Source organism: Paraburkholderia sp. J7 (assembly GCF_905220155.1).
Lineage (GTDB): Bacteria > Pseudomonadota > Gammaproteobacteria > Burkholderiales > Burkholderiaceae > Paraburkholderia.
In genome coordinates this window covers 225,247-282,167 of record NZ_CAJMYZ010000007.1, presented here as the reverse complement: position 1 = coordinate 282,167, position 56,921 = coordinate 225,247, and the positions used below count along the sequence as shown (strand labels likewise).

Sequence of the window (56,921 nt, the reverse complement as noted above, 5' to 3'; positions counted from 1 at the left end):
TCGAAACCGCGCTCGAAGATGTGGCGCGCGTAGCGCTCGCGAAGCTCGAAGCCGCGGGCGTCACGCTCGTGCCTGTCGAAATGCGCGAGCTGCTCGCGCTGAACGACCGCGTGAGCTACGCGATCGCGCTGCACGAGCCCATCGACGATCTCGCCGCGTGGCTCGTTGCGAACCACGCGCCCGCGCAAACCGTGGCCGAGGTCGCCGCGCGTATTGCGAGCCCCGACGTGCGCGCGGCCTACGACGCCGTGCTCGCCGACGCGCGCGGCGGCGACTACCACGGCGCGATGACCGTGTGGCGGCCGCGCCTGCAGCAGCTCTATGCACAGACCTTCTCCGCTAGCGGCCTCGACGCGCTGCTCTTTCCCACGACGCGGCTCGCCGCCGTGCCGATCGACGAGCTGAACGGTTCGTCTCGCGTGTCGATCGACGGCGCGGCGCCGATCGACGAACTGGAGGCGTACCTGCGCAACACCGATCCCGCGAGCAACGCCGGCATTCCGGGCCTCGCGCTCCCGGCGGGCCTTATCGACGCGCGCTTGCCAGTCGGTCTCGAACTCGACGGACCGGCCGGCGGCGACCGCCGGCTGCTCGCGATCGGGCTCGCGTTCGAAGCGATTCTGGGGACGCTGCCTGCGCCTGAAATTTGAGGCGACGACGCAACCTGGCAAGTTCGTCGCGGCCTTTGTGGCGTCGTTCCTCACGTGCTGGATCGCGAGGCACGTCGTATGAACGCCGGATTCGTTGCGCAAAACTCAGTGATCGCGCTGCTCGTCGCCGCGAGCCTCGTGACTGTCACCGGCATTGCGCTACACTGCGCGCTGCGTCGCGCCGCGACGTGGGCAGGCTCGCATCGCGGCGCGTTTGATCGAATGAATCCAGACCCTTCGTGCCGATGCGATCCCTGCGCCTTGCCCCTTTCGTACGGATGTCCCGCCTCGCCGTGGCCACGGCCGCAGTCGTTGCGCTCGCCGCCACGGGCGCCTGCGTGCGCCTCTCCGCGGTCGACTCCAACGGTCTCTGGAAAGTCGTGGGCGGCCAGTGCGTGCCGAACATGCGCGACAAGGGCCAGCCCGGCCCCTGCACCACCGTCGACTTCCAGAAACGCTATGCCGTGCTCAAGGACATCGCAGGCCGCGCGCAATATCTCGTGATTCCCACCGACCGCGTGGCCGGCATCGAAAGCCCGGAGATTCTTTACGGCGGCGCGCCGGAGTACTGGGTAGGCGCATGGGGAGCGGGACGCTTTGTGGAAGCGAAACTCGGCATGCCGCTCGCCGGCAACCAGCTCGGCCTGGAGATCAACTCCTCGGAGCGCCGCACGCAGAATCAACTGCACATTCACGTCGATTGCATGCGCCCCGACATTACGAAAGCGCTCGCGCCGTATGGCGACATCGCGCCGGGCACGTGGCGCTGGACGACGCTCGACGGCTCGCGCTACCGTGTTACGCGCGTGACGAGCCTCTCGGACCGTAACAACCCGTTCCGCGTAGTCGAGCGCGATCTCGGCCCGAAACAGACCATGGCCGTGCAGACAATACTCGTGACGGGCGCAGGCCCCGATGCGCAGCGCAACGGCTGGCTCGTCGTGAACAGCGGGCTCGATGTCGATGGCGGAACAGGAACGGCGGAAGGCCTGCTCGACCATTCGTGCAGTCTCGCGCAGGAGAAAAGCGCCTCGCAGTAGCACTTAGCCGGCGTCGTCCTCGCGCGCGACGCTCACTAACCAGCGCCGTATCACCTGCTCTTCTTCGGCCGTGAAGCCCGCGGCCATGCGCGCCTCCAGCTTCTTTACACGCGAGCGGCACTGCTTGAGCAGCGCCTCGCCCTCCTCGGTCACGTCGATCTGCTGAATGCGCCCATGCACCGCGTGCGGCCGACGCACGATTGCGCCGCCGCGTTCGAGATTCGCGACGATCACACTCACCGTTTGCGGCGTGAGCGCCGCGAGCCTCGCGAGATCGGCGCCCGAAATGCCGGGGTACGCGGCCAGCATCGTCAGCACGACGAACTGCGGCGGCGTAATGCCGATATCGTCGAGCGCGCGCTCCATGCGCAAACGGTGCGCCGCACCCGCCTGGCGCAGCAAGTAGCCGAAATAGCCCGCCTCGCCGCGCTTGCCCTCACCGACCTCCGGAATGGCGCTCACGGGCTCGCCCCTCTTCATGGCCGGGTCATTCTTCGCTGTCTTGCGCATAATGTCAGAGTTCGAATATGATGTTCGTGCTCTGATATTAACTGCCAAACTTCGCGAGGTCCAGTCATGTCCAGCGCTTCCACTCGTATTGCTTACGAAACCTTCGTGCGCGACGCCGCCCCCGTGGCCGCCGCGCTCTCCGCCATGAGCAAGGCGGTCGATGCTTCCGGGCTCGAAAAGCCGCTCACCGAGTTGCTGAAAATCCGCGCCTCGCAAATCAACGGCTGTGCTTTCTGCATTCAGTATCACCTCAACATTGCGCGCGAAAAAGCCGTGCCGCGCGTCAAGCTCGATCTCGTGGCCGCATGGCACGAGGCGCAGGAATGCTTCAGCGAGCGTGAACGCGCCGCGCTGGCCTACACCGAGGCGCTGAGCGCGAAACTCCATGAAGGCGTGAGCGATGCGCTTTACGACGACGTTGCGCGGCAATTTCCCGGCGAACAGATGGCGTTCTTGACCGCCGCCGTGGCAAATATCAATGCGTGGAACCGCATTGCCGTGGCGCTGCGTTTTGCGCCGCCGGTGCGCGACGAAGCGGCCTGATTGCCGCCCAGGAAAGGAAAGGTAAGGATTACGCGAGATTCTTACCAGAACCCTTTCCTCCAATTACAAAGCCACCCCCTGCGGCGAAAGGCGACATACGATTGCGCCGACTGAGTGGCCTGACCAGCCATCTCGGTCGAGCATCGACCATATCGCACATTTACCGGGGGGTTAAACATGTCGATAAGCGCGTTATCCAACTCAAACTCGCTGTATTCCACCTGGGCGGCTTACCAGGCAGACGGACAAACCACAAGCAACAGCCAGACGCCGGGCATGCCCATGTCCTCGGACGCCTCGTCGGACTCTAACAACGTCAATCCGCTCGTTGCCGCCATCGCCTCGGCGCTCTCGTCGCTCGGCTTCACGACCGACAGCACGGCCAGTGCTTCCGCTAGCGCCGGCAGTTCCGATTCGTCGTCGAGCACCACCGCTTCGACGTCGAGCACGTCGGCCACTTCGCCCGATGCACTGGCCGCCGCGCTTCAGCAATTCCTCGGCGCGCTGTTCCAGGCCGCCGCGCAACAAAGCGGCGCCACCGTGACGGGCACGGACGACAGCAGCGACAGCAGCACGGTTTCGTCGGCAAGCGCTGCGTCTGCGACGAGCGCGGCTTCGGGTTCTTCGAGTTCCAGCACGTCGTCCGCGTCGAGCGATACGAGCAGCGCAGCCGCGATGATGCCTCCGCTGCCGCCTCCGCCGCCCTCGTCGGCGGGCGGCTACGGTAACGATCTGGCCTCGGCGATCTCGAACCTCGCGCAGTCGCTTACTTCGGCTTCCTCGGATTCGAGCAGCACGTCATCCGATTCGAGCGCGTCAAGCAGCACATCGAGCAGCAGCAGTTCGGACAGCGAATTGACGTCCGACTTCCAGAACCTCTTGACGGCCATGGGCGCATCGTCGAGCAGTTCCACAAGCGACACGACGTCCGAGCTTCAGCAATTCCTCACGACGCTCGCAAGCAACCTGCAACAGCAGGGCCCGGGCGCGGCGAGCGGCCTGTTCGTGAGCACGACGGCCTGACCCCAATCCGTCCACAAGCGCCCGCTTTTCAAGCGTTGGTACGTTTGTTTGCGCGCCGGTCCGCGAGGGCTCGGCGCGCTTTTTTCGTGTTGGCGTATCAGGTGTGGTTGACGGGAAAGCTGAGTTGCACGAGCAGGCCGCCTTCGGGATGATTCTCGACGTCGCAATGGCCGCCGCAGTCGCGCGCGAGCCGCGCGACGATGGCCAGCCCGAGACCGCAATGGCCTTCGCCGCCACGCGCCGCACTCAGACGTACGAACGGCCTCATGGCCGCCGGAATCCGCTCGGGCTCGATACCAGCGCCGTGATCGCGCACGCTTATCCGGCACGATCCGCTTTCGATCGCCGTCGAAATTTCGACCGGCGGTGCGCCATACTCGAGCGCGTTGTCGACCAGATTCGTGACGAGCCGGTCCAACGTCACCTGCGGCAGCTTGAACCGGGGGCCAGCGCGCAAATCGAGCACGAATAGCGGCCCGTTGCCGCCCTCGATTTCGTCAGGATTGCCAAACTGGCTTTGCAGAAAGCCATCGACGCTCAGCAGCCTACCCGCGTCGGGCGACTGTTGCGCGAACTCCAGAAACTGCTGGACGATGTGGGTGAGCGAGTCGACGTCGCGCAGCATGCCGTTGCGCTCCGACTCCTCTGCCATCAGCGTCGCACGCAGTTTCAGCCGGGTAAGCGGGGTCTTCAGATCATGCGCAATGCCGCTCAGCATCACCACGCGGTCGTCTTCGGCCTCGTTCACACAGCGCATCATGTCGTTGAACGACGTACTCACATCGCGCAGTTCGCGTGGCCCCTTGCCTTCGAGCGGCGCAATGCGCTCACCCGTGCCGAACCGGCGCGCCGCCTGTGCGAGACTCGCAAGCGGTTTCTGGATCTGCCAGGCAGCAAGGAAGGACAGCGTAAGCGCTGCCAGCAGCATCGAGATTCCTTCGATGACGAAACGCGGCGGCGGCGGAATATCAACGGGCACGACGACCCAGGTCGTGCTGCCCGGAAAGCGCACCCATAGTTGCGGCGGCCGCCCATCGTCCACGGCGAACTGCGTGCCGGGCGGCAATTGTTCGCGTAGATGGCGCGTCAAGTCGACTAGCGGCCGGCGCGTCGGTTCGTGCAAATGAACGTCCTTGGGCACGTTCCACACCGGCACGCGGTGCACGCGCAGCACGGCGCTCAGGTCGCCGTCCTTCTGCGGCTCGAGAGAGCCGCCCAGATGCACGGGTGGCGGCACTGTGCCGCCACCGACGTGCTCCTCGCTGGCCACGCGCAGCGCGAGCAGCACGCCGCGTGCGAAACCGTCGACTTCATGGCGCGGCGGCTGGCGGGCAAGCAGCAAAAACCAGCCAAGCTGCATGGAAAGCAAAACCGCCGTCGAGAGCAACGCCATGCGCCCGAACAGCGTATTCAACGGACTTCTCACTGAATTGCTGCGCCGTGCGCCTCCGAATAATTCGCGGGATCCGGCACGAATACATAGCCCTTGCCGCGCACCGTTTGAATATGGCGCGGATTCGACGGATCGGCCTCGATCACGCGGCGCAGGCGCCAGATCGGCACGTCGAGGCTGCGTTCGTGAAACTCGCGCTCGTCGCGGTGCACGATATCGTGGATCAGCGTGCGCGAAAGCACTTTGTAGGGATGCGTGGCGAATACCTTCAGCAGCGCGAATTCGCTTTCCCGCAAGGGGATTTGCGTGTCGCCGCAGGAGAGCGTGCGCATCGTGAAGTCGAGTTCGAAATCGCCGAACCGGTAGCGCCGGCGCGCTTCCGGCGCGCTCGCGGTGGACGGGCCACGCCGGCGCAGAATGTTCTGGATGCGCACGAGCAGTTCGTGCGGATCGAAGGGCTTCGGCAAATAGTCGTCCGCGCCCAGCGAAAGCCCGCGAATGCGATCGCTCACCGCGCCGCGCGCCGTAACGAAAATCACGGGAATGTCGTCGCCGGCCGCGCGCAGGGCGGCGATGGCCTCGAGGCCGTCGGTCTCGGGCATCATGATGTCCAGCACCACGATGGACGGACGTTCGCGCTCGAGGCGGCGCTGGAGGTGGACGCCGTCGTGCAGCACGGCCGTATCGAAGTTATGCGAGCGCAGAAAACGGCTCAGCAGGTCGCGCACGACGGGATCGTCGTCGACAATGAGGACGCTGGGGTTCATGCCGCGATTTTAAAGCAGCGGGGCGGGCGGAACCTTGCAACGTTTCTTACCTTTCCTTTCCTCGCATCACCTTTGAAAAAGGGCGGAATCATCGGGTTCCATCCAGATAGCATGAAACCCTGCAATGGAGCCTGCACGTTCGCACGGATCGTTCAATTCTCCTATGCAACCTGGCATGACTTCAGTGCGCGAGTTCCTGCACGCCCGGAGCCAGCTGGTTGAGCATCGGAACCGGTGCCCACGCACCCAGTTGCAACGCGCCAACGCGCTCGCGCAGCCATGCGTCGAAGGTCTCGTGCAATTCCGCATGCCGCAGGGCGAAATCAACCGTCGCCTGAACATAGCCGAGCTTGGTGCCGCAGTCGTAGCGCTTGCCAACGAACTCGTAGGCCAGCACCTGCTCCCCCTCGCGCATTGAATGGATGGCGGGCGTGAGTTGGATCTCGCCATTCAAGTCGGGCTTCACCGAACGCAAATGCTCGAAGATGCTTGGCATGAGCACATAACGTCCGGCAACGCCGAAGCTCGACGGCGCCAGTTCGGGCGATGGCTTCTCGACGATGCGGCTGACGCTGATCACGCGTTCGTCCCAATGGCGGCCATCGATCACGCCGTGCGTCGTGGACTCTCGCGAATCGAATTCCTCGACTGCGAGAACCGAGGAATCGTAGTGGCTGAATATATGCACCATCTGCGCGAGCACCGGGGGCGTTCCGTCGAGCAGATCGTCAGCGAGCACGATTGCAAACGGCTCGTCGCCAATCAGCTTTTCTGCGCAGAGTATCGCGTGGCCAAGACCAAGCGGCTCGGCTTGCCGAACGTAGATGCACTCCACGTTGGCCGGCTTGATGTCCTGCACGAGTTCGACAAGATTCTGCTTGCCTCGCGCCCTCAGCCGATGTTCGACCTCGTAGGACTTGTCGAAATGATCCTCGATGACACGCTTTCCGCGGCCCGTGACGAATATCAGTTCCGTGATGCCTGCGGCTATCGCTTCTTCCACAGCGTATTGAATGAGCGGTTTGTCGATAACAGGCAGCATTTCCTTCGGGCTCGCCTTCGTTGCGGGCAGAAAGCTCATATCGATTCCCGCCACCGGGAACACAGCTTTACGAACACCAAGCATGATGACCTCACCTGTCTGGTAGAGCGGTGGTATGGCCATGGTGGGTTGCCGAAGATTTGCACTCCGACCCCGCATCTCCCCGCGTGGGGAGTCGGCTCGGCGACAGGCGTCCCAAGGTTCGACCTGAAAGGTCTGCCGAAAAGCCTGCACACATGATCGCACTGTTTTCCTGAGAAATGCGCGTTCGAAAACGCGGCCAACCCTGCACGCCAAAGCGCGCGATTCACTGCAGCGCCGCTATTACATGGCATGTAATTGGCGCGGCGCGCCGTCGCTTCTACTCTTCGGCTGTCGCGTCGCCAATCCGGTGGCGCTCAACGCCCAGGAGTCAGCATGTCCACCTATCCTCAACACACGATCGAGTCCGCACCCGCGCAATCGCAACCCGTGCTCCAGCAACTGCAGCAGACGTTCGGCATGATCCCGAACATCGCGGCGAAGATGGCCAACTCGCCCGTGCTGATCGGCGGTTTTTTCAGCGTGTTCCAGCGTGTCCACTCGAGCAGCCTGACCGAGCCGCAGATCCAGACACTGCTGCTGACCAACGCCGTCACGAATGCAGCCGAATGGCCGGTTGCGTTTCATACGGCGCTAGCCTTGAAGGAAGGCGTCAGTCGCACCGACGTCGAAGCGATGCGCCACGGCCGCCTGCCGGCCGACGCGCAACTGGCTGCCTTGTCGACGCTTGCGCGCACGCTGATCGAAAAGCGCGGCCGCATCTCCGGCGAAGACCAGCAGCGCTTTCTCGATGCGGGGTTCAGCGCCGAGCAGACGCTGGAGGTCATCGCGGTGGTCGCCGCATCGGCCATCACGAACTACGTGGCGAGCGTGACACACCCGGCGCTCGAAGCGCAGTTCGAACCATTTGCCTGGCGTGCGAACGCGGCGTGAGTCCGCTATCGTTGCTCACTTGAACTAAGGAGAACCGATGAACCCCACGCGAGCCGTCCCACACGCGCCGCAAAGCGAACTCGGCACCCTGCTGCGCTATTGGCGGGATGCGCGTGGCGTGAGTCAACTCGATCTGTCGCTGGATGCGGGGATCTCCCAGCGGCAGATCAGCTTTATCGAAAGCGGGCGCAGCGTGCCGGGCCGTGACACGCTGCTTGCCCTTGCACAGACACTCGACGTGCCGCTGCGCGAGCGCAACGCCCTGCTGCTCGCTGCCGGCTACGCGCCCGTTTATTCGGAAGCCCCATGGAACGCGCAGGAAATGCAGCACGTCGTGCGGGCGCTGGAGCGCGTGATTCGTCAGCACGATCCGTATCCGGCCATCGTCATGGACCGGCACTGGAACGTGCTGATGACCAACGACGCCGCGCCGCGCTTCTTCGGCCACTTCATCGACATGGCGGCGCGCACGGGCCGGCGCAACATGCTGCATTTGATGTTCGATCCTCAGGGCCTGCGCCCCTTCCTTGCAGACTGGGAGAACGTTTCGCGAAGCCTGTTGCAACGTGTCTATCGCGAAGCGGTTGGCCGCGTGATCGACGACGAAACCCGCATGCTTCTCGATGAATTGCTTGCATATCCCGGCGTGCCGGGCGACTGGAAAGCGCATCACGGATCGAGCAGCACGCCTGGCATGCCAGTCATTCCACTGAGTTTCATCAGCAACGGCAGCGTGCTTCGCTATTTTTCGATGGTGACAAGCGTGGGCGCGCCGCAAAACGTCGCCGCTCAGGAATTGCGCCTTGAATGCATGTTCCCAGCCGACGACGATACCGAAACGCGGCATCGGGAACTGCTTGCGGCGCATGAGAAACAACGCTGAGCGGTTCCTGGCCGCAAGCGAAAAAAAGGGCGCTCCGCCATAACAGAGCGCCCCAGGGTAAAACTCTCACGTCGCTCTCCGGCTACAGGGAAACCGGAAAGAACTCATTGGCCCAGCCAGTCATCTCTCATCAAGCATCGTCAAGCGGCTTCGAGCACGAGCAATTGCGCGCCGTCCGCCACCTGGTCGCCTACGCCGTACAAAACTTCGGTAACCTTACCAGCCGCCGGTGCGCCGATTGTGTGCTCCATCTTCATCGCTTCCATGACGATGAGCGGCGTGCCTTTTTCGACCACGGCGCCCGGCTCCACCAGCACGGCGATCACCTTGCCCGGCATGGGCGCGGTCAGGCGGCCCTCCCCGTGCTCCGCGTCGGCGGCGTGCGCGAGCAGGTTCTGCCACTCGAACGCCATTGCCGTGCCGAGGCAGAACACATGAAACACGTCGCCGTCGATGAATACGCGACCCTTTACGTGCTTGTCGCCGATGGTCGCGCCGTACTCGTCCGCGCCGTCGCCGCGCCACCATGTGTAACGCGCCGCGTGGCCGGCATAAGCGAGCGTCTGTTCGCTGCCGTCATGCGTATGCGCCACGGCGAACGCCGTGTCGCTTTCGACGTCGCGCCAAGCAAGCGATTGCGAAAAGCCGCTATTCAAGCGCCAATGCGAAAGCGACTGCCACGGCGACGTGCCCGTCGTCAGGCCGCCCTCGCGGCCAAGCAGCGCCGCACACGCGAGCGCAACCGCTTCGCGAACCGGCTTCTGCTGCGGCGAGAACAACGCGTCGTGGTTACGCTCGATCAGGCCCGTGTCGAGATCGGCACTCGCAAACGGCTCACAGGTCACGAGCCGGTGCAGAAATTCGACGTTCGTATGCGGGCCGACCACCTCGCACGCTTCGAGAGCACGCTCCATGCGTGCCAGCGCGTCGTCGCGCGTCGCGCCGTGCACGATCAGCTTGGCGATCATCGGATCGTAGAACGGCGTAATGGTGTCGCCCTCACGCACGCCGCTGTCGATGCGCACGCTTGCGCGCTGGCCCGCGTCGCCGAGCCGGAACTCAACGCCCTCGGGCATGCGCAGATGCTTGAGCGTGCCTGTGGAGGGCAGGAAGCCGCGCGCCGGGTTTTCCGCGTAAATGCGCGCTTCGAGTGCATGGCCCGTGATCGTAAGCTGCGACTGCCCGAGCGGCAGCGGCTCGCCCGCGGCCACGCGCAATTGCCATTCGACGAGATCGAGGCCCGTGATCATTTCCGTCACGGGGTGCTCGACCTGCAGGCGCGTGTTCATCTCCATGAAGTAGAAGTCGGCGCCCGTCATGATGAATTCGACGGTGCCCGCACCCTCGTAATGCACCGCACGCGCCGCGGCCACGGCCGCCTCGCCCATGGCGCGGCGCACGTTGTCTGCCAGACCCGGCGCGGGTGCTTCTTCGAGCACTTTCTGGTGACGGCGCTGCACCGAGCAGTCGCGGTCGAACAGGTAGACCGCGCCGCCGTGCTTGTCGGCGAACACTTGCACTTCGACATGGCGCGGCCGCATGAGGTACTTCTCGATCAACACGCGGTCGTTGCCGAAGCTGCTGGCCGCCTCGCGCTTGCACGAAGCGAGCGCCGCCGCGAAATCTTCGCTGCGCTCGACCACGCGCATGCCCTTGCCGCCGCCGCCCGCGCTTGCTTTGAGCAGCACGGGGTAGCCCATTGCGTCCGCCTCGCGCTGCAGGAGCGCGGGGGCCTGGTCGTCGCCGTGATAGCCCGGCACGAGCGGCACGGCCGCCGCATGCATCAGCGCTTTCGCGGCCGCCTTCGAGCCCATGGCGGCGATTGCCTCGACCGGCGGCCCGATAAAGGCGATGCCCGCCGCTTCGCATGCGCGGGCAAAGTCTTCGTTCTCCGAAAGAAAGCCATAGCCGGGGTGAATGGCCTGAGCGCCTGTGGCGCGTGCGGCTTCGATAATGCGCTCAAAGCGCAGATAGCTTTGCGCAGCGGCCGCTTCGCCGATATGCACGGCTTCGTCGCAGGCCGCGACGTGCTTGGCGTTCGCGTCGGCGTCCGAGTACACGGCCACGCTCTTCACGCCGAGCCGCCTGCACGTAGCCGCCACCCGGCATGCAATCTCGCCGCGGTTGGCGATCAGGATTTTGTTGAACATGTGCTGTCCTCGCTTCGTTTCCTGCTTCTTGCCTTATTGATCGCGCCAGCGCGGCGTACGCTTTTCAAGGAACGACGAGACGCCGTCGCGCCCCTCCTCGCTCGCGCGAATACGCGCGATACGAACGGCGGTGTCTTCGATCAACGCGTTGTCGATCGTTTGGCCCGCGACGTCCTGCACGAGCTGCTTGCACTCGCGCACGGCGTTCGGGCTGTTCGTGCAAAGCGTTTCGGTAATGCGTTGCACCGTGGCGTCGAGTGCTTGCGCACTCACGGCTTCGCTCACGAGGCCAAGCCGCTGCGCGGTGGCGCAGTCGAAGGCTTCGGCGGTGACGAAGTAGCGGCGCGATGCCTGCTCGCCAAGCGCGCGGATCACGTAAGGCGCGATCGTGGCGGGCATGAGGCCGAGGCGCGCTTCGGAAAGGCAGAAGTGTGCGGTTTCCACGGCTACGACGATATCCGCCGCGCAAACGAGACCCATGCCGCCCGCATAGGCGTCGCCATGCACGCGTGCGACGACCGGCTTCGGACAGCGATAGACCGCCGAAAGCATTTGCGCGAGACGCATGGCGTCGGCGCGATTCTCCTCGTCGGAATAGCCGGCCATCTTGCGCATCCAGTTCAGGTCCGCGCCTGCGCAAAAGGCCTTGCCATTGCCGGCGAGCACGATCGCGCGCACGTTGTCGTGTGCGCCGAGCGCCGTGAAAGCCGCCGTGACGTCCGCGATCATCGTCTCGTTGAACGCGTTGCGCACGTCCGGGCGATTGAGCGTGACAGTCGCCACGTGTCCGACGATGTCTACGGTGAGCGTTTCGTATTGCATTGTTCTCGTCCTCAATGCATCACATGCGGAACACGCCGAAGCGCGTCTCTTCGATCGGCGCATTCATCGTGGCGGAAAGGCCGAGGCCGAGCACGTCGCGCGTTTGCGCCGGGTCGATCACGCCGTCGTCCCAAAGGCGTGCGCTCGCGTAGTACGGATGGCCCTGCACCTCGTATTGATCGCGAATCGGCTGCTTGAATGCATTTTCTTCTTCGGCGCTCCACGTGCCACCCTTCGCTTCGATGCCGTCGCGGCGCACCGTGGCGAGCACGGATGCGGCTTGCTCGCCGCCCATCACCGAAATGCGCGCGTTCGGCCACATCCACAGGAAACGCGGCGAATACGCGCGGCCGCACATGCCGTAATTGCCTGCGCCGAACGAGCCGCCAATGATGACCGTGAATTTCGGCACCTTGGCCGTGGCCACCGCCGTCACCATCTTCGCGCCGTTGCGCGCAATACCTTCGTTCTCGTACTTGCGGCCCACCATGAAGCCCGTGATGTTCTGCAGGAACACGAGCGGAATCTTGCGCTGGCAGCACAGTTCGATGAAGTGCGTGCCCTTGAGCGCCGACTCGGAAAACAGAATGCCGTTGTTCGCGATGATGCCGACCGGGTGGCCCCAGATGTGCGCGAAGCCGGTCACGAGCGTGGTGCCGTAGCGCGCCTTGAATTCGTCGAAAGCCGAGTCGTCGACGATGCGGGCGATGACCTCGCGCACGTCGAACGGCTTGCGCGTATCGACGGGAATCACGCCGTAGAGGCTTTTCGCGTCGAAGCGCGGCGGCAGCGGTTCGCGCAGCACAACAGGCGGCGTTTTCGTACGGTTCAGATTGCCGACGATCGAACGCGCAATTGCCAGCGCGTGGGCGTCGTTCTGAGCGAGATGGTCGACCACGCCGGAAAGACGCGTGTGGACGTCGCCGCCGCCCAGGTCCTCGGCGCTCACTTCCTCGCCCGTCGCCGCTTTTACGAGCGGCGGGCCGCCGAGGAAAATCGTGCCCTGGTTCTTCACGATGATCGACTCGTCGCTCATGGCCGGCACATACGCGCCGCCAGCCGTGCACGAGCCCATCACCACGGCGATCTGCGGAATACCCTGCGAAGACAGATTCGCCTGGTTGTAGAAAATGCGGCCGAAGTGATCGCGGTCCGGGAATACCTCGTCCTGGTTCGGCAGGTTGGCGCCGCCCGAATCGACGAGATACACGCACGGCAGGTTGTTTTCCTGCGCGATTTCCTGCGCGCGCACGTGCTTCTTCACCGTGACCGGATAGTACGTGCCGCCCTTCACCGTGGCGTCGTTGCAAACGATCACGCACTCCTGGCCGGCAATGCGGCCAATGCCCGTGATGATGCCCGCGCCCGGCGCGTCGTCGTTATACATGCCGTAAGCCGCGAGTTGCGAGAACTCCAGAAACGGCGTGCCCGGATCGAGCAGTTGCGCAATGCGATCGCGCGGCAGCAGTTTGCCGCGCGAGAGGTGCTTGTCGCGCGCGGCCTCGCCGCCGCCGAGCGACAGCTTCTGGATCTTCTCGCGCAGGTCCGCGACGAGCGCTTCGAGTGCCGCGGTATTGGCCTTGAAGTCTTCCGAGCGCGGATTGAGCTTCGATTCGATGACCGGCATCCCGTCCTCCCTTGATTAACCTGAGTTGCCTGGGATTACATCGTTTCCGCGAACAGCTCGCGGCCGATCAACATGCGGCGAATCTCGCTCGTGCCCGCGCCGATTTCGTAGAGCTTCGCGTCGCGCCAGAGACGCCCCACCGGATACTCGTTGATATAACCATTGCCGCCGAGAATCTGAATGGCTTCGCCCGCCATCCACGTGGCCTTTTCCGCCGTGTAGAGAATCACACCCGCGCAGTCCTTGCGCACCTGGCGCACGTGGTCCTTGCCGAGCGTGTCGAGCTGGCGGCCCACTGCGTAGAGATATGCGCGGCACGCCTGGTACGTCGTGTAGAGATCGGCGACCTTGCCCTGAATGAGCTGGAATTCGCCGATGGCCTGGCCGAACTGCTTGCGGTCGTGGATGTAAGGCACGACGGCGTCCATGACCGCGGCCATGATGCCCGTGGGGCCGCCCGCGAGCACGGCGCGCTCGTAGTCGAGGCCACTCATCAGCACCTTCACGCCGCCGTTGAGCTGGCCCAGGATGTTCTCTTCGGGCACTTCCACGTCCTGGAACACCAGTTCGCCCGTATGCGAGCCGCGCATGCCGAGCTTGTCGAGCTTCTGTGCAACCGAAAAGCCCTTCATGCCTTTCTCGACGATGAACGCCGTAATGCCGCGCGACCCTGCTTCGGGGTCGGTTTTCGCATAGACCACCAGCGTGTCGCAATCCGGGCCGTTGGTGATCCACATCTTCGTGCCGTTGAGCACGTAGCGGTCGCCCTTCTTTTCCGCGCGCAGCTTCATGCTCACGACGTCCGAACCCGCGTTCGGCTCGCTCATGGCGAGCGCGCCGATGTGTTCGCCCGAAACGAGCTTCGGCAGGTACTTGCGCTTTTGCGCCTCGGTGCCGTTGCGATGAATCTGGTTCACGCACAGGTTCGAATGTGCACCGTATGAAAGGCCGACCGAGGCGGACGCGCGCGAGATTTCCTCCATCGCGACCATGTGCGCCGTGTAGCCCATGTTCGCGCCGCCGTATTCCTCCGAAACCGTCATGCCGAGCACGCCCAGGTCGCCGAACTTGCGCCAGAGGTCCATCGGGAACTGGTCGGTGCGGTCGATTTCGCCCGCGCGCGGCGCGATTTCCTTCGCCGCAAAGCCGGCGATGCTGTCGCGCAGCATTTCGACTTCTTCGCCAAGCGGGAACTGCAAACCGGGTACGTTGCTCATGTGTGTCTCCAGAGAATCTCGGTCCGGGCGCTGCTTCGCCCCATGGACGCCCATTTCACGCCACATTTACGTTAACGTCAATAGGTATTTCTGAGTGATGCTCAAGTTGTCATGAAGATGAAATTTCCTTGTCTGGCGGCGATTCTTTCGTAGATAATGAATTCCACCGTGACGCAAATTGAATCAAGCTCAACATGGAAGCCGTTGCCCAGAAAGCCGTCCTGCCCGCTTCGCGCCGCCAGCCGGCGGGCCGCAAGTCGCAGCAGCGCGTGCGGGAAATCCTTCAAGCGGGTCGCGAGGTGTTCTCGGAAAAAGGGTACGCACGCGCCACCACGGCCGAGATCGCCCAGCGCCTGGGCGTGTCCGAGGCAACGGTGTTCAGCTACTTTCGGGGCAAACGCGAGTTGTGCGCGCGCGTGATCGGCGACTGGTATGACGAATCGATCGCCGCGATCGAAGGCGGCCTGCCGCGCGACGGCACCGTGCGCCAGCAGTTTGCATTCATCGTGCGCATGCATCTGCAGTTGATGCTGGAGAGCGGCACCGGCATCTGCGAACTGGTGCTCTCGGAAGGCCGCACGCGCCACCACGATCTGAGCGACGCGCTAACGGAAATGCAGCGCCGCTACACTGCGCCGCTCATGCGGGTGCTCGCGCGCGGCCAGGAAAACGGCCAGATCCGCAACGACCTGCCGCTGCGGCTGCTGCGTTCGCTGGTGTTCGGGCCCATGGAGCACGTGCTGTGGGACGCGACGCTCGCCAACCGCCGCACGGACATCGACGCCACGGCCGACCGGCTCGTGGATGCGCTCTGGTCGGCCCTGCAGCCGCCCAACCTCGAACTCGCCGCGCTAGCGCAATTCAGCCAGGACGTGGGTGAAGCGGTGCGCCGGCTCGAGCGCGAACGCGCCGCGCGCTAGCCGGCGCGCCGCTTCGCACACTGGTTGGCCAGCCATCAAACCGCCGCTTCCTCGGCCACGCGCGCGCATAGCGAAGCGGGGTCGAGCAGCATCAGCGTGCCCTTGCCCGGCAGTTCCACGGCTTCGCGCATGTCGTTGCGCACGCACGCGCCTTCGCTGCGCGTGAACGACTGCGGCAACGCGAGCTGGGCCGAACCGGTCAGCGTCACGATATCTTCGACCGAATCGACAAGCAGTCCGTATTTTTCACGCTCGTATTCGACGATGAGCACCTTCGCGCGCGCGAGGTCCTCATACGGCGGCATGCCGTACATCGCGCGCACATCGATCACGGTCACGAGCACGCCGCGCAGGTTGAGCATGCCGCGCACGACACTCGGCAGCCCCGGCGTATGCACGATGTCGTCGCGATAGTCGATTACCTCGCGTAACTGGGCGATGCGCACGCCGATCAACTGGCCGATGCGGAACGTCACGAGCGTTTGCCGCGTGCCTGCACCGCGCTTTTGCGCCGCCTGCGTCAGAGCGTTGCGATACAGATCGCGATGACCCGCCGCGAGCGCCACGACACGCTCGTTGGCAAACAGCGCGTCGGCGTTCATGAGCAGCACGCCCGCGCCATCTTCGGCCGCCAGATAGCCCGTGAACAGCGAGCGCTGCGCATTGCCGCCGTAGGCCGGCATGGGCAGCAGGTCTTCTTCGCGGTATGCAACGATGCTCGCCACTTCGTCCACCAGCATGCCGAAATGCAGGTCGTTGCGATGAAGCACGACAATGCGCCGCTCGTCCACACGCGCCTCGTCGCCGCTCGCGCGTGCGAAGCCCAGCAGCGCGCTGAAATCGAGCACGGGAATCGTCGCGCCGCGCAGGTTCAGCATGCCGATGCATACCTCGTTGGCGAGCGGCGACTGCTGCAAGGCCGGCACGCGGATAATTTCCTGGATCGCGTCCATCGGCAACGCGAGCGCCGTGGCGCCCACCTTGAACGACACGTTCTGGCGGCGTTGCCCCTGGTGCGCCCGCCGCTCGGCCGTGCGCGGCGCCGTTTGCGCGAGCTGCGGCATGTCGCGCAAACTGAGCAGCACCGCGGGCGCAAGCACCTGCAGAATGCGCTCGCCGCCGTCGAGCTTGAGCACCGCGCCAATCGCCATGGGCGGGCTGCCCTCGGGCACGTCGAGCGTGATGACCTGCTCGCGCGGCACACGCAAAATTTCGCCCGTCGCGTCGAACAGCAGCCCTACGCGTACGCCGCCGGATTCGACGATGGCGATCTTGCGCGCCGCGCTCGTGCTCTCGGCGTTCAAACGCAGCAGCTGCCGCAGATCGACCACGGGAATCAGCGTGCCGCGCAGGTTGAAAAGCCCGAGCAAATACGACGGTGCAAGCGGGATCGCTGTGAGCGTCTCGGGCGGATTGACGACCTCCTGCAAAGCAGACACCGGCAGCGCCAGTTCGGTGCCCGCCAGATGGAACGAGCCGTACAGTTCCACGTTCGGGCCGGCTGCAAGCGTGCGTAGACTCATCGAGTGACTCCTTGTTCCGGCAACTGCGAGGGCATCACAGAGGACTTCGGCTCGAGCGAGCGCGAAAAGTGGCGCACAGCATAGTGATGCTGCTCGCAGTCGATGCTCAGCTGGCGACCGCACTCGCCGCCCACGTCGACATGCACGAGTTTCAGCCGCGCGTCGGTCAGCATCTGGCGCGCAATGCGAACGTTTAGCTCTCCGATCGGTTCGTGAATTGTCGTGCGATGGTGCATCATGTTCGCGCCCCCCGCGAGCACAGCCTCGATATCGCCATCGCGGGCCTCGTGGGCGTGCATCATCGCGAGCAGTTTCGGCAACGCTTCGATCACGTACTTCGCGCCATTGCCGGCCTGCGGAGCACCGGCGACCCGTGCGCCTCCCGTGGGCTCGGGCAACAGACAATGGGCTAACCCGTATGTCGCGCGCGAGCGCCACAGGAGCCCGATGCCCACGCACGACCCCAGCGTCGCGCGCAGGATTTTTCCTTCCTCGCCGCTGCTCACGGCGATTTCACACATTCGCACCTGCACGTCACGCTGGATGCTCATGTTCACGTACCTCGTTGCGATAGATGAGCGGCTGTTCGAAAACGAATCCCGCTGCGACCCGGCTCAGCGATTCGGACTCGCCCACGATCAGCACGGCGCCCGGCCGCATCGCCCGCCGCACGTTGGCGAGCACGGCCTTCTGGCCTTCGAGATCGAAATAGATCAGGACATTGCGCAACAGGACCAGATCGAACCGGCCGAGATCGCGCGGGACGTCGTAGAGGTTGTGACGGCGAAAGCTCACGTGCGTGCGCAAGGCCTCGTTCACGCTGATGCCCGCCGCGTCGCTGCGAAAATACCGCTGCACGAGTTCCGGCCGCTGCTGGCGCAGGCTCTCCATGCTGCGGCCGGCATAGTGTCCGGCGCGTGCGCTTGCAAGAATGCCGTCGGAGATATCGGTGCCGACGATCGCATAGCGTAGCGAGGGATGCAGCAAGCGCAACTCCTCGCAGAGCATGGCCGTCGTCCACGCCTCCTCGCCACTCGACGCCGCAGCCGACCAGACGCGCAAGGGCTCGCCCGTACGCTGTGCTGCCCAGCGCGGCAGGAATTCGCCCGCCAGATACTCCCAGATGCGGGGCGTGCGAAAGAACGACGTCTCGTTTGTCGTGACGAGATCGATGAAGTCGCGCACCTCGTCCGAGCTGCCGTCGAGCAAGCGCAAATAGTCGCCATAGTCGGGCAGCCCGAGCGTCATGATGCGGCGGCGCAAGCGGCCCTTGAGCATGGTCCACTTGCGCTCGTTCATCGCGATGCCGGTATGCCGGCGCACCTTCTCGAACAGCGCGTTACGCACCGAAAGTTCGGCATCCTGATCGATATCCACTGCAACCTCCAGACTTCACACCACGAAGCGCGCCACCGTCGTGTCGAGACCCACCGCCCCGCCCTTGAGCGACGCCGCCGCGCGCGCGATCGTGTCGCATGCGCCCGCCGACTTCTCGGTTTCCTCGGCTACCTGCTGAATCGCGGCGCTCACTTCGCGGGCCGCAATGAGCTGCTCGTCCGCGCCGCAGGAGATTTCCGAAATCGCCTGGGTCGTGCGACTCACGCCGGCCACGATCTTCTCGAACGCCTCGCCCGCCTGCTTCGAAATTTCGCTGCCCTGCGCAACGCGTTTCACCGACTCGTTGATTAGCTTCGAGATTTCCTTCGTCGCTTGCGAAGAGCGTTCCGCCAGCTTGCGCACTTCATCGGCGACCACGGAGAAGCCGAGGCCGTGCTCACCCGCGCGCGCCGCCTCGATCGCCGCGTTGAACGCGAGCAGATTGGTCTGGCTTGCGATCTCGCCTATGACCTTGATGATCTCGCCAATATCCTCCGACGAGCGGTTGATCAACTCCATCGCCTCGATCGATCGCGTCACGGCCTTCGCGCCGCGCTCCGCTTCCTGTTGCGTGTCCTTGGCGAGCTGGTCGGCGCCGCGCGAATTGTCGGCGATCGAGTTGATGGACGCCGTGAGTTCCTCGATCGACGCGTTCATTTCCTCGACCGTCGCGCCGAGCAATTGTGCGCCGCTCGCCACGGTGTCCGCGCGCGCGGCGATGTCCTGCGAAGAGTCCTTGAAGGTGCCCGCCGATTCGACCACCTTGCCGATCACGCCTGCGAGGTCGCTCATCATGCCCTTGATGCCGGCGGCCAGCTGGTCGATCGGCTCCTCGCCGGTGACCTCGACGTCGCCCGTGAGGTCGCCGGCGGCCGCGCGGCTCACCACGCCGAGCAGCTTCTCGACCTTGCGCTGATCGTCCTGCGCGCGACGCTTCACGCTCTCTTCCAGCTCGACCTGGGCGCTCACGTCGTTGGCGAACTTGATGACCTTGTAGAGCCGGCCATTCATGTCGAAGATCGGGTTATAGGTCGCCTGGATCCACACCACGCGGCCGCCCTTGGCGATGCGCTTGTAACGTCCCGCGTCGAACTCGCCGCGATTGAGCTTGGCCCAGAACTCGCGATAGTCGGGGCTGGCCGCGTACGACTCCTCGCAGAACATGCGGTGATGCTTGCCGAGAATTTCTTCGAGACGATAGCCGAGCGTGTCGAGGAAATTCTGGTTCGCGTGCAGCACGACTCCGCCCGTGTCGAACTCGATCACGGCCTGGGCCTTGTCGATGGCGCGCAGACGCCCTTCGTATTCCGCGTGCTGCTGCTTGGCGGCGGTGATATCGGTGGCGAACTTGATGACCTTGTAGGGCCGGCCGTTTTCGTCGATCACCGGGTTGTACGACGCGTTGATCCAGATCTCGCGGCCGCCGCGCCCTACGCGCCGGTATTCGCCGCGGTCGAACTCGCCGCGGCCAAGCCGGTCCCAGAACTGGCGATAAGCCTCGGTACGCACATAATCAGGATCACATAACATCCGGTGATGCTTGCCGCGCACTTCCTCGAGCGTATAGCCGAGCGTCGCGAGGAAATTCTCATTGGCGTGAAGAATGGTGCCTTGAAGGTCGAATTCGATGACTGCCTGAACACGATTTAGCGCTGCATTGACTGCGCTTAATTCACGTAATTCGATCTGACGATCCGGTGTCGATTGTTCCATGGTCCTGCCCTCGTATTGGGTTCGCTTTCGATGCAAATCGGATTGCGGCGTGCCGCCGTCAGGTTCGGGCGATTTCTCTCGGATTTTTTATTTGGCGCTCGTGGCGCCTCGATGCTGCATCTCTTACCCGTGTTTTATCGGCTCACTATCTGGTTAACTTGACCAGGGGTTTGTGCTAAGGCAAACGTTTTCGTTCGGCCCCGCGTTAGCCATCGCGCAATATTTTTTTCATGAGATACAGCTGCCTCAATTCCAATATTCATTTAATGAAAAATTGGTAATTGAAACGCCATTTCATGCAATCAATACTGAAAACGTTTTAGATCCCATTTCCTCAGTTATTGAGTAATAAAAAAAGCGCACTTTACAGTGCGCTTTCGCTTTTAAAGTCACCGCGTGCAACTAGCGATTCATGTATGCCACATAGGGACCCTTCCCACCGCCAGCGGAACGTGCGCCGTCGATCCCGTAGTAGACTCGCCGGCCCAGGAAGAACGGCAGGCCGAGATCGACCGTTTGAGCCATATAGGCCGTGAGATTGTTGAAGGCGAAATTGCTGGAAGCGAGTAGGGCGAACGCGTTGCCGATATTCACCGTCACGTTTTCGCTCACGCCAGTGGAATCGTTCAGCACGACATTGCGTGTCCAGTCGACTGGCGGCGCGAAGAATCCGTTGTATTGCATGATCGAGCGGTCATCGAAGAACGTCGCGTTCGATCCGGAATCGATGAATCCGGCGACTGCCGTCGAGCCGCTGTACTCCGCGACAAAGTTGCCGTAGCTGTCCGTGGCCAGAACCGTCGCGCCGGCGCCGCTCAACGGGTTGTTCGCCTGGGTGTCGATGCCGAACGTGAGCGTGCCGTCCACCGCGCTCGCACCACGCGACGAGACCGCGGGCATATCGACAATGACGCCATTGTTGTCTACGGGAAACAGCGCGACGGGATTGATGATCTGCCGCGCGAGTGGCATCGCGACAGCTTTGACCGGGCTGGTATCGGCATAGTAGTAGCCTTCCAGCGGCGCTGCCGCGCATGCGGGGCCGCAATCGTAGCGCGCGGTACCGATGCCGAGGATGCCGTTCGCGCCCAGCACGGCCGGCGAATTCAGCGCCGTGTTCCACACGCAGGCGTCCGGCGTGCCGGACACAATGGCCGGATCGCTCATCACCTGGATCGGCACGGCGGCGGCGACCTCCTGCGAGAGCTTGATGTCGGCGTTGCGCAAACTGCCCCAGGTGTGGCCGGAACCGAAAGCGGCACACGCGCCGACCCGGCTGCCGCTGGCTGTGTCGGTCTGCACCGGCAGTGCGGCGAGGGTCGCGGAAGGAATCGCCGAGGCATAGAGGCGCAAGCCAAACGAACCCGTGTCGAGCAGCACGTTGTCGATCGTGGCGCAGTTGGCCCGCGCGCTGCTGTTCGGCTGGCAGATCGTCACGCTCACGAGCGGGAAATTGCGCACGCTCGTCGCCGACGAAACGCGCACCGGAACCGTGTTGCCCGCATCGCTCGTGCCGCCCGCCGTGCCTGAGCCCGTTTTCGCCGGCACGACGCTGTCCCCGCCCCCACCGCCTCCGCCGCAAGCGGTCAGGACGAAGCTCAGTACGAGCACCGAGATCCATGTGATGCTTTTCATTGCGTCTCCCCGTTGCCTTACTGGATTTCGTCCGTGCTGAAGCCCTGCGGCAGCGCTTGCGGCAACCAGGCGCGGCCTGTCAGCGCGCCCATATGACCACCCGACTCCACGACCAGATCGTCCTCGCGCAATGCGACCGGTCCATAGCCGCCGCCGCGCGCGGCGTGGGCGCTGGCGAGTCCTTTCTGCCACGCTGGGAAATAGCTGCCGAGCAGCGTTTCGAGCGATCCCACACGCGGGCCGCGCCACGAGAGCGCGAAGACGATGCCTTTCGCATCGAGGTATTCGCGAATCGTCGTGCCATTGGCAAGGGTCGAGGTATTCACGGTGTAGGGGGCGACGGCGGACTTGCCGGCAGCCATGAGACGGACGTCGGGCGCGCTGCGCACTCCGGCGTAGGTGGGTGTCCCCCCCAGCGCGGCCCACGCCGGCGACACGGACAGCAGCGACATCGCGACAAGACAAGTAAGATTTTTCCTCATGTCGTAGTCCTTATTAATTATGTGAACGCACGGCGGCGTGCTGCAGCAGTGAGGCGCGAGAAGTCTATGTCAATCCAACGAAGGGCCTGTATCCGGAAAATCGAAATGGTTTTTCGATTTGTTGATGGCCACGGCAGGGCGCAAGCGGCAAGAAGATCGATATCCAATTGTTACAGCCGGGCGGCGCACGCTCGTCCCTCACTGCGCGCATTTGCGTGAAACATGGGCCGCGAAGCCAGCCGTTGCACGCCGTTTGCGCTCAGCGAGAGCTTCGCGCCCCATAAATCTGCCCGCGTTTGTAACAACTCGAAAAATCGGCGCAACTCGCGTAATTGCATTGGTTCCGCCGATGTCTTAGCGTTCGATAATTGGCTGGCGCGCGCCGTTGCCCCAGCCTGCCCGTTTCTGGAGATCGTGTGTGAGAAGGTCGAAACTGTTTCTCGGGGCCGCAGCGGCCGCGCTTGTCGGCGTATGCGGGGTAGCACAGGCGGCGCGCGTCGGCGTGTTCATCGGCGGCGGCGTGCCGTACTACTACCCGGTCGCGCCCGTACCGTATTACTACGCGCCGCCCGTCATCGTCGCGCCGCCACCGCCACAGGCGCCCGACTACATCGAGCAGGGGCAAGCCGGCGCCCCGATGGACCCGCAGCCGGGCCCCGGCGATGCGGCGGGCGAACAGCAGGCAAACGCCGACACCTGGTACTACTGCGACGAGTCGAAAACCTACTATCCGTATGTAAAGCAATGCTCGTCGGGCTGGCGCGCGGTTCCCGCCCAGCCGGCGCCTTCGAACTGACCACCTTGACGATATCGAGCCGCAAATGAAATACACGTTTCTCGCGCTACTCGCCACCGCGGGGCTCCTGAGCGCATGCGCCGTGACGCCCACGGGGCCGAGCGTGATGGCCCTGCCCGGCACGGGCAAAACCTTCGACCAGTTCCGCGCCGACGACGCGAATTGCCGCCAGTTCGCCTTCCAGCAGGTAGGTGGCGTCACCGCGAACCAGGCGGCAACCGGCGCGGGCCTCGGCAGCGCCGTGGTGGGCACGGCGCTCGGCGCGGCCGCGGGCGCTGCATTCGGCGGCGGCCAGGGCGCGGCCATTGGCGCGGGCGCGGGCCTGCTTGCCGGCAGCGCGGTCGGCATGGGCAACGCCCAAGGCTCCGCGTGGGACGTGCAGCGCCGCTACGACTACGCCTATCTGCAATGTATGTACGCCACCGGCAACCGCATACCGGCGCCCGGCAACATGACGATGTCGCAACCCCAGCAGTTCCAGGCGCCGCAGCAGCAATTCCAGACAGCGCCGCAACCGCGCTATTTGCCGCCGCCCCCGCCGGGGTCGGCGCCTCCGCCGCCTAGCGGCTATTGAAGCGGTATTGGGCGCATAAAAAGAACGCGGGACTTGGCGCATGCGCCAAGTCCCGCGTTTTGCTTTGGATGCCGACTAGCCCGATTCAGTTCGAATCGAGCTCGAGCGCCTTGCCGTTCCACACCACACGGTGCATTTCACCCGATTGCGGGTCGATCAGCGTCATCTGCTGTGCGGCGTGCACGGGATCGGGTTTCGCATCGCCGTCCGAGGCGGGCCTCGATTCGAGCAGCGGCTGCAACACGGGCGCAAGCGACTTCAGCAGTTGCACGGACAGCGCGCTCGTGAACGTGTAGCGCGCCGCATAAGGCTCGTGCACCCATGCCGTGAGCGTGCCGTAGAAGCGGTTGCCGATCACGAACACGAAGGTCGCGCTGCGGTTCACCTTGCGCGATTCGATCAGCCGCGCGCCCGGCGCGTACACGTTGAAGCGCTGGTCGCCGGTGCCGGTCTTGCCGTAGACCGGCAGCGTCTTGCCGTCGGGGAGCGTCATGCCCTCGGCGAGACGCTTGGCCGTGCCGCCCTCCACCACCGACGTCAGCAACTCGCGCACCACCTGTGAGATCTCGGGCGAAACCAGCGCTTGCGGCGGTGTGGACGCATGCACGAAGTGCGTCTCATAGGGCGTGCCGCGCGCGAAGTCGAGCGACTCGAAGCTATGCGTCGGCAGCTTTTCGCCGTTGCTCGATATGAGGCCGATGAGTTGCGCGAGCGCCGCGGGCCGGTCGCCCGACGCGCCGATCGCCGCGCCATACGAAGGCGTGATGCTGTCGAACGGATAACCGAGCGTGCGCCAGGACTTGCCGATCGCGTCATACGCGCGCAGCTCGATCATGTGGCGAATGCGCCGGTTCTGCGTGGCGTGGTACTTCGTCTTGAAGAGCCACGAATAGGTATAAAGTCGCGTGTCGCGGCTCGCTTCCTGAACCTGCGCGAGCGTCGCATCCGGGTGCGTGCGCAAGTAATTCAGCAACCACAGTTCGAGCGGGTGAATACCCGCAATATAGCCACGATCGTTGAGGTTGAATTTGTCGATTGCGTACTTGTCGTAGTAGCGCGCGAGGTCTTCGTCGTCGAGCCACTGGAACTTCGTGTTCTTGAGTTGCGCGCGCATCTGTGCGTCGAACCATGGCAGTTGGCCATCGGGCTTCACGCTGCGCAGCACGGTCGCAATGCGCGCCGGGCCCTTGCGCGTGTGCTGCAGCAAGATCGCCAGCGCTTCGTCGTTGCTCTTGCCCGCGTAGCGCGTGTAGAAGCGCTTCATGTAGACCTGGCTTTCACCGTCGGCGAACTGCGTGAGAAAGCGCGTGCGCACGGCCGGGTCGTCGAGCCACTGCGCGGGCGGCCCCGAAGTCTGAATCATCTCGTAGTGAACGATGTCGCGCATGAGCCGCACGAACACCAGATTCACCGAATGCTGGAACGCGCGGTGCACGGTGAGTATCTGTGCGTTGTCGCTCGACTCGAAATTGTTGAAGCTCTGCGCGCCGCCGCCGGTGTAGAACGTCTCGCCCGGGTTGGCCGAATACTTGCGCTCCACAGCCGCTTCGAGCATGGCATGCAGCGAGCGGTCGGACGTCTTCGAAAGATAGTCGACGGCCCAGCGCGTGAGCGCGTCGCTCGGATCGATTTGCGGCAGCATCGCGCGCAACGACTTCACGTCATCGGCCGCGTACCGCGCGTGCAGTGCGCTCACGATCTGCAGATACGTCACGAGCGTGCGCAGCTTCGCTGTCGACCCCAGATTCAGCCGTGCACCCGAATTGATGTCGAATGGCTGGTTCACGCTGTCCGTTTGCACGCGCACGAGGTTTTCGCCGTTGCTGCGCTCGAACAGCGTGAAGCTATACGCGATCTTCGAAGGATCGTCGGAGGGGCGCAGCATCTCGAAGCCGACCAGACCCGCCTGACGCGCGCCGTCCTTCGTCGCGGCGTCGGCAAGGCGCTCGCCCACGGCCTGCTGCACGCTGTCGACGAGCGTGGCCGTGGCGGTGAGATCGAGGCGGTCGAGGTCGTAAAGCGTCTTCAGTCCGAGCGCCTGCATGAGTTGAGTGCGCAGCGTCAGCACCGCCTTGCGCTCCATGAATGACACCGGCGCGCGCTGCGACGGCTTCGAGCGGTCGAGCGAGAGTTGCGTGGCGAGCGCGGCGTCGCGCAACGCGGGCGTAATCACGCCGCCGGCGCCAAGCAGGCGGATGTAGCTGTCGGTCAGTTTCGCGAGCGCGTCGTTGTTCTTTTGCAGGAAATACGAAGGCGCGCGCTGGGCGATCAGCAGCGAGAGCACCTGGCGGAACGCCAGCGCCTGCGTGTCGAGCGACTCGGGTGTGAGCGGTGCGCGCAGGATCCGGTTGACGTCGCGGAAATCGCGCCCATACCAGGCGGCGAGGCCGTCGCCAAGACCGTTGACTTCACCCACACCCGGCTTGGCGGAGAGCGGCACCGAATTCAGGTAGTGCACGAGAATCTGCTGGCGCGCAGGCATGGTCTGCGGGCCGTCCAGGTAAGCGCGCAGCGAAGCGGACGCGATCTGGCGCAGCTTCTCCGGCGGCGTGGAGGTACGGCCGCCCGACGAATGCCGGAACTTCTCGATCTGCGTGGCGAGCGTGCTGCCGCCCGGCGTTTGCTGATGCCGGTTCACGAGGCGCGCCCCCTGGTCGACGAGCGCGCGGCTAAAGCGCCCCCAGTCGATGGCCGGGTTGCGGTTCGGCTGATCCGGGGCCAGCAGGTACTTGTCCTCGATGAAAAGCAGCGAGTCGCGCACCACGGGCGGCACCGCGTCGAAATTCTCGTAGGCGCGCTGCGGATAGCGCGTATGGAACAGTGTCGCACCCGACGCGTCGCGCAGCACGATCCCGGCCTGATCCTTTTCTTCGAAGGGCAGGAAAAGCCCTTGGTCGGCCACGGCGAGCATGCGATCCGAATCGCGCGCCTGCGCCGCGATCGCGAAACCGCGTTCCGCAAGCCGGTTCGCGAAGGTGGGCAATTGCGCATAACCGAGCCGCACGTCGTACGGCCCGTTCGTGGTGGGAAAGCGGATGCTGTGGCTCGGCCCGTTCTCGACCGTATAGCCTATGTCACGCGTGAGTTCGGAAAGGTAGCGCGCCTGCAGACGCGACGTATCGATTTCGATCTGCACGATGCGCGCGATGATGACGAGGGCGGCCAGAAACGCGACGACGAATCCCCACTTGACCCACCTGAAAAGTGAGCCAGCGCCAGCGGCGCGAACAGGAAAGCGTACCGATGGGCGGTTCATGCGTATTCTCCTGACGTCACGTCAGATTTCCAGGCGGCACCCCTCAGATAGTCTATCTCTCTCCGTAGGTTCTTGCGTGCCGCTATGTAGGGCTCCGCACGCTCGTCGCACTGCCGCAACACCTATGCCCGGTGCGTGACAGTTTTGCGGCATTTTGCGCAAGCCCCGTGGCACGGGAGATGCTCCCGATATAATGATTGACTGACTATTTGGTTGGATACCGGGAAATATGAAGAAGCTTGCCGTGCCCCTTGCCCTTTCGCTCACGCTCGGCGCGTGCGCGTGGTTTCAGAGCAACCCGGACGCGGGTCAGCCGGTCATCGATTCCACAACCAACCGGTCGGTCCAGGACGTGATCTCGTGCCTGACCGTGGAAGCCCAGCGCCACGGCGCCAGCTTTACCACCTCGCCGCTGCCGCAAGGCCAGATGCTCGAGTTCGGCGACTCGAACGTCATCAAGGTTCGCACCGACAACGGCGCGACGACCTACCGCTATTACGCCGGCAAACGCCACGCCTCGAACCTGTGGATCGAGGGCGCGAGCAAAACCTGCGCGCCTTGAGCATTTGACGGGCGGCTTGCGCCGCAGCCGCGACGTGCGCGTGCCGAAAGCGCTTTTTTGTACTTTTGCGCAGTTTGACGGCCGTCTATTACAGCCTTTTACATTCATGCGCGCTGTGTAGCGCGCTGACACATTTTCGCCAGGCGTTTTAAGAATCGCTTAAGTCTTCGTGCGCATCATCGCTTCACTCAGAAGAAACGCATGCAGCAGGAGGTTCCGTGAACCAGCAAGATCCGCAGATCCAGACGACGAGTCAGGTCAACAGCGAGGCAGCGCCCGGTGCGAAGCCCGTTCGCCGCACCTTGTTGCGCCGTTTGCTCAGCCACCACGAGCTTGCGACCCTCCTGTTGCTGCTGCATGCGCCGATCGACGCGCACGCCAAACCTGAAATTCCCATGCTCAAGGAAGCCGGCCTCGTCGAGCAGGTGCAAGACGCCGCCGGTGACGCGCGCATCCGCCTCACGTCGGAAGGCAACGCCGTGCTGCAAGGACTCGGCCTCGCGCGCTGAGTCTGCCGCGCGCCGCACCGGACACGTCGAACAAAAAAGACGGCGACACGCATTGCGTGCCGCCGTCTTTTTTTGCCGAACCGCATAACGGTACGCGCGTCGCCTCAAGCCGGCTCGAGCTCCTCATTTTCGGCGGCGAACGCCTCATTTTCGTCCTGCAAGCGCAGTAGCCGGTAGCCGCTCTTGTATACCGGCTGGAGCCGGAACCCGTTTGGCGTCTCGATCTCCAGCAGCAGACGCAGGCGCGACACGTGGCTGTCGATCGTGCGGGTCAACGTATGCAACTCGCGCCCCCACACCATCGCGTAAATATGATCGCGCGAGAGCACCCGGCCGATGTTCGAAAAGAACAGTGCGGCGAGCCGGTATTGCGTCGTCGAAAGCTCCACGGGCTTGCGATGCACGCTGACAGCCTGACGCCGCATATCGAAGTGATAGGGACCCGCGTCGATCGTCATGTTCTCGTAGCGGTCGGGAAACGCGCGGCGCAAGAGCGCGTTCACGCGCGCGCGCAGCACCGAAGGGCACACTGGCAGGCCCACAAAGTCGTCCGCGCCAACCGAAAACGCGCGCACCACGCTCTCGTCGGACGCGTCTTCCGAGACGAAAAGCACCGGAATCTGACCGCCGTTCACCGCCCGCAACGTTCTCAGCAGCTCGGCGCCGGCGACCTGCGAGCCCTGCCAGTCGAGCACGAGCATGTCGACCGTCGATGCGGCCAGCGTCCTCGCCAGTGTGAGCGCGTCGCTGAACTGAACGCAGGCGTGACCGCATTGCGTCAACACGCGCTCGAGTTGCTGGCGATGGGCAGCGTCGCGCTGGAAAATCGCGATGCGCATAGTGGGTCCTTTTATGAATCGACTATCGAAGCGTGCAATTTTGTGGAGATGTGCAAAAACTGCCCATCGGACGAGTCCGAAATCCAATCGGCTGCAGCGCTTTCCCACAGCCGCCCAAGCGCACTCTGACAGGCGCAGGCCAGGCCCGCGTCTGGCGGCCGGCAAGCTTCCTGTAGAATCTCCGGCTGGCCTGAACTCGTCGGCACGTCCGCCCACCCGCGCGGACGCGCTGTTGCCGTGCCCCCACCCTTGCGCCCGCCTATCCGACGACCGCCGCCCCCGCGCCACGCGCGCACCAGGCAAATTCGGCCATCACGGACGTCCGCACGCGTTCTTCACGCGCTACATGCAACGTCGTACATAACAACATCCTGGTTTTTCGGAAATGCAAGCAACAGACATTGGCGTGCGCACGCCTGCCGCTGCGCGCGCGCTCACCCGCAGCGACTACAAGACGCTCGGGCTCGCCGCGCTTGGCGGCGCCCTCGAGTTCTACGACTTCATCATCTTCGTGTTCTTCGCGCCGGCTATCGGCCAGTTGTTCTTCCCTGCAACGATTCCCGACTGGCTGCGTCAGCTGCAGACTTTCGGCATCTTCGCGGCGGGCTACCTCGCGCGCCCGCTCGGCGGCATTGTCATGGCGCATTTCGGCGACCTGCTCGGCCGCAAGCGCATGTTCACGCTCTCCGTGCTGCTGATGGCGCTGCCCACGCTCGCCATGGGCTGCCTGCCCACCTTTGCTTCGATCGGCGTGCTCGCGCCGGTGCTGCTGCTCGCGCTGCGCGTGCTGCAAGGCGCAGCCGTGGGCGGCGAGGTGCCGGGCGCGTGGGTGTTCGTTTCCGAGCACGTGCCGCGCCGCCATATCGGCTATGCGTGCGGCACGCTCACGGCGGGCCTCACGTTCGGCATCCTGCTCGGCTCGCTGATCGCCGCGGCCGTCAATCATCACTATGCCCCGAGCGACATCGCCGCGTATGCCTGGCGCATTCCGTTCCTGATCGGCGGGCTGTTCGGCATGTTCTCGGTGTATCTGCGCCAGTGGCTGCACGAAACGCCCGTGTTCGCGGAAATGAAGGCGCGCAAGTCGCTCGCCGACGAAATTCCGCTCAAGGCCGTGCTGCGCGACCACGGCCGCGCCGTGATCGTCTCGATGCTGCTCACGTGGATGCTGTCGGCCGCCATCGTCGTTGTGATCCTCATGACGCCGCCGCTGCTGCAGAAGCAGTTCCATCTCGACGCCACCACGTCGCTGCTGGCGAACTGCGTGGCCACGCTCTTTCTCACGGTAGGCTGCGTGAGCGCGGGCGCACTCGCGGACCGCTTCGGCGCGCGCCGCGTGCTGGCCATCGGCGGCATTGCGCTCGCGATCTCGTACTACGTGCTGTTCCGTCAGATCGCCGTGGACAGTTCGATGCTCATGCCGCTCTACGCGGTGAGCGGGCTCCTGGTCGGCACGATCGGCGCGGTGCCGTATGTGATGGTGAACGCGTTCCCGCCCGTGGTGCGCTTCTCGGGCATCTCGTTCTCGTACAACGTGGCGTATGCCGTGTTCGGCGGCCTCACGCCGATCGTCGTCGCACTGCTGATGAAGTCCGCGCCGCTCGCGCCCACTTATTACGTGGCCGCGATCTGCGTGCTCGGCGCGATCACGACGCTGTTCTTCAAGGACCCGCACCGGGAGCCGTAAATGCGCCTCCGTGCGCTTTGAACGCACACCGAGCGCACACTGAGCGCTCGCCCGGTCCGGCACCATTTTTCCGGCGGCTTCGACGATTCACCTCGCGCTGAAACGTCGAAGCCGGCGAGCGTCCTACCATGGGCGCATGAATACCTCACACCCCACCCCCGCCCCCGCCCATTTCACGCCCGCGCTCACGCGTATCGTCGCAACCGTCAGCATCGGGTTCGTCGTCACGCAGCTCGACGTGACCATCGTCAATATCGCGCTCGCGCGCGTCGCAACCGATCTCCAAGCGAACGTCGCGGGCCTGCAATGGATCGTCGACGCCTACACGCTCGCCTTCGCGGTGCTGATGCTCTCGGGCGGCGTGCTCGGCGAGCGCTACGGCGCGCGCCGCCTTTACGCCGCCGGTCTTGTCGTGTTCGCGTTCGCCTCGCTCGCCTGCGGGCTCGCGGCCAATCCGGTCATGCTGATCGCCGCCCGCGCGGTGCAGGGCGCGGGCGCGGCGGCCATGCTGCCCAACTCGCTTGCGCTGCTCAATGAAGCGTGCCGCCACGACCGCGGGCTGAGGGCACGCGCTGTGGGTTTCTGGACCGCCGCGGGCGCAATCTCGATCGCCGCGGGCCCGGTGGCGGGCGGCCTGCTGATCGCTGCATTCGGCTGGCGCAGTATTTTCCTCGTCAACCTGCCACTGTGCGCGGCCGGCCTGTGGGCCACACTCGCGTGGATTCCGGCGCCGCGCCGCCACAAGCGCGAATCCGCCGCTGCCGGCGCGCCCGCCGCGCGCAGCCTCGACGTGCGCGGCCAGCTACTCGCCATCGTGGCGCTCACGGCCTTGACGGGCGCCGTGATCGAATGGCGGCCGCTCGGCTTCGCGCACTGGGCCGTGACGGGTGGCTTTGCGCTCGCGCTCGTGGCGGGCTTTGCGTTTGTCGCGCTCGAAGCGCGCACGCGCGACCCCATGGTGCCGCTCGCCATGCTGCGCAACCGCACGTTCAGCGCGGCCGTGCTGTTCGGCATCTGCGTGAATCTCACGTATTACGGCACCGTGTTCGTGCTCGCGCTTTACCTGCAGCATGCACGCGGCGAAACGCCGTTGCAGGCGGGCCTCGCGTTCATCCCGCTCACCGGCGGGTTCCTGCTCTCGAATATCGTGAGCGGCCATGTGGTGGCGCATTACGGCACGCGCCGGCCGATGATCGTCGGCGCGCTGATCGCGGGTGCGGGCTATGCGCTGCTGGCCGGCGTGGACGCCGCGACGCCGCTCGCCTTCGTGCTGCTCGCCTTCCTGCTGATTCCCTCGGGCATGGGCCTCGCCGTGCCGGCGATGACGACGGCCGTGCTTTCCTCGGTCGAACCCGCGCGCGCGGGCACGGCCTCGGCGCTGCTCAATACGGCGCGTCAGGCGGGCGGTGCGGTGGGAGTGGCGGCGTTCGGTGCGCTCGCGGGCGGCGCGCTCGCGGCCCAGGTGGTGGCCGGCCTGCGTGCGGAAACTGCGGTCTCGACGGCACTCCTGCTCACGGCGGCCGGGCTCGCGTGGTTTGTGAAAACCGATCCGGCGCATGCGGGCGTGCGCCATGCCGCGCCTGCGCGGATGAACGAGCCGGAATCGCGCTGATGCAGTGCGAGTTGTCGTGACGGGCTGTGATGGCGAACTGCGGTGCCAAATTACAGCGACGCCTCCTGGATCGTGCCGGAGTCGATCGCGCGGGCGATCAAGCCATCGTTCTGCGCCTTGCGAATGGCGTGGGCAATCAGCTGGTCGGGCTCTTCGAGCTCAGCCTTGAGCGCGCCGATAATCCCGGTGGCGTCGAGAATCACCAGTGTCTTCGCGGTATCCGCATAGCTGATGAACACGCGCCGCGTGCCGTCCTCCGCAAGACTCGCGCAGAACTGCCCGGTCTTGCCTGCCACGTTGAAGTCGAAGTTCTGTATCAAGGCCTGCTCCCTTTACACCCGGTTGCCCGGTGGTTGTGATTCGACACTCGCGCCGCGCCATACAAAGAAAGGCGTCAGCCTCGCAGGCCGCCGCGCGGCGCGCGCATGCCATCAACGGAAGCACGTCCCGCGCCCGTCACGCTCAACAACAGGAAACCGCCCGCGATCGCCACGTTCTTCCAGAAGTGAATGACCGCGTCTTGCTGCGCCGCCGCCTGCGTCACGTTCCAGAAGTCATGGCCCAGTATCGCCGTGACGATAGCGTACAGGGCCAGCAGGAACGCAACCGCGCGCGTGCGCACGCCCAACACGAGCGCAATGCCGCCGAGCAGCTCGATGACGGTCGCCACGATCGCGCCATACGAGGCGTACGGCACGCCCTTCGAGTGCAGGTAGCCGACGAACCCCGCGTACCCCAGCAGCTTCATGGCACCGCCCCAGAGAAACAGAATGGCGAGCGCGATGCGGGCGATGAAGATGATGAAGGAATCGGCGGGACGGGTCATGGAGGGCTCCGGTATGCAATATCGGAATGACCGCAGGGCGCACGGTCAGTTCCCTCGAATTGATGCGGGAACGGCAGACGAAGCGTGACGCGCAAGGGCGTGACGTACGCCGGAGCGAAACAAACGAACCCGGAAACCAAGCCGGCAATTAATTCGGAATGCTATGGAATTGACTTGACGGGCGCTGCGGCGATCCGCTCGCGATGCCACGACACGACCGCACAAAACCGCGCAAACCGCCGCGACGCTGGCACGCTCAATGCTTGTGGCGCATGCCGTGCGGCCGATGCGCGTCGAGCCAGCGAGTCAGGCGCGCCTCGAGCGTGCCGCTGCTGCGGCGCGACACGGCCCACATGACCGCACACACCAGCAACATGACGCCTGGTCCGAGCAGATAAGCAGCAACCGTTTCCCTCATGGCTGTCTCCTCAGCGCGACGCCACAGTACGTGAGATTTTTCATTCTAGGCGATTGCGCGGCACACGGTAAACGTCGTCCACGCATGCAGCAGGGACATAAACCCAAGGTTTTCATATATCCGATGTCGGCAGCGCCAGGGCGTTTCTTTACCTCATACGTAATCGCTTCGCCCACGCGTTTCGCTAGAATCGGCGACATGAACACGCTCGCTTCCATTCTCCCTGCAACGCCGTCCGGCACTGTGCGCCGCAGCGTCGGCGAAATGCTGCGCGACTGGCGCGTGCGCCGGCGCATGAGCCAACTGCTGCTCGCCACCGAAGCCGAGATTTCCACGCGCCATTTGAGCTTCGTCGAGTCGGGCCGCGCGCTACCGAGCCGCGAGATGGTCATGCATCTCGCGGAGCAACTCGATGTGCCGCTGCGCGAGCGCAACGCGCTGCTAATGGCGGCAGGCTACGCGCCGCTCTATCGCGAGCGGGCGCTCGACGACCCGCAGTTCGCCGCCGCGCGCGAGGCGGTCGATCTCGTGCTGCGTGGGCACGAGCCCTATCCTGCCGTAGCAGTGGACCGCCACTGGAATATCGTCGCCGCGAACGGCTCGCTCGCACCGCTCATCGGCGACGCTTCGCCCGCGCTGCTCGCCGCGCCCATCAATGCGCTGCGGCTTTCGCTGCATCCGGAAGGCATGGCGCCGCGCATCGTCAACTGGCACGCGTGGCGTGCGCATTTGCTGACGCGCCTGCAGCGTCAGATCGATGCGAGCGCCGACCCCGCGCTCGCCGCGCTGCACGAGGAGCTCGCGTCGTATCCCACCCCGCCCGGCGTCGGGGAGGCGCGCGGCGAGCCGATCGCGCATCACATTGCCGTGCCGCTGCGCGTGCGCACGATGCTTGGCGAGCTGGCGTTCTACAGCACGACCACCGTGTTCGGCACACCGGTCGACATCACGCTTTCCGAACTGGCAATCGAAGCGTTCTTTCCCGCCAATCCGCAAACGGCGCAGGCATTGCGCGATCACGCGCGTTGAAGTATGTCTGGCTCGCGAATCACGCGGAAATGGTCGTTTCTGATTCGTGCGCGCACAACGAGTGCGCAATTCAATGCCTGGCGGAGCAAATCTCAATTCATCACAAAAAATCAGAAGCCTTTTTGCGCTTTGATTTACGAATCATTTTCACCTCGATAACGCAATCGAGAAAAAGTCACGCACTACTCAATCGACTAGTTTATCCGCAAAATCAAGGTGATTTCCTTCAATGAAAGAAAGTTTTGAAACTTGAATCGTTGCCAAACATATCCCTATGCTGACGTGCGTTTCGCATAATCGACGTTTCGTCATCTTCCCGACAAATATTGCAAGCAATCGATATGTTCACGTGAATACGTCGAAATAGATTACATTCATTCCCTTTACATCTTCTAATTCCTCCTCTTAAATACCGGTGTCCCGGACGCGCCCACACGCTGGAGATGCCATGAGCCATTTTCTGGATCGTCTGCGTTACTTCACTGCGGCAAGAACACAATTCGCTGACGGTCACGGCGCCGTCACAGACGAAGACCGAAAATGGGAGGAGGCGTACCGTACGCGCTGGCAGCACGACAAGATCGTGCGCTCTACACACGGCGTGAATTGCACGGGCTCGTGCTCGTGGAAGATCTATGTAAAGGGCGGCATTGTCGCGTGGGAAACGCAGCAAACCGACTATCCACGCACGCGCCCCGACATGCCCAACCACGAACCGCGCGGCTGCTCGCGCGGCGCATCGTATTCGTGGTATCTCTACAGCGCCAATCGCCTCAAGTATCCGCTCGTCCGCAGCGCACTCGTGAAGCTGTGGCGCGAAAAGCGCCGTACGCTCGACCCCGTTGCCGCGTGGGCCGCCATTGTCGACGACGACGACGCGCGCAAAAGTTATCAAACGCGGCGCGGCCTTGGCGGCTTCGTGCGGGCAGACTGGAGCGAAGTGCTCGAAATCGCGGCCGCCGCGAACGTGCACACCATCAAGCGGCACGGCCCGGACCGCGTGATCGGCTTCTCGCCCATTCCCGCCATGTCGATGGTGTCGTACGCGGCCGGCTCACGCTATCTCTCGCTCATCGGCGGCGTGTGCCTTTCGTTCTACGACTGGTACTGCGACCTGCCGCCTGCCTCGCCGCAAACATGGGGCGAGCAGACCGACGTGCCCGAATCCGCAGACTGGTACAACTCATCGTTCATCGTGATGTGGGGGTCGAACGTGCCGCAAACGCGCACGCCCGACGCGCACTTCATGGTGGAAGCGCGCTATCGCGGCGCGAAGATCGTTTCGATCTTCCCCGACTACGCCGAAGGCGCGAAGTTCGGCGACATCTGGCTGCATCCCAAGCAAGGCACCGACGCGGCACTCGCGCTCGCCATGGGCCACGTGATCCTGAAGGAGTATCACCTCGCCGGCAACAGCACCTATTTCGCCGACTATTGCAGCCGCTTCACCGACATGTCCTGTCTTGTCACGCTCGTCGAGCGCGACGGTCAGTATGTGCCCGACCGCTATCTGCGCGCGTCCGACTTCGAAGGCGCACTCGCGCAGGAGAACAATGCCGAATGGAAGACCGTGGTGATCGACAGCGCGACGAACGAGTTCGCGGTGCCGCTCGGCTCGGTGGGCTTTCGCTGGGGCCAGCAGGAAGGCGCCGATCGCGGCAAGTGGAACCTGCGCGAGGAAGGTGTTGACGGCGCACCGCTCAAGCCCGCGCTCTCGCTCGTCGAAAGGCACGACGACGTGGTGGACGTGCTGTTCCCCTACTTCGGCAACGTCGCGCATCCGCATTTCCCGCACACCTCGCATGGACCGGTGCTGAGCCGCCGCGTTGGCGTGCGGCGCGTGGCAACACCCGCCGGCGAGCGGCTCGTGGCTACGGTCTACGATCTCTTCGTCGCGAACTACGGGCTCGACCAGGGCCTGGGCGGCAAGGACCTCGCGCATAGCTACGACGACGATGTGCCTTACACGCCTGCCTGGCAGGAAGCGATTACCGGCGTGAAGCGCGCGGACGTCATCAACGTCGCGCGCCAGTTCGCCGAGAACGCCGACAAGACCGAAGGCCGCTCGATGGTCATCATCGGCGCGGGCATCAATCACTGGTTCCACATGGACATGGCGTATCGCGCCATCATCAACATGCTCGTGATGTGCGGCTGCGTCGGCAAGTCCGGTGGCGGCTGGTCGCATTACGTGGGCCAGGAAAAGTTGCGCCCGCAAACAGGCTGGACCGCGCTCGCGTTCGCACTCGACTGGAACCGGCCGCCGCGCCAGATGAATGCCACATCGTTCTTCTATGCGCATACCGACCAGTGGCGCTACGACCCGATGAACCCCACGGACCTACTTTCGCCGCTCGCAAACAAGGCCGACTACCACGGCGCGCCGATCGACTACAACGTACGCGCCGAGCGCATGGGTTGGCTGCCTTCCGCCCCGCAACTCGCGAGCAATCCGCTGGAGTTGGGCCGCTCGCTCGAAGACCCTTCGAAAGCCGGCGCCGAAGTCGCGCGCCGACTGAAAGACGACAGCCTCAAGCTCGCCTGCGAAGACCCCGACAATCCGGCCGTATTCCCGCGCAACCTGTTCGTGTGGCGCTCGAACCTGCTCGGCTCGTCGGGCAAGGGGCACGAGTACTTCCTCAAGCACCTGCTTGGCACAACGAACGGTGTGCAGGGCGAGGAAGTGGTGAAGGACGGCGTGCCGCGTCCCGAAGAGGTCGTCTGGCATGAGCAAGCGCCCAAGGGCAAGCTCGACCTGCTCTGCACGCTCGACTTCCGCATGTCCACCACCTGTATGTACTCGGACATCGTGTTGCCCACCGCCACGTGGTACGAGAAGGACGACATGAATACGTCCGACATGCACCCGTTCATCCACCCGCTCTCCGCTGCTGTCGATCCGGCGTGGCAGGCGCGCAGCGACTGGGACATTTTCAAGGCCATCGCGAAGCGCTTTTCCGAACTGAGCGTCGGCCATCTCGGCGTGGAGCGCGACGTGGTGCTCGCGCCCATCGCGCACGACGCCGCAGGCGAACTGGCGCAGCCCTTCTGCGTGACTGACTGGAAACGCGGCGAATGCGAGCCGGTTCCTGGCAAGACCATGCCGGGCGTGGTCACGCTCGAACGCAACTACCCCGAGACGTATCACCGCTTCACGTCGCTCGGGCCGCTCATGGACAAGCTCGGCAACGGCGGCAAGGGCATTAGCTGGAATACCGAGGAGGAAGTGCACGAACTCGGCGCGCTGAACTATCGCGACCAATCCGAAGACGCTGGCGACGCGAAGGGCCGACCGCGCATCGAAACCGCGCTCGACGCCGCGGAGACGATTCTCTCGCTCGCACCCGAAACGAACGGCGCGGTGGCGAAGAAAGCGTGGGAAGCGCTCTCGAAGTTCACGGGCATCGAGCACGCGCATCTCGCCGACGCTCGCGCCGACGAAAAGATCCGCTTTCGCGATATCCAGGCGCAGCCGCGCAAGATCATTTCGTCGCCAACGTGGAGCGGCATCGAGTCGGAACACGTGTCGTACAACGCGGGTTACACGAACGTGCACGAGCTGATCCCCTGGCGCACGCTGAGCGGCCGCCAGCAGCTCTATCAGGACCATACGTGGATGCGCGATTTCGGCGAGGCGCTGTGCGTCTACAAGCCGCCCATCGAAACGGGCAGTTACGAAAAAATGGCGGGCACGCGCTCGAACGGCAATCCGGAACTGGCGCTCAACTTCATCACGCCGCACCAGAAGTGGGGCATTCACAGCACCTACACCGACAATTTGCTGATGCTCACGCTTTCGCGCGGCGGCCCGATCGTGTGGATCTCGGAGCAGGACGCCGCGCAGATCGGCGTGGTCGACAACGACTGGATCGAATGCTTCAACGCGAACGGTGCGCTCTGCGCGCGCGCCGTGGTGAGCCAGCGCATTCCGCGCGGCATGGTGATGATGTACCACGCACAGGAAAAAATCGTGAACACGCCGGGCTCCGAAATAACGGGCACGCGCGGCGGCATTCATAACTCGGTCACCCGCATTTCGCTCAAGCCTACGCACATGATCGGCGGCTACGCGCAACTCGCTTACGGCTTTAATTACTACGGCACAGTTGGCTCGAACCGCGATGAATTCCTCATTGTGCGCAAGATGAAGAACGTCGACTGGCTCGACACGGAGGAAACGCCCGTTGGTCCCTTGCCTGCCGCTGTGAATGCGGCCGTTCGCGAAGGAGAAGGCTCATGAAAGTGCGCGCGCAAATCGCGATGGTGCTGAACCTCGACAAGTGCATTGGCTGTCACACGTGCTCGGTCACCTGCAAGAACGTCTGGACGAGCCGCGAGGGCATGGAATACGCGTGGTTCAACAACGTCGAGACGAAGCCTGGCATTGGCTACCCGAAGGAGTGGGAGAACCAGGAGCGCTGGCGCGGCGGCTGGGTGCGCAAGGCCGATGGCCAGATCGAGCCGCGCTTGGGCGGCAAGTGGCGGTTGCTCGCGCAGATCTTCGCGAATCCGCATCTACCGGAAATCGACGACTACTACGAGCCCTTCACGTTCGACTACGCGCACTTGCAGGAAGCGGGCAACACGAAGGCCACGCCGGTTGCGCGACCGCGCTCGCTCGTGAGCGGCGAGCGCATGGAGAAGATCGAGTGGGGTCCGAACTGGGAAGAGATTCTGGGCGGCGAGTTCGAAAAGCGTTCGAAGGACTATAACTTCGAAAACGTGCAGAAGGATATCTACGGTCAGTTCGAGAACACCTTCATGATGTATCTGCCGCGCCTGTGCGAGCACTGCCTGAACCCGGCATGCGTGGCCGCGTGCCCTTCCGGCTCGATCTACAAGCGCGAGGAAGACGGCATCGTGCTAATCGATCAGGACAAGTGCCGCGGCTGGCGCATGTGCGTTTCGGGCTGCCCGTACAAGAAGATCTACTTCAACTGGCAAAGCGGCAAGGCCGAGAAGTGCATCTTCTGCTATCCGCGCATCGAGGCGGGTCAACCCACGGTGTGCTCGGAAACCTGCGTGGGACGCATTCGCTACCTCGGCGTACTGCTCTACGACGCCGATCGCATTCGCGAGGCCGCGAGCGTCGCCGACGAGAAGGATCTCTACCAGGCGCAACTCGACGTATTCCTCGACCCGTTCGATCCGGCCGTGATCGAGCAGGCCGCGCGCGACGGCGTGCCGCAGGCGTGGATCGACGGTGCGCAGCGCTCGCCCGTCTACAAGATGGCGATCGACTGGCGCATTGCATTCCCGCTGCACCCCGAGTACCGCACGCTGCCGATGGTCTGGTACGTGCCGCCGCTTTCGCCGATCAACGCGGCGGCCAACAGCGGCGAACTCGGCATGAACGGATGGCTGCCCGACGTGCATTCGCTGCGCATTCCGTTGCGCTATCTCGCGAACCTCCTCACCGCCGGAGACGAAAAGCCGGTGCAGGTCGCGCTGGAACGCCTGCTCGCCATGCGCGCGTTCATGCGTGCGCGCCATGTTGACCGCATGGATGCCCCGCAGGTCCTCTCGCAAGTGGGACTGTCGCTCGCACAGGTCGAGGAGATGTATCGCTATCTCGCGATTGCGAACTACGAGGATCGTTTCGTGATTCCCACCACGCACCGCGAATACGCGGAAAACGCCTTCGACCTGCGCTCGTCATGCGGCTTCACGTTCGGCAACGGCTGCTCGGACGGTAAATCGGAGGCGAGCCTGTTCGCACCGAAGAGTGGGCATCGCAAGATTCCCATTCAGGAGATCTGACCATGTTCGCCGCTCGTCCCCAGCCCATGACGTACCGGCTCATTGCGTCGCTGCTCGAATACCCCGATGCGTCGCTCATCGAGGCCGTGCATGAATTACGCGCGATCGTACGCAGCGAGCGCGCATTCGGCGCCGAGGCGCGCGAGAAGCTGGAGCGCTTCCTCGACTATCTCGGCTCGCGCGATCTGCTTGCGCTGCAGGAAAACTACGTCGCGTTGTTCGACCGCGGCCGCGCAACATCGCTGCATTTGTTCGAGCACGTACACGGCGAGTCGCGCGATCGAGGCCAGGCGATGATCGACCTCGTTCAGACCTACGAGAAGCACGGCATGTTGCTGCAGCCCGGCCAGTTGCCTGACTACCTCCCCGTGTTCCTCGAATATCTCTCGATTCTGGAGACGAACGAGGCGCGCGCACTGCTTGGCGAGACCGTCGCGATCCTGCAATCGATTACGCAGGAACTGAGCCGGCGCAACAGCCACTACGCATATGTGATCGGCGCGCTGCTGCCGCTCGCGGGCGCGGGCGGCGCGGATCTACCCGAAGCGGCACACGACGACGACGGAGGCAAGCCGCACGACAAAGAGCATCTGCGAGCGCTCGACGCGGCCTGGGCTGATGAGCCCGTGCAATTCATGGGCGCGGAGCGCCCTGCCGTCGCACCGGTCGAGTTTCACCCGCGCCGCGCACCGCGCTAGCAAGGCAACACACGCTACCCAGGCACGCCGTTCGAACACCGCAAGCAAGGAGCCGTCATGGGCGATTACTTTCATCAGTTTCTGTTCGGCATCTATCCGTACATCTGCCTTGCGGTGCTGCTGTTCGGCTCGCTCGTGCGCTTCGACCGCGAGCAGTACACGTGGAAGAGCGATTCGTCGCAACTGCTGCGGCGCGGCGCGCTGCGGCTTGGCAGCAATCTGTTCCACTGGGGCATTCTCGTCGTGGTGATGGGTCACTTCGTCGGCTTTCTCGCGCCGCACTGGCTCGTCGCGCCGTTCATCTCGGCCACCGTTCACCAGTTGCTCGCGATGGTCGCGGGCGGCGTGGCCGGCAGCTTCGCCATTGTCGGCCTCACGATCCTGATCGTGCGGCGGCTTGGCGACACGCGCATTCGCGTGAACAGCAAGCCGTCGGACATCCTCATCGTGTTCATGCTGTGGGCGCAACTCGCGCTCGGCCTCGCGACCGTGGTGCTCTCGGCGCGCCACATGGACGGCCTGATGTTCGAACAGCTCACCGACTACGTGAAAGGCGTGGTGACGTTCCGCCCAAATATCGCCGCGCTGCTCGACGGCGTGCCGCTCGTGTATCAAACCCATATCGCGCTCGGCTTCACGATCTTCCTCGTTTCGCCCTTCACGCGCATGGTGCATATCTGGAGCGGCATCGCTTCGGTGTTCTATCTGATCCGTCCGTACCAGCTCGTGCGCAAGCGCTAATCGCCAACCGGAACCAGGAGCGCGATCGATCATGAATGCGGCCCCCCACGAAGGACAGCCAGACCTGCCCGCCCGCGTGAACGACGTTGAGATCGGCCTCGCCGCAATCGAGGCCGAGCGCGGCAACCACGCCGACGACCCGGACCCCGCGCTCGCCGCGCGGCGCACGCTCGTCGTGCACGAACTGCTGCGCCAGCGCGCCGTGGCGCTGAACCTGCTGGCGCCCGACGCCGAACTCGACGACAGCACGACAGACAAGCTGCTAGAGCGCGAACTGCGTGTGCCCGAGCCAACGTCCGAAGACTGCGAGCGCTACTACACGCAGCACACAAAGCGCTTCGTGCGCAACGAACTCGTGTACGCGAGCCACATTCTCTTCGCCATTACCGACCGCGTGCCGCTCGCGATGCTGCGCCAGAAAGCCGAAGAAGCGCTGCGCGAGTTGCAGCAGGCGCCCGACACGTTCGAGGCGCTGGCGCGCCAGTTCTCGAACTGCCCTTCAGCGGGCGTGGGCGGGAGTCTTGGCCAGCTCACGCGCGGCGACACGGTGCCCGAGTTCGAAGCGGCGCTGTTCGACTGCGCCGACATGGGCGTTCTGCCTCGCCTCGTACGCACACGCTTCGGATTTCATCTCGTGCGCGTGGATCAGCGCGTGCCGGGTGATGCTGTGCCCTACGACGACGTTTCCGGCGACATCGCGCGCTTTCTCAGCGAACGCGTGCGCCACAAGGCCATTCAACAGTACGTATCGATCCTGGCCTCCGAAGCGACGCTCGAAAACGCGGCGCTGGAAGCCGCGACGAGCCCGCTCGTCCAGTGAAGTCGATCTGCACCCCCACGCGATGGAGACAACATGAATCTGCGTAGCGAACCGGCCCGCCCTGTGACGAGCGCAGCGCAGCCCGAGAAAGTCGGCGCGAAGGCATGGTCCGTCCTGCTCGTCAGCACGCTCGCGTTCCTTGTCTGTTTCGTGGTGTGGATGATGTTCGGCGTGCTCGGCGTGCAGCTGCGCGAGGAACTCCAGCTCAACAGCACCGAGTTCGGCCTGCTAACCGCCACACCCGTGCTGACCGGCGCGCTCATGCGGCTGCCTCTGGGCGCCTGGACCGACCGCTTCGGCGGGCGCATCGTCATGACCACGCTGCTCGTGGTTTGCGCCGTGCCGGTGTATATCGTCAGCTATGCGAGCGAGCTGTGGCAATTCCTGCTCATCGGCCTCTTTCTCGGCTGCGTGGGCGCCTCGTTCGCAGTGGGCACGCCGTATGTGGCCCGCTTTTTCCCGCCAAGCCAGCGCGGCTTCGCCATGGGATTTTTCGGTGCGGGCACGGTGGGCGCCGCCGTCAACCTGTTCGTCACGCCGCAACTCGAGAATCTCTATGGATGGCGCTTCGTGCCGCGCGTCTATGCCGTCGCGCTGCTCGTGACCGCCGTGATTTTCTGGCTCGGCTCGGCGCGCGACCCCGGCGCCGGCAAGTCGGGCGGCTCGCTGCTCGACTCGTTCAAGGTGCTGGCCGACCCGCGCGTGTGGCGGCTGTGCCAGTACTACTCGATCACGTTCGGCGGCTTCACGGCCCTTTCGCTGTGGATTCCACAATATCTGAAGGCTGAGTACGGCATGTCGCTCGTCATGGCTTCGGCCTTCGCCGCGGGCTTTTCGCTGCCGGGCTCGATCTTGCGCGCCGTGGGCGGCGTGCTCGCCGACAAGCTCGGCGCGCATACCGTCACGTGGTGGGGTCTGTGGGTGGCGTGGATTTGCCTCTTCATTCTCTCGTACCCGCCCACGGACTTCGTGATTCACACGATCGACGGCCAGGCGGCGCTGCACATCAGCATGCCGGTGTTCGGCTTCGTCGCGATCGCCTTCGTGCTGGGCGCGGTGTTCGCGTTCGGCATGGCCTCGACATTCAAGTACGTGGCCGACGACTTCCCCACCAACATGGGCATCGTGACCGGCATTGTCGGTCTGGCGGGCGGCCTGGGCGGCTTTTTGCTGCCGATCCTGTTCGGCATCCTGCTCGACTGGCTCAAGATCAGGTCGAGCTGCTTCATGCTGCTTTACGGCGTCGTATGGGTCTCGCTGATCCTGCTCTACATTTCCGAGGTCAAGCGCACGCCGATTCTTGGCGAACCCAGCGCCTGAACCGCGCACCGGTCAAACCTGCGCCGCTGCGGCTCAGGCCGCCGCTTTCACCGGCTCCGGGTCCGGTGCTGTGACAACCAGCACGCTGCACGACACGCGGTCGAGCAGCAAGCGGTCATCGCGACCGGCCCACCAACGCTTGAACGGACCGCGCCGGTGGTGAGCCAGCACGATGAGATCGGGCAGAAGCTCCGCGCAGTAGCTCGCGATCACGTCAATCGGCCGGCCCACCACGAAGTGGCCCGTTGCCGCGAGGCCCTTCTCCTGCAGGCAGGCCACCCCCTCACGCAGAATCTCGCGCGCCGCCTCTTCCGCGGCTTCGAACGGCACGGCAGACGCGATGTCCGTCCCCCATTGCAGCGGCGCCTGATCGAGCACGGCGAGCAAATGCGTTTGCGCGTGGCATGCGCGCGCAAGGTCGGCGCCCTCGCGCAAAGCCCGCCGGCCTTCGCGCGTTGCGTCGTAACACAGCAGAATCCTGTTGAACGAGGCCATGATTCCTCCCCCGACGATTCCCGGCGCAAGACAGGCGAGCGCGCCGTACCCGAAGTACCGCTTTCATTATGGCAGCTGTATCACGTCATGATATGACCGAGACACCGGCCTGTGCCGCCGCACTCCGCCCCCCCTCGCAAACGTTTCAAAGACGCGATCTCCGCGCAATATCCGGTCTGCATATATTCCCGGAAACAACAGGGTTACCTGCCTTCTGCACTCGTAACATCTCAGTTACACATTGCCCTGTTACAGGTCCTCAGGGTCGAAACACCTGTTACAACTTAATCGTCATAGGTATTAATCCGCAGACGCGCATTTTTTACCTGTCAACGCCACTCCTTTCTAAACGTTTATTCCATGAGGCCGACGCTTTTTGACTCGCGACGATTCGTTGCGCATGCATCGAGAAGCTGGCGGAAACCCTGATAAACCAAGGCTTCGCCGCCAAGTTCATCAATCAGATCAAGGCCTCGACGGCTGGCTGTAAGCCAGGTTTCAAACGACGGCAAAACTTACCGAAAATTATTTACAACAGTCCGATTATTTTTTTTCTGAGGGATTGCTTTCTGAGATAAGCCCTCATACAATTCAGTCCAAGGTTGTTACGAGATGTAACAACCTGTATCAAAGAGTCAGATCGAGCCAACGAGCGAAGATCGACGACAAGACCAGAAAAGATACAACGGCGAAAAAGCCGGGGGGTTAAATTCGGGGCTTCGGAAACTAGAGAAATGGACCGTAGCAGCGAGACGCTGGAATCTATCCGCGAAATTAATTTGTCGTATCTGATGCTCGCACAGCGCATGCTGCGCGAGGACAAGCCAGTCGGCATGTTCCGACTGGGACTGTCGTCGGAACTGGCCGATCTGCTTGGCGCTCTGTCGCTCGCGCAGATCGTCAGGTTGGCCTCTTCCGACCAACTTCTCTGTTTTTTCCGCTTCGACGATCATGCGATGTTGTCGGCGCTTACGCAGACTTCCAGGCATGCCGACGTGGCGGCTACCCATGCGGCCATCCTGCTAGCAGGACAGCCGGCTGGGCAATTCGCCTGAGGGTGACGTCATGACTACGCGGCGCAGCCTCACCGAAGACGCTCAGGAAGTATTCCGCGCGATCGCACTGATCGAGCTGGGCGCGCGTATGCAGGTGCTCGAAAGCGAACTCACGCTCTCGCGCGACCGCATGATCCGCCTGTATCGCGAGATCCGTGGCGTGTCGCCGCCCAAAGGTATGCTGCCGTTCTCGGCGGACTGGTACATGACGTGGCTGGCCAACATCCATGCCTCGCTGTTCTATAACACGTACCTGTTCCTGAAGAACGAAGCGCGTTGCTCGCATCTCGACGCGCTCACCAAGGGGTTCCGGCTGTATCTGGAACACTGCCGCCACAGCGGGGCCGAGCCGGCGCTCGACCTCACGCGTGCGTGGACCCTGGTGCGATTTTTCGATGCCGATATTCTGCAGTTGACGCCTTGCTGCCGTTGCAACGGCAAGTTCGTCGCGCATCGCCACGACCTTCAGCACAACGTCGTGTGCGGCGCATGCCAGCCTCCATCGCGAGCCGGCAAGACGAAAAAGGCGGCTGCAGCGCGACGGGGCGCCGAGCAGACCGAGAGCGACCTTCCGGCAGTGGTAACGTCGGATGGCATTGCCGAGGCTGCGTAAGCGTAGGAGAGCAGATCCGGGTCAACCGGACTTGAGACCAAGACCAAGACGTGAAACCGTCCGGCGCTCGGGGGCGCCGGACGGCGAAGCGCTTTCCGATTGCCGCTTTTGCTTGCGGCTTTTGCTTGCGGCTTTTGCTTGCCGCCCCTGCTTGCCGCCTCCATGGCGCGCGCCTGTTACACCTTTCCCGCTTCTAATTTCCGCTGAACGTCTGCCAGACGAGCCACAGGTTCGCAGCCGTTATCACGACGAACAGGAACCACGCAATCAACCGCGTGGGGAGCCGGTTCACGAACTCGCCCATGAGCGCACGATCGTTCGTCATGCGAATGAGCGGCCAGAGCGCGAATGGCAGTTGCAGGCTCAACACCACCTGACTTGCCACCAGCAGCTTGCCTACTGCACCGTTGCCGAGCAGCGCCACGCCCGCAAAGGCGGGAATCAGCGCGAGCACGCGCGTGATCAAGCGCCGCTGGTAACACGGAATCTTCATCTGCAGGAAGCCTTCCATGATGACCTGGCCCGCCACGGTGCCGGTGAACGTCGAACTCTGCCCGGAGGCGAGCAGCGTGATCGCGAATAGCACTGCCGCCGCGCCCGTGCCGACAATCGGCGCGAGCAGTTTGTAAGCCTGCTCGATGTCGGTGACGTCGGTGTGCCCGTTGGCGTGAAAAGCCGCTGCCGCCAGAATCAGGATGGCCGCATTGATCAGGAGCGCGATCAGAAGCGAGGCGATCGTGTCGAGTCGAGAAAGGCCAATGGCCTGCTTGAGGCTCGCAGGGTCGCGTTTGACGGCGCGCGTTTGCACGATCGACGAATGCAGATAGAGGTTGTGCGGCATGACGGTCGCGCCAAGAATGCCGATCGCCAGATACAGCGGCTCCACCGAGGAAATGGCGTGCCACGACGGCACCGCACCCGCAAAGACCGAAGGCCAGTGCGGCCTCACGAGCGCGAGCTGGATCACATAACCCAGGCCTATCGTGGCGATCAGGCCGGCCATGATCGCCTCGAGCGAGCGGAAGTTCTTGCCCTTCAGGCCGAGCACGATCAGCGTGTCGAACGCGGTGAGCACCACGCCCACCATCAGCGAGCAGCCGAGCAGCAGGTGGAACGCGAGCGCGCCGCCCAGCACCTCCGCAAGATCGCACGCGATGATCGACAGCTCGGCGAGCAGCCACTGGCCGAGCGCGACCGGCCTCGAATAGCGCTCGCGCGACAGCTCCGCGAGATCGCGTTGCGTCACGATGCCAAGTCGCATGGACAGGCACTGCAGTGCGATGGCCGCGAGGCTCGACAGCACGACGACGAACAGGAGGCTGTAACCGTAGCGCGAGCCCGCCTCGATGTCGGTGGCCCAGTTGCCCGGGTCCATATACCCGATCGACACCAGCAGGCCGGGACCTGCGAATTGCCAGAACTTCTTCCAGAACGGCGCGCGCGGCGAAACCTCGATACTGCCCTGCACTTCTGAAGGGCAAAAAGGCGCCGTTGCCGTGGTCGGTAGTCGGAACTCCAACGGTTCGATCCTCAAGGGTTGACCTGTCGCAGCACATGCCGCGATCGGGCCCTCAAGTGTACAGCGTCGGCTGCGGCACTTCTCTCAAGAGCGTGAAACGGCCCACGTCGCGCAGGCGGTAGTCGAGCGGATCGTGCAGCGTGTGCACGCGCGCGTTGCGCCAGAAGCGATCGAGCGCGAGCGCCGCGCCCGTGGCGCGCGCGCCGCACGCCTCGAAAAGCTGCTCGCCGCCCTCGAGCGCGGCACGGTGCGCGACGATCTTCGCCTCTGAAATCGCGAGCGAGACTTCGGCACGCGTGGCTGTGTTCAAGGCGTCGCCTTCGTCCCACGCAGCGTCGAGCAGCGCGCCCGCGCGATCCGCCAGCACGGCCGCCGCGAGCGACTGAACGCGCATCTCGCCAAAGCGCTGCTGCAGGAACGGGTCGTCGGCCACGTGCTGAACACCCGAATTGACCCACGGGCGGCCGTTCGCGAGCACATAGGCGCGCGCTTCTTCAAGCGCACCTTCGGCAAGGCCCACGAAAAGATTCGTCAGCACGCCTTGCGAAACCAGCGTGCGCAGCGTGGCGCGCGGCGTGTCGGGGCGTTGCAGCACTTCGTCGGCGCGCACTGCGACGTTCTCGAACGATACGGTGCCGCTATCGGTTTGGCGCTGGCCTATCGGGTCCCAGTCGTCGTGCACCGTGATCCCGGCGCGCGTGGTGGGCACGACCGCGAACACCGGGTTGCCAGTGGCGGGATCGTGCGCGCTCACGGTCATCCTCTGCGAACCGTAGGTGCCCGAACAAAATCCCTTCTTGCCATGCAAACGCCAGCCACCTTCCTTGTCCGGCTGCGCGACGAGCCGCGTGTCGAGTGGATTCACCGCGTTGCCCCACCACCAGCGATGCTCGACGGTGCCTTGCAGCCAGTTCGCGCGCTGCGCGGCGCTGCCCCACAATTCGACGCTCGCCACCTGCAGGCACTGGAAGCCGAGCAGATGCGCAAGCGCACTATCGACGCGCGCAAGCGCGCGGATCGTCGCGTAGATATCGCTCCAGCGCACGCCGTCCTTGCCGAACTGGCCGCCGAACTCACGCGGCACGGCGAGCGTGAGCAGTCCGGCATCGGCAATGCGCTGCTTTTCGGCCGCCGCGTGGCCGCCCGCAAGATCGCGTTGTGCGGCGTTCGCACGCAGCGCTTCGAGCAGCGCGGCGAAACGCGCGTCCTGTTCGTGCCCGCGTGGGCGCTGTGCTTCGTTCATACCCATATTTCCCGAATGAGATGCCAAGAAAAGCGAAGCGCGCAGCAAAGAGGCTGCGCGCGTGATGTCGAAAAGGCTGCGCCCCTCAGGTTCGCCGCAAAAGATGCCGCACCAGCACGTCGCCCGCGAACTGCACGGCGGCAACGATCGCGATCAGCAGCACGATGACGGTGACCATGACCGTCGTGTCGAAACGTTGATAGCCGTAGCGTATCGCGAGATCGCCGAGGCCACCCGCGCCGACGGCGCCCGCCATCGCCGACGAGCCGATCATCGCCACCACGGTGATCGTGAAGCCGCCCACCATGCCGGGCAGCGCCTCGGGCAGCAGCACATGCCACACGATATGGCGGCGCTGCGCGCCCATGGCCTGAGCAGCCTCGATCAAGCCGCGATCGACTTCGCGCAGGCTCACTTCGGCCACACGCGCGAAGAATGGAATGGCCGCGACGGAAAGCGGCACCACGGCGGCCCATACGCCGATTGTCGTGCCCACGAGGAAGCGTGTAAGCGGCAGCAACGCGACCAGCAAGATGATGAAGGGCGTGGAGCGGAACGCGTTGACGAGCGCGCCCAGCGTGGAGTTGAGCGCGGGCCGCTCCAGGATGCCGCCGCGCGCCGTCGTGACCAGCAGCAGCGCGATGGGAATACCAATCAGCAGTGCGAATAGCGCTGATACGCCGACCATCAGCAACGTGTCGCGTATGCCTTCGAGGAGTTCGGCGATCCATACTTCAGACATAGCCCAGCACCTCCACACGGCTTGCATGCCCACGCGCGCGCTCGGCGAGCGACGCTGCCTCGCCGGCGCTTTGCACCGGCGCGGATACGACCAGCCGCCCTTGCGCGCGCCCCTGAATCCGCTCGATACCGCCGTGCACAAACCGCACACCCTGCGCGCCGAACGCCTGCGCGAGCGTGGCGAGGTCGGGCTCCTGCGCCGCCTCGCCCGTGAAGCGCACGTCGAACAGCGCATGCGCACCCGCTTGCGGCGAAGCGTGAATGCGCGCCGCGAGGTCCTCAGGCAACTCGTGGCCCGGCGTGTGCAGGAGCGCACGCGTCGCTTCGTGCTGCGGATTGCCGAACACGCGCCATACCGGACCCTGCTCGACCACCTCGCCGCGCTCGATCACCGCGACCGTATCGCACACGTCGCGTATGACCTCCATCTCATGCGTGATGAGCACGATGGTGACGCCCAGGCGCCGGTTGATGTCGCGCAGCAGCGCAAGAATGGCGCGCGTGGTTTCCGGGTCGAGCGCCGAAGTCGCCTCGTCGCACAGCAGGATATCGGGCTCGTGCACGAGCGCGCGTGCAATGCCCACACGCTGCTTCTGCCCGCCGGAAAGCCGCGCGGGCCACGCATCGCGGCGCTCGCTCAACCCCACCAGTTCGAGCAGCGCGTTCACGCGCGCCTCGACGGCTGCTTTCGGCACGCCCGCGATTTTCAGCGGCAGCGCGATGTTGTCGTGCACCGTTTTCGCGGAAAGCAGGTTGAAGTGCTGGAACACCATGCCGATGCGCCGTCGCAGCGCAACGAGCGCCCGCTCGTCGAGCGCGCCCACGTCCACGCCGTTCACACGCACGCCGCCGCTCGTGGGCTTTTCGAGGCCGTTCACGAGCCGCAGCAGCGTGGACTTGCCCGCGCCGCTGCGCCCGATGATGCCGAACACCTCGCCGCGCGCCACCTGCAAGCCGACGCCCGCGAGCGCCGCATGCGCGCCAGCCGCGTAGGTCTTGCCGACATTTTCGAACACGACCGCGGGCTGCGACACGTCGGCATCGCGCGCCGCCTCGCCCGCCGCCGGCCCCGCTTCGATGAAGCGCGCCGCTCCGAACCATTTCATCATCGCTGCTCCTCGTGCGTGAATGACGCGCGCTTTACCAGGCGACCGCGTAGAGGTTGCCGAAGGCCTTGTCGAGTTCCTTGCGCACAGCCGGCGAATGCTGGTAGATGTCGATGAACTTGCGAATGCGCGGATCGTTCACGCTCTCGGGCCGCACGACGAACTGGATCGCGAACGACTTGTTTTCGACGCCGTCGAAAAGCAGCGCGCTGTTCGGATCGGTCGTGCCCGCAAGCTTGATGAAGCTCGGGTAACCCTGCGCAAGATCCACGTCGTCGAGCGAGCGTGCGAGTTGCGACGCCTCGAGCTGAACGATCTTCAAATGCTTGGGGTTGGAAACGATGTCGAGCGTCGTGGCGCGATAGTCCACACCCGGCTTGAGTTTGATGAGGCCCGCGCGCTGCAGCAGCAACAGGCCGCGTCCGCCGTTCACGGGATCGTTCGCGATGGCGACCGTCGCGCCATCCTTCAGGTCTTCGAAACGTTTTACCTTCTTCGAATACAGGCCGATCTTCATGATCGTGCCCGGCGCAATGGCGACGAATTTGTAACCACCCTGCTTTTCGGCGTTCTCCAGAAACGGCGTGTGCTGGAAGTAGTTGACGTCGATGTCCTTGTTCGCCAAGGCGGCGTTGGGCGTGTTCCAGTCGGTGAATTCGATGATCTTCACGTCCACGCCCTGCGCCTTCGCCTCGCGCGCCGCCTCCTGGAGCGCGGGCGTTTGCGGCGTGGTGGCAATGCCGATCTTGAGCGTGGGCGTATCCGCGTGCGCGTTGAGTGTGGTGGCCGCGAGCGGCACGGCAATTGCCGTCAGCAGGCCGAGCCAGGCAAAAACGCGCTGAAAAGAAAAAGGGCGCCCCACGGCGCGCACGGTACGGATCATCGCGTTCCTCGAATGGAAGTTGGACTTCGTTCAGTGAGGAGCGACGCGATGAGGGCCCATCGCGTTGGCTCCAGATGGGTCCAGACGATGATAGGGGCGCGGCGGGGCCGGGTCTACGAAGCGATTACGCAAAGGAAATCGCCGCCTGCGATATGCGCAGGCGGCGAGCGTTCCAGCTGTTTCCGTGGAGTCTTGCGGGACGTTTAGCGTGCTGCGAGCGGCGGCGGCGCGCCATCGCCGGGCTTCGCATCGCCCCAGCCGCCGCCCAGCGCGCGGATCAGGTTCACGGTCGCCACGGCCTGCGAGCCTTGCAGATGGCTGGCCTGCAATTGCGACACGAGCACCGTCCGTTCGCTGTCGATCACGTTCAGATAGCTCACCTCGCCTTCCTCGTACTGCGTACGCGAAAGGTGCGCCGATTGTTGCGAAGCGCTCACCGCGTCGTTCTGCTCGCGGATCTGGTCGTCGAGCAGGCGCAGGTCGGAGAGATTGTCCTCCACGTCGCGGAAGGCCACGAGCACCTGCTGGCGATATTGCGCCACATCCTCATCGTATTTCGCACGCGACTGTGCGAGATTCGCCTTGCGCCGGCCGCCATCGAAAAGCGGCAGCGTGAGCGCCGTGCCAGCAAGCGGCCCAAGCAGGAACGCGCGGCTCGACCACATGAACAGGTCGGCGAGCGTGGCCGACTCGAAGCCGGCTGCACCCGTGATATTGAGCTGCGGGAAGAACGCCGACTTCGCGAGGCCCACGCGTGCGTTCGCGGCCGCCATGGAGCGCTCGGCGGCCGCCACGTCGGGGCGGCGCTCCAGCAGCGCGGAAGGCAGTCCCGGCGGCACCTGGACGACCACCGGCGCGAGCGGCGTTTCCGGGAACGTAAAGTCCGCGGGCGCCTTGCCGAGCAGGATCGCCAGGCTATGCTCCGAGGCCGCGCGCTGACGCGCGACGCCCACCGCGTCGGCACGCGCACTCGCCAACTCGTTGCGCGCCTGCGCCACGTCCAGCGCGCTGATGTCGCCTTCCTTGAAGCGGCGCTCGACGAGCTTGAGCGCATCTTCACGCAGCGCCACCGTGCGGCGGTACAGATCGACGTCCGAGTCGAACTGGCGCAGCTGGAAGTAGTTCTGCGCGACGTCGGCCTGCAAGGCAAGCTGCACCGAGAGGAACAAGGCTTCGCTTTGCTGCGCGTCCGCCTGTGCGGCGTGGACGTTCGAACTCACGCGGCCAAACAGATCCACCTCGTAGCTCGCGGTGGCCTGCGCGCGCCACAGCGTTTGCGCGGGCACATTGGTGTTCTGCGACTCATACAGCGAAGCCGGGGAAGCACGCTCGTAGGTCGGCCCGAAGCCCGCATCGATCGACGGGAACCACGAGGCGCGCGCGGCCTGCGTCACGGCGCGCGCCTGCTGCACGCGCGCGGCGGCCGCCTTGAGGTCCTGGTTCGCTTCGAGCGCCTGCTGTTCGAGCTTGTCTAGCGTCGGGTCGCCGAACACCGTCCACCATTCGCCGCGGTGAGCGTCGTCGGCGGGCTGCGCGGGCTTCCATGTGCCCACGTCATGCGGATTCGCACTTTGCGTTTGCTGCGGCGCTTCCTTGTAGGCGGCGGGCACGGCGGCGTCGGGCACCTTGTAGGTGGGCTCGACGGAACACGCCGCGAGCCAGGCAAACAGCGCGACGCTCGCCGCGATTCGTGTGATACGCGCAAACTGCCCGCCTCCCGGCGAGGCATTTCGGCTATAGCGCAAGCTGGATTCGTTAGTCATGTTAATCATTCTCCCTTGTCGCCTCACGCATCGACCATCGACTGCGGCTTGCGCGCATTGTCCTTTTGCGCGACGTGAATCTTGCCGCCCGCGAGCGTGCGCAGCACCACGTAGAACACCGGCGTGAGCAGCAGGCCGAACGCGGTCACACCCAGCATGCCGAAGAACACAGCCACGCCCATCGCATGACGCATCTCCGAACCCGCCCCGCTCGAGAGCACGAGCGGCACCACGCCCATGATGAACGCGATGGACGTCATCAGGATCGGACGCAGACGCAGGCGGCTCGCTTCGATTGCAGCGGAGAGCGGCGTGTGTCCGTCGTGCTCCAGCTCACGCGCAAATTCGACGATCAGAATGGCGTTCTTCGAAGCCAGCCCCACCAGCACCATCAAGCCGATCTGCGTGAAGATGTTGTTGTCGCCCTGCGTGAGCCAAACGCCCGTTAGCGCACACAGCACGCTCATCGGCACGATCAGGATCACCGCGAGCGGCAGCGTCAGGCTCTCGTAGAGCGCGGCCAGCACGAGGAACACGAGCAGCACGCTGATCGGGAACACCCAGATGCCCGCATTGCCCGCCAGCACCTGCTGGTACGTGAGGTCGGTCCATTCGAACTTCACGCCGCGCGGCAGCACTTCGGCCGCAATGCGCTCCGCCGCCGCCTGCGCCTGCCCCGACGAGTAACCGGGTGCGGGGCCGCCGTTGATGTCGGCAGCGGTGTAGCCGTTGTAGCGCACCACCATTTCGGGGCCGTACGTGGGCGTGACCGTGACGAGCGACGAGAGCGGCACCATTTCGCCCGCGGCGTTGCGCGTCTTCAGTTGCAGGATGTCGTCGGCCCTCTGGCGGAACGGCGCATCGGCCTGCACGCGTACCTGATACACGCGTCCGAAGCGGTTGAAGTCGTTCACGTAGAGCGAGCCGAGATAGATCTGCATCGTGTCGAACACGTCCGTGACCGGTACGCCAAGCTGCTTCGCCTTCGTGCGGTCGAGATCGACGTTCAGCTGCGGGACGTTGATCTGATAGTTCGTGAACGTCGGGCCCAGCTCCGGCGTTTGCGCCGCGCGCTTGACGAAGTCCTGCGTCGCGCGGTTGAGCGCCTCATAGCCGAGCGCACCATGATCCTCCAACTGCAGCTTGAAGCCGCCGAGCGTGCCGAGGCCGAGCACCGGCGGCGGCGGGAACACGGCGATGAACGAGTCCTTGATGCTCGCGTACTGCTGGTTCAGCGCACCCGCGATCGCACCTGCCGAAAGCGCCTTGCCCTTGCGCTCCTTGAACGGCTTGAGCGTGACGAACACGATGCCTGCGCTCGAGCTATTGGTGAAGCCGTTCACCGAAAGGCCCGGGAACGCCACCGCGCTTTCCACGCCGGGCTGCTTGAGCGCAATGGCGCTCATGTCGCGAATCACGTTCTCGGTGCGGTCGAGCGCGGCGCCATTGGGCAGTTGCGCGAATGCGATCAGATACTCCTTGTCCTGCGCGGGCACGAAGCCGCCCGGCACCACACGCGCCATCAGCACCGTTGCGGCGATCAGCACCACATAGACCCCGAGCATCGCGCCCTTGTGGCGCAGCACGCCGTTCACGCCGCGCCCATAGCTTTCCGAGCCGCGATGGAACACCTGGTTGAAGCGGCGGAAAAAGCCGCCCAGCACGAGGTTCATCCCGCGCGTGAGCCAGTCTTCCTTCTCGCCGTGGCCGCGCAGCAGCAGCGCCGAAAGCGCGGGCGAAAGCGTGAGCGAGTTGAACGCCGAGATCACCGTGGAAATGGCGATGGTCATCGCGAACTGCTTGTAGAACTGGCCCGTGAGGCCGCTCATGAACGCGAGCGGCACGAACACGGCCACGAGCGTGAGCGCAATGGCGATGATCGGCCCGCTCACTTCCTGCATGGCCTTGTAGGTCGCATCGCGCGCGGATAACCCGCTGGCGATGTTGCGCTCCACGTTTTCCACCACCACGATCGCATCGTCCACCACGATACCGATGGCGAGCACCATGCCGAACAGCGACAGCGCGTTGATCGAGAAGCCGAACGCAAGCAGCAGCGAGAACGTCCCGACGATCGACACCGGCACCGCAATCAGCGGAATAATCGACGCACGCCATGTTTGCAGGAACACGATCACCACGATCACCACGAGCGCGATGGCTTCGAGCAGCGTGTGCACGACCGCTTCGATACTGGAGCGCACGAACTGCGTGGGGTCGTAGACAATCTTGTAATCCACGCCCGCGGGCATGTCCTGCTTGAGTTCCTTCATCGCCGCGCGCACCTGGTCCGAGATCGCGAGCGAGTTCGCGCCCGGCGCCTGGTTAATCGCGAGCGCGACGGCCGGCTTGTTGTCGAGCAGCGAGCGCAAACCGTACTCCGACGCGGCCAGTTCGATACGCGCGATATCGCGCAGGTACGTCACGCCGCCGTCGGGATTCGTCTTGACGATGATGTCGCCGAACTCGCTCTCCGTGCGCAGACGGCCACGCGCGTTGACGTTCAACTGGTACGGCGTGCCGGGCACGCTAGGCGACGCGCCGATCACACCCGCCGCCACCTGCACGTTCTGCTCGCGAATCGCGTTGACCACGTCGTTCGCGGTGAGATTGCGCTGCGCCACTTTCTGCGGGTCGAGCCAGATACGCATGGCGTAGTCGCCCGAGCCCCACAACTGCACCTCGCCCACACCCTGGATGTTCGAGAGGCGGTCCTTCACATTGAGCAGCGCGTAGTTGCGCAGGTACGTCATGTCGTAGCGGTTGTCCGGCGAAATCAGGTGCACCACCATCGTGAGCGTGGGGGAGCTCTTGATGGTCGTGATGCCGAGACGCTGCACGTCTTCCGGCAGGCGCGGCAGCGCCTGGTTCACGCGGTTTTGCACGAGCTGCGTGGCCTTGTCCGGGTCGGTGCCGAGGCGAAACGTGACCGTGAGCGTGAGGTTGCCGTCGCTATTGGCCTGCGACTGCATGTACAGCATGTTCTCGACGCCGTTGATCTGCTCTTCCAGTGGCGCGGCCACGGCTTCGGCGATCACTTTCGGGTTCGCGCCCGGATACTGCGCGTGGACCACCACCGAAGGCGGCACGACCTCGGGGTACTCGGAGATCGGCAACTGGAACAGCGCGATCACGCCGGCCAGCAGGATCAGCACGGACAGCACGCCCGCGAAGATCGGCCGGTCGATGAAGAATTTCGATATGTTCATGGGTTGCTCTTGTTCATGACGCTCAATTTTGCGCAATTCATCTGACGCTTAGACATCCTGACTGATGCGGAGGCGTACGCTGCAAACGCACACCCCCGCCGCTCGTCAGGATGTCTTCGCTGCCTTGGCGCCGGGGTTCACTGCCGTGCTGGCCGAATCGGCGTCGGGGTCGCCGTTCATCGGCACCATGTGCGAGCGCACGGCAATGCCAGGGCGCACGCGCTGTGTGCCGTTCACCACCACGTGGTCGCCCGCCTTCAGGCCGTCCAGAATCACGCGCAGGTTGCCCTGCTGGCCGCCCGTTTGCACGGTGCGGTACGCGATCTTGCCGCTGTTATCCACGACGTATACAAACTTCTTGTCCTGGTCGGTGCCGATCGCAGCATCGTCCACGAGCAACGCCGGGTGTGGGGCGCTGCCGCCTACCTTGATGCGTGCGTAAAGCCCCGGCACCAACGCGCCGTCGGCGTTGTCGAAGCGCGCGCGTACGCGGATCGTGCCCGACGTGGTGTCCAGACGGTTGTCCACCGACTCGATCGTGCCGGTGCGCGAATA

The 56,921-nt window shown here is 64.2% G+C and carries 50 protein-coding genes (2 of these 50 only partly in view); 22 read left to right on the top strand and 28 right to left on the bottom strand.

From position 1 onward, the window contains the following. Together iaaH and U5A58_RS14490 are read left to right on the top strand one after the other, a co-directional pair. Positions 1 to 650: the 3' end of an indoleacetamide hydrolase gene (gene iaaH / locus U5A58_RS14495; protein ID WP_321961914.1), read on the top strand. The gene continues 805 nt to the left of window position 1, outside the view; the window shows 650 of its 1,455 coding nt (coding positions 806–1,455); its start codon lies off the left edge, out of view; its stop codon occupies positions 648 to 650. A gap of 278 nt (positions 651 to 928) precedes the next feature. Continuing rightward, a complete protein-coding gene (locus tag U5A58_RS14490) occupies positions 929 to 1,690 on the top strand; it encodes a CDP-diacylglycerol diphosphatase (RefSeq protein WP_321961913.1) in 762 nt (253 codons plus the stop codon). Positions 1,691 to 1,693: 3 nt separating this feature from the next. Here U5A58_RS14490 and U5A58_RS14485 read toward each other — a convergent pair whose 3' ends face one another. Then, positions 1,694 to 2,200: a MarR family winged helix-turn-helix transcriptional regulator gene (locus U5A58_RS14485; protein ID WP_415774225.1), complete on the bottom strand. Its 507-nt coding sequence runs from the start codon at positions 2,198 to 2,200 to the stop codon at positions 1,694 to 1,696. 66 nt (positions 2,201 to 2,266) lie between these two features. On the opposite strand from U5A58_RS14485, the gene U5A58_RS14480 reads away from it, so the two are divergent. Continuing rightward, positions 2,267 to 2,743, top strand: coding sequence for a carboxymuconolactone decarboxylase family protein (locus U5A58_RS14480; protein ID WP_321961911.1), 477 nt, complete (start codon positions 2,267 to 2,269; stop codon positions 2,741 to 2,743). 282 nt (positions 2,744 to 3,025) lie between these two features. Then, positions 3,026 to 3,766, top strand: a complete 741-nt coding sequence (locus U5A58_RS14475) for a hypothetical protein (RefSeq protein WP_321961910.1) — start codon at positions 3,026 to 3,028, stop codon at positions 3,764 to 3,766. A 97-nt stretch (positions 3,767 to 3,863) separates the two neighbouring features. On the opposite strand, the gene U5A58_RS14470 is transcribed toward U5A58_RS14475, so the two are convergent. The 3 genes from U5A58_RS14470 to galU all read right to left on the bottom strand — a co-directional run bounded on the left by U5A58_RS14470 (position 3,864) and on the right by galU (position 7,052). Next, positions 3,864 to 5,192 (bottom strand): ATP-binding protein, encoded by a 1,329-nt coding sequence (locus tag U5A58_RS14470; protein ID WP_321961909.1) that lies wholly within the window; start codon positions 5,190 to 5,192, stop codon positions 3,864 to 3,866. Continuing rightward, a complete protein-coding gene (locus U5A58_RS14465; protein ID WP_028202613.1) occupies positions 5,189 to 5,926 on the bottom strand; it encodes a response regulator in 738 nt (245 codons plus the stop codon). Before U5A58_RS14465 ends, U5A58_RS14470 begins: the two co-directional genes overlap by 4 nt. A gap of 181 nt (positions 5,927 to 6,107) precedes the next feature. Continuing rightward, positions 6,108 to 7,052: a UTP--glucose-1-phosphate uridylyltransferase GalU gene (gene galU / locus U5A58_RS14460; protein WP_321961945.1), complete on the bottom strand. Its 945-nt coding sequence runs from the start codon at positions 7,050 to 7,052 to the stop codon at positions 6,108 to 6,110. A 333-nt stretch (positions 7,053 to 7,385) separates the two neighbouring features. On the opposite strand from galU, the gene U5A58_RS14455 reads away from it, so the two are divergent. Both U5A58_RS14455 and U5A58_RS14450 read left to right on the top strand, forming a co-directional pair. Beyond that, positions 7,386 to 7,943 (top strand): carboxymuconolactone decarboxylase family protein, encoded by a 558-nt coding sequence (locus U5A58_RS14455; protein WP_321961908.1) that lies wholly within the window; start codon positions 7,386 to 7,388, stop codon positions 7,941 to 7,943. Positions 7,944 to 7,980: 37 nt separating this feature from the next. Further along, positions 7,981 to 8,826 carry a helix-turn-helix transcriptional regulator gene (locus tag U5A58_RS14450; RefSeq protein ID WP_321961907.1) on the top strand — a complete coding sequence of 282 codons (846 nt, stop codon included), beginning with the start codon at positions 7,981 to 7,983 and terminating at the stop codon, positions 8,824 to 8,826. A 140-nt stretch (positions 8,827 to 8,966) separates the two neighbouring features. Here the strand turns inward: U5A58_RS14450 and U5A58_RS14445 are convergent, their stop codons facing one another. The 4 genes from U5A58_RS14445 to U5A58_RS14430 are packed head-to-tail and all read right to left on the bottom strand — an operon-like array spanning position 8,967 to position 14,642. Then, positions 8,967 to 10,976, bottom strand: a complete 2,010-nt coding sequence (locus U5A58_RS14445; protein WP_321961906.1) for an acetyl/propionyl/methylcrotonyl-CoA carboxylase subunit alpha — start codon at positions 10,974 to 10,976, stop codon at positions 8,967 to 8,969. A gap of 33 nt (positions 10,977 to 11,009) precedes the next feature. After that, a complete protein-coding gene (locus U5A58_RS14440) occupies positions 11,010 to 11,798 on the bottom strand; it encodes an enoyl-CoA hydratase/isomerase family protein (RefSeq protein WP_321934113.1) in 789 nt (262 codons plus the stop codon). Between the two features lie 19 nt (positions 11,799 to 11,817). Further along, the gene (locus U5A58_RS14435; RefSeq protein ID WP_321911415.1) at positions 11,818 to 13,425 is read right to left on the bottom strand and encodes a carboxyl transferase domain-containing protein; all 1,608 of its coding nucleotides are present in this window, start codon (positions 13,423 to 13,425) and stop codon (positions 11,818 to 11,820) included. 35 nt (positions 13,426 to 13,460) lie between these two features. Then, positions 13,461 to 14,642, bottom strand: a complete 1,182-nt coding sequence (locus tag U5A58_RS14430) for an isovaleryl-CoA dehydrogenase (RefSeq protein ID WP_158759228.1) — start codon at positions 14,640 to 14,642, stop codon at positions 13,461 to 13,463. 194 nt (positions 14,643 to 14,836) lie between these two features. Between U5A58_RS14430 and U5A58_RS14425 the strand changes: the two genes are divergently transcribed. Beyond that, entirely contained in the window at positions 14,837 to 15,562 is a 726-nt protein-coding gene (locus U5A58_RS14425) for a TetR/AcrR family transcriptional regulator (protein WP_321934112.1), read from the top strand. Between the two features lie 35 nt (positions 15,563 to 15,597). Here U5A58_RS14425 and U5A58_RS14420 read toward each other — a convergent pair whose 3' ends face one another. The 6 genes from U5A58_RS14420 to U5A58_RS14395 form a co-directional block, all read right to left on the bottom strand. Then, the gene (locus U5A58_RS14420) at positions 15,598 to 17,085 is read right to left on the bottom strand and encodes a chemotaxis protein CheW (RefSeq protein WP_321961905.1); all 1,488 of its coding nucleotides are present in this window, start codon (positions 17,083 to 17,085) and stop codon (positions 15,598 to 15,600) included. Continuing rightward, positions 17,082 to 17,636 carry a chemotaxis protein CheD gene (locus tag U5A58_RS14415; RefSeq protein WP_321961904.1) on the bottom strand — a complete coding sequence of 185 codons (555 nt, stop codon included), beginning with the start codon at positions 17,634 to 17,636 and terminating at the stop codon, positions 17,082 to 17,084. The genes U5A58_RS14420 and U5A58_RS14415 overlap by 4 nt, the downstream gene beginning before the upstream one ends. After that, positions 17,620 to 18,462, bottom strand: coding sequence for a protein-glutamate O-methyltransferase CheR (locus U5A58_RS14410; protein WP_321961903.1), 843 nt, complete (start codon positions 18,460 to 18,462; stop codon positions 17,620 to 17,622). The genes U5A58_RS14415 and U5A58_RS14410 overlap by 17 nt, the downstream gene beginning before the upstream one ends. 15 nt (positions 18,463 to 18,477) lie before the next feature. Then, positions 18,478 to 20,175 carry a methyl-accepting chemotaxis protein gene (locus U5A58_RS14405; protein ID WP_321961902.1) on the bottom strand — a complete coding sequence of 566 codons (1,698 nt, stop codon included), beginning with the start codon at positions 20,173 to 20,175 and terminating at the stop codon, positions 18,478 to 18,480. Positions 20,176 to 20,577: 402 nt separating this feature from the next. Beyond that, a complete protein-coding gene (locus U5A58_RS14400; protein WP_321961901.1) occupies positions 20,578 to 21,810 on the bottom strand; it encodes a DUF3443 family protein in 1,233 nt (410 codons plus the stop codon). A 17-nt stretch (positions 21,811 to 21,827) separates the two neighbouring features. After that, complete coding sequence (locus U5A58_RS14395; protein WP_321961900.1) at positions 21,828 to 22,292, bottom strand: DUF2844 domain-containing protein; 465 nt, start codon at positions 22,290 to 22,292, stop codon at positions 21,828 to 21,830. A gap of 418 nt (positions 22,293 to 22,710) precedes the next feature. Between U5A58_RS14395 and U5A58_RS14390 the strand changes: the two genes are divergently transcribed. Then, positions 22,711 to 23,088, top strand: coding sequence for a hypothetical protein (locus U5A58_RS14390; RefSeq protein WP_321961899.1), 378 nt, complete (start codon positions 22,711 to 22,713; stop codon positions 23,086 to 23,088). Between the two features lie 25 nt (positions 23,089 to 23,113). Beyond that, positions 23,114 to 23,662: a glycine zipper family protein gene (locus U5A58_RS14385; RefSeq protein ID WP_321961898.1), complete on the top strand. Its 549-nt coding sequence runs from the start codon at positions 23,114 to 23,116 to the stop codon at positions 23,660 to 23,662. A gap of 85 nt (positions 23,663 to 23,747) precedes the next feature. Here the strand turns inward: U5A58_RS14385 and U5A58_RS14380 are convergent, their stop codons facing one another. Beyond that, entirely contained in the window at positions 23,748 to 26,918 is a 3,171-nt protein-coding gene (locus U5A58_RS14380; protein WP_321961897.1) for a transglycosylase domain-containing protein, read from the bottom strand. Positions 26,919 to 27,147: 229 nt separating this feature from the next. Here U5A58_RS14380 and U5A58_RS14375 point away from each other — a divergent pair, with 229 nt between their 5' ends. Together U5A58_RS14375 and U5A58_RS14370 are read left to right on the top strand one after the other, a co-directional pair. Next, entirely contained in the window at positions 27,148 to 27,480 is a 333-nt protein-coding gene (locus U5A58_RS14375) for a hypothetical protein (protein WP_201697413.1), read from the top strand. Positions 27,481 to 27,698: 218 nt separating this feature from the next. Continuing rightward, positions 27,699 to 27,989 (top strand): hypothetical protein, encoded by a 291-nt coding sequence (locus U5A58_RS14370; protein ID WP_415774224.1) that lies wholly within the window; start codon positions 27,699 to 27,701, stop codon positions 27,987 to 27,989. Between the two features lie 104 nt (positions 27,990 to 28,093). Here the strand turns inward: U5A58_RS14370 and U5A58_RS14365 are convergent, their stop codons facing one another. Further along, positions 28,094 to 28,828, bottom strand: a complete 735-nt coding sequence (locus U5A58_RS14365) for a response regulator transcription factor (RefSeq protein ID WP_321961896.1) — start codon at positions 28,826 to 28,828, stop codon at positions 28,094 to 28,096. Positions 28,829 to 29,213: 385 nt separating this feature from the next. Here U5A58_RS14365 and U5A58_RS14360 point away from each other — a divergent pair, with 385 nt between their 5' ends. Next, positions 29,214 to 30,515, top strand: a complete 1,302-nt coding sequence (locus U5A58_RS14360; RefSeq protein WP_321961895.1) for an MFS transporter — start codon at positions 29,214 to 29,216, stop codon at positions 30,513 to 30,515. Positions 30,516 to 30,651: 136 nt separating this feature from the next. After that, a complete protein-coding gene (locus U5A58_RS14355) occupies positions 30,652 to 32,127 on the top strand; it encodes an MFS transporter (RefSeq protein WP_321961894.1) in 1,476 nt (491 codons plus the stop codon). A gap of 50 nt (positions 32,128 to 32,177) precedes the next feature. Here U5A58_RS14355 and U5A58_RS14350 read toward each other — a convergent pair whose 3' ends face one another. From U5A58_RS14350 to U5A58_RS14340, 3 genes are all read right to left on the bottom strand, one after another. After that, the gene (locus tag U5A58_RS14350; protein WP_321961893.1) at positions 32,178 to 32,447 is read right to left on the bottom strand and encodes a hypothetical protein; all 270 of its coding nucleotides are present in this window, start codon (positions 32,445 to 32,447) and stop codon (positions 32,178 to 32,180) included. Positions 32,448 to 32,521: 74 nt separating this feature from the next. After that, positions 32,522 to 32,953: a DoxX family protein gene (locus tag U5A58_RS14345; RefSeq protein WP_321911447.1), complete on the bottom strand. Its 432-nt coding sequence runs from the start codon at positions 32,951 to 32,953 to the stop codon at positions 32,522 to 32,524. A gap of 256 nt (positions 32,954 to 33,209) precedes the next feature. Continuing rightward, on the bottom strand, positions 33,210 to 33,371 hold the full coding sequence (locus U5A58_RS14340; RefSeq protein ID WP_321961892.1) for a hypothetical protein: 162 nt from the start codon (positions 33,369 to 33,371) through the stop codon (positions 33,210 to 33,212). 198 nt (positions 33,372 to 33,569) lie between these two features. On the opposite strand from U5A58_RS14340, the gene U5A58_RS14335 reads away from it, so the two are divergent. The 7 genes from U5A58_RS14335 (at position 33,570) to U5A58_RS14305 (ending at position 43,739) form a co-directional block, all read left to right on the top strand. Next, complete coding sequence (locus U5A58_RS14335) at positions 33,570 to 34,400, top strand: helix-turn-helix transcriptional regulator (protein ID WP_321961890.1); 831 nt, start codon at positions 33,570 to 33,572, stop codon at positions 34,398 to 34,400. 448 nt (positions 34,401 to 34,848) lie between these two features. Continuing rightward, the gene (locus U5A58_RS14330; protein WP_321961889.1) at positions 34,849 to 38,640 is read left to right on the top strand and encodes a nitrate reductase subunit alpha; all 3,792 of its coding nucleotides are present in this window, start codon (positions 34,849 to 34,851) and stop codon (positions 38,638 to 38,640) included. Then, positions 38,637 to 40,160, top strand: a complete 1,524-nt coding sequence (gene narH, locus U5A58_RS14325) for a nitrate reductase subunit beta (protein ID WP_321934100.1) — start codon at positions 38,637 to 38,639, stop codon at positions 40,158 to 40,160. The genes U5A58_RS14330 and narH overlap by 4 nt, the downstream gene beginning before the upstream one ends. Positions 40,161 to 40,162: 2 nt before the next feature. Beyond that, positions 40,163 to 40,858, top strand: coding sequence for a nitrate reductase molybdenum cofactor assembly chaperone (narJ, locus tag U5A58_RS14320; RefSeq protein ID WP_321961888.1), 696 nt, complete (start codon positions 40,163 to 40,165; stop codon positions 40,856 to 40,858). Between the two features lie 57 nt (positions 40,859 to 40,915). Then, the gene (gene narI, locus U5A58_RS14315) at positions 40,916 to 41,599 is read left to right on the top strand and encodes a respiratory nitrate reductase subunit gamma (protein ID WP_321934098.1); all 684 of its coding nucleotides are present in this window, start codon (positions 40,916 to 40,918) and stop codon (positions 41,597 to 41,599) included. Positions 41,600 to 41,630: 31 nt separating this feature from the next. Beyond that, positions 41,631 to 42,419, top strand: a complete 789-nt coding sequence (locus tag U5A58_RS14310) for a peptidylprolyl isomerase (RefSeq protein ID WP_321961887.1) — start codon at positions 41,631 to 41,633, stop codon at positions 42,417 to 42,419. A gap of 33 nt (positions 42,420 to 42,452) precedes the next feature. Continuing rightward, the gene (locus tag U5A58_RS14305; protein WP_321934097.1) at positions 42,453 to 43,739 is read left to right on the top strand and encodes a nitrate/nitrite transporter; all 1,287 of its coding nucleotides are present in this window, start codon (positions 42,453 to 42,455) and stop codon (positions 43,737 to 43,739) included. Positions 43,740 to 43,772: 33 nt separating this feature from the next. Here U5A58_RS14305 and U5A58_RS14300 read toward each other — a convergent pair whose 3' ends face one another. Continuing rightward, positions 43,773 to 44,234 (bottom strand): universal stress protein, encoded by a 462-nt coding sequence (locus tag U5A58_RS14300; protein ID WP_321961886.1) that lies wholly within the window; start codon positions 44,232 to 44,234, stop codon positions 43,773 to 43,775. Positions 44,235 to 44,968: 734 nt separating this feature from the next. On the opposite strand from U5A58_RS14300, the gene flhD reads away from it, so the two are divergent. Both flhD and flhC read left to right on the top strand, forming a co-directional pair. Continuing rightward, positions 44,969 to 45,289 carry a flagellar transcriptional regulator FlhD gene (flhD, locus tag U5A58_RS14295; RefSeq protein WP_042266670.1) on the top strand — a complete coding sequence of 107 codons (321 nt, stop codon included), beginning with the start codon at positions 44,969 to 44,971 and terminating at the stop codon, positions 45,287 to 45,289. Between the two features lie 10 nt (positions 45,290 to 45,299). Further along, complete coding sequence (flhC, locus tag U5A58_RS14290) at positions 45,300 to 45,902, top strand: flagellar transcriptional regulator FlhC (protein ID WP_158759205.1); 603 nt, start codon at positions 45,300 to 45,302, stop codon at positions 45,900 to 45,902. A gap of 193 nt (positions 45,903 to 46,095) precedes the next feature. On the opposite strand, the gene U5A58_RS14285 is transcribed toward flhC, so the two are convergent. From U5A58_RS14285 to U5A58_RS14250, 8 genes are all read right to left on the bottom strand, one after another. Further along, on the bottom strand, positions 46,096 to 47,421 hold the full coding sequence (locus tag U5A58_RS14285; RefSeq protein WP_321961885.1) for an Nramp family divalent metal transporter: 1,326 nt from the start codon (positions 47,419 to 47,421) through the stop codon (positions 46,096 to 46,098). 52 nt (positions 47,422 to 47,473) lie between these two features. Further along, complete coding sequence (locus U5A58_RS14280) at positions 47,474 to 48,670, bottom strand: acyl-CoA dehydrogenase family protein (RefSeq protein ID WP_415774223.1); 1,197 nt, start codon at positions 48,668 to 48,670, stop codon at positions 47,474 to 47,476. A gap of 79 nt (positions 48,671 to 48,749) precedes the next feature. Beyond that, positions 48,750 to 49,406: a methionine ABC transporter permease gene (locus tag U5A58_RS14275; RefSeq protein ID WP_321961883.1), complete on the bottom strand. Its 657-nt coding sequence runs from the start codon at positions 49,404 to 49,406 to the stop codon at positions 48,750 to 48,752. Beyond that, the gene (locus U5A58_RS14270) at positions 49,399 to 50,514 is read right to left on the bottom strand and encodes a methionine ABC transporter ATP-binding protein (RefSeq protein WP_321961882.1); all 1,116 of its coding nucleotides are present in this window, start codon (positions 50,512 to 50,514) and stop codon (positions 49,399 to 49,401) included. Before U5A58_RS14270 ends, U5A58_RS14275 begins: the two co-directional genes overlap by 8 nt. A 31-nt stretch (positions 50,515 to 50,545) precedes the next feature. Further along, positions 50,546 to 51,394 (bottom strand): MetQ/NlpA family ABC transporter substrate-binding protein, encoded by an 849-nt coding sequence (locus tag U5A58_RS14265; RefSeq protein WP_415774222.1) that lies wholly within the window; start codon positions 51,392 to 51,394, stop codon positions 50,546 to 50,548. A 203-nt stretch (positions 51,395 to 51,597) separates the two neighbouring features. Then, positions 51,598 to 53,157, bottom strand: coding sequence for an efflux transporter outer membrane subunit (locus U5A58_RS14260; protein ID WP_321961881.1), 1,560 nt, complete (start codon positions 53,155 to 53,157; stop codon positions 51,598 to 51,600). Positions 53,158 to 53,180: 23 nt separating this feature from the next. Continuing rightward, positions 53,181 to 56,366, bottom strand: a complete 3,186-nt coding sequence (locus tag U5A58_RS14255) for an efflux RND transporter permease subunit (RefSeq protein WP_321911469.1) — start codon at positions 56,364 to 56,366, stop codon at positions 53,181 to 53,183. 105 nt (positions 56,367 to 56,471) lie between these two features. Further along, positions 56,472 to 56,921, bottom strand: partial view of an efflux RND transporter periplasmic adaptor subunit gene (locus U5A58_RS14250; protein ID WP_321961880.1) — the final stretch only. It continues 768 nt past the right edge of the window; only the last 450 of its 1,218 coding nucleotides appear in the window; its start codon lies off the right edge, out of view — the gene reads right to left on this strand; its stop codon occupies positions 56,472 to 56,474.

What these genes read in the sequence shown, in the direction of transcription:
- U5A58_RS14340 (WP_321961892.1), bottom strand. Translation starts at nt 33,371, where the DNA reads ATGAGGGAAACGGTTGCTGCTTATCTGCTCGGACCAGGCGTCATGTTG.
- U5A58_RS14490 (WP_321961913.1), top strand. Translation starts at nt 929, where the DNA reads ATGTCCCGCCTCGCCGTGGCCACGGCCGCAGTCGTTGCGCTCGCCGCC.
- U5A58_RS14450 (WP_321961907.1), top strand. Translation starts at nt 7,981, where the DNA reads ATGAACCCCACGCGAGCCGTCCCACACGCGCCGCAAAGCGAACTCGGC.
- U5A58_RS14485 (WP_415774225.1), bottom strand. Translation starts at nt 2,200, where the DNA reads ATGCGCAAGACAGCGAAGAATGACCCGGCCATGAAGAGGGGCGAGCCC.
- U5A58_RS14415 (WP_321961904.1), bottom strand. Translation starts at nt 17,636, where the DNA reads ATGAGCATCCAGCGTGACGTGCAGGTGCGAATGTGTGAAATCGCCGTG.
- U5A58_RS14345 (WP_321911447.1), bottom strand. Translation starts at nt 32,953, where the DNA reads ATGACCCGTCCCGCCGATTCCTTCATCATCTTCATCGCCCGCATCGCG.
- flhC (WP_158759205.1), top strand. Translation starts at nt 45,300, where the DNA reads ATGACTACGCGGCGCAGCCTCACCGAAGACGCTCAGGAAGTATTCCGC.
- U5A58_RS14405 (WP_321961902.1), bottom strand. Translation starts at nt 20,175, where the DNA reads ATGGAACAATCGACACCGGATCGTCAGATCGAATTACGTGAATTAAGC.
- U5A58_RS14455 (WP_321961908.1), top strand. Translation starts at nt 7,386, where the DNA reads ATGTCCACCTATCCTCAACACACGATCGAGTCCGCACCCGCGCAATCG.
- U5A58_RS14360 (WP_321961895.1), top strand. Translation starts at nt 29,214, where the DNA reads ATGCAAGCAACAGACATTGGCGTGCGCACGCCTGCCGCTGCGCGCGCG.
- U5A58_RS14300 (WP_321961886.1), bottom strand. Translation starts at nt 44,234, where the DNA reads ATGGCCTCGTTCAACAGGATTCTGCTGTGTTACGACGCAACGCGCGAA.
- U5A58_RS14480 (WP_321961911.1), top strand. Translation starts at nt 2,267, where the DNA reads ATGTCCAGCGCTTCCACTCGTATTGCTTACGAAACCTTCGTGCGCGAC.
- U5A58_RS14270 (WP_321961882.1), bottom strand. Translation starts at nt 50,514, where the DNA reads ATGATGAAATGGTTCGGAGCGGCGCGCTTCATCGAAGCGGGGCCGGCG.
- U5A58_RS14335 (WP_321961890.1), top strand. Translation starts at nt 33,570, where the DNA reads ATGAACACGCTCGCTTCCATTCTCCCTGCAACGCCGTCCGGCACTGTG.
- U5A58_RS14260 (WP_321961881.1), bottom strand. Translation starts at nt 53,157, where the DNA reads ATGACTAACGAATCCAGCTTGCGCTATAGCCGAAATGCCTCGCCGGGA.
- U5A58_RS14265 (WP_415774222.1), bottom strand. Translation starts at nt 51,394, where the DNA reads ATGATCCGTACCGTGCGCGCCGTGGGGCGCCCTTTTTCTTTTCAGCGC.
- U5A58_RS14305 (WP_321934097.1), top strand. Translation starts at nt 42,453, where the DNA reads ATGAATCTGCGTAGCGAACCGGCCCGCCCTGTGACGAGCGCAGCGCAG.
- U5A58_RS14425 (WP_321934112.1), top strand. Translation starts at nt 14,837, where the DNA reads ATGGAAGCCGTTGCCCAGAAAGCCGTCCTGCCCGCTTCGCGCCGCCAG.
- narI (WP_321934098.1), top strand. Translation starts at nt 40,916, where the DNA reads ATGGGCGATTACTTTCATCAGTTTCTGTTCGGCATCTATCCGTACATC.
- U5A58_RS14280 (WP_415774223.1), bottom strand. Translation starts at nt 48,670, where the DNA reads ATGGGTATGAACGAAGCACAGCGCCCACGCGGGCACGAACAGGACGCG.
- narH (WP_321934100.1), top strand. Translation starts at nt 38,637, where the DNA reads ATGAAAGTGCGCGCGCAAATCGCGATGGTGCTGAACCTCGACAAGTGC.
- U5A58_RS14380 (WP_321961897.1), bottom strand. Translation starts at nt 26,918, where the DNA reads ATGAACCGCCCATCGGTACGCTTTCCTGTTCGCGCCGCTGGCGCTGGC.
- U5A58_RS14420 (WP_321961905.1), bottom strand. Translation starts at nt 17,085, where the DNA reads ATGAGTCTACGCACGCTTGCAGCCGGCCCGAACGTGGAACTGTACGGC.
- U5A58_RS14375 (WP_201697413.1), top strand. Translation starts at nt 27,148, where the DNA reads ATGAAGAAGCTTGCCGTGCCCCTTGCCCTTTCGCTCACGCTCGGCGCG.
- U5A58_RS14445 (WP_321961906.1), bottom strand. Translation starts at nt 10,976, where the DNA reads ATGTTCAACAAAATCCTGATCGCCAACCGCGGCGAGATTGCATGCCGG.
- U5A58_RS14330 (WP_321961889.1), top strand. Translation starts at nt 34,849, where the DNA reads ATGAGCCATTTTCTGGATCGTCTGCGTTACTTCACTGCGGCAAGAACA.
- U5A58_RS14385 (WP_321961898.1), top strand. Translation starts at nt 23,114, where the DNA reads ATGAAATACACGTTTCTCGCGCTACTCGCCACCGCGGGGCTCCTGAGC.
- U5A58_RS14435 (WP_321911415.1), bottom strand. Translation starts at nt 13,425, where the DNA reads ATGCCGGTCATCGAATCGAAGCTCAATCCGCGCTCGGAAGACTTCAAG.
- U5A58_RS14400 (WP_321961901.1), bottom strand. Translation starts at nt 21,810, where the DNA reads ATGAAAAGCATCACATGGATCTCGGTGCTCGTACTGAGCTTCGTCCTG.
- U5A58_RS14475 (WP_321961910.1), top strand. Translation starts at nt 3,026, where the DNA reads ATGTCCTCGGACGCCTCGTCGGACTCTAACAACGTCAATCCGCTCGTT.
- galU (WP_321961945.1), bottom strand. Translation starts at nt 7,052, where the DNA reads ATGCTTGGTGTTCGTAAAGCTGTGTTCCCGGTGGCGGGAATCGATATG.
- U5A58_RS14430 (WP_158759228.1), bottom strand. Translation starts at nt 14,642, where the DNA reads ATGAGCAACGTACCCGGTTTGCAGTTCCCGCTTGGCGAAGAAGTCGAA.
- U5A58_RS14465 (WP_028202613.1), bottom strand. Translation starts at nt 5,926, where the DNA reads ATGAACCCCAGCGTCCTCATTGTCGACGACGATCCCGTCGTGCGCGAC.
- flhD (WP_042266670.1), top strand. Translation starts at nt 44,969, where the DNA reads ATGGACCGTAGCAGCGAGACGCTGGAATCTATCCGCGAAATTAATTTG.
- U5A58_RS14275 (WP_321961883.1), bottom strand. Translation starts at nt 49,406, where the DNA reads ATGTCTGAAGTATGGATCGCCGAACTCCTCGAAGGCATACGCGACACG.
- U5A58_RS14395 (WP_321961900.1), bottom strand. Translation starts at nt 22,292, where the DNA reads ATGAGGAAAAATCTTACTTGTCTTGTCGCGATGTCGCTGCTGTCCGTG.
- narJ (WP_321961888.1), top strand. Translation starts at nt 40,163, where the DNA reads ATGTTCGCCGCTCGTCCCCAGCCCATGACGTACCGGCTCATTGCGTCG.
- U5A58_RS14355 (WP_321961894.1), top strand. Translation starts at nt 30,652, where the DNA reads ATGAATACCTCACACCCCACCCCCGCCCCCGCCCATTTCACGCCCGCG.
- U5A58_RS14310 (WP_321961887.1), top strand. Translation starts at nt 41,631, where the DNA reads ATGAATGCGGCCCCCCACGAAGGACAGCCAGACCTGCCCGCCCGCGTG.
- U5A58_RS14255 (WP_321911469.1), bottom strand. Translation starts at nt 56,366, where the DNA reads ATGAACATATCGAAATTCTTCATCGACCGGCCGATCTTCGCGGGCGTG.
- U5A58_RS14440 (WP_321934113.1), bottom strand. Translation starts at nt 11,798, where the DNA reads ATGCAATACGAAACGCTCACCGTAGACATCGTCGGACACGTGGCGACT.
- U5A58_RS14365 (WP_321961896.1), bottom strand. Translation starts at nt 28,828, where the DNA reads ATGCGCATCGCGATTTTCCAGCGCGACGCTGCCCATCGCCAGCAACTC.